This window comes from Photorhabdus antumapuensis (assembly GCF_020387775.1).
Lineage (GTDB): Bacteria > Pseudomonadota > Gammaproteobacteria > Enterobacterales > Enterobacteriaceae > Photorhabdus > Photorhabdus antumapuensis.
Map to the genome: position 1 here is coordinate 59,914 of NZ_JAHZMK010000015.1, position 57,671 is coordinate 117,584.

50 protein-coding genes, 2 pseudogenes and 1 other annotated feature (1 of these 53 running past the window's edge) are annotated in these 57,671 nt (G+C 40.7%); of the genes and pseudogenes, 16 read left to right on the forward strand and 36 right to left on the reverse strand.

Annotated elements, in window-relative coordinates; translation table 11 throughout:
* Nucleotides 1-64: 64 nt before the first annotated feature.
* Nucleotides 65-901 carry a 3-mercaptopyruvate sulfurtransferase gene (sseA, locus tag KZ793_RS06280; protein WP_225814477.1) on the reverse strand — a complete coding sequence of 279 codons (837 nt, stop codon included), beginning with the start codon at nucleotides 899-901 and terminating at the stop codon, nucleotides 65-67.
* Between the two features lie 67 nt (nucleotides 902-968).
* The gene (locus KZ793_RS06285; RefSeq protein WP_198672754.1) at nucleotides 969-1,124 is read right to left on the reverse strand and encodes a hypothetical protein; all 156 of its coding nucleotides are present in this window, start codon (nucleotides 1,122-1,124) and stop codon (nucleotides 969-971) included.
* Nucleotides 1,125-1,308: 184 nt separating this feature from the next.
* On the opposite strand from KZ793_RS06285, the gene dinG reads away from it, so the two are divergent.
* Nucleotides 1,309-3,444, forward strand: a complete 2,136-nt coding sequence (gene dinG / locus KZ793_RS06290) for an ATP-dependent DNA helicase DinG (RefSeq protein ID WP_225814478.1) — start codon at nucleotides 1,309-1,311, stop codon at nucleotides 3,442-3,444.
* A 112-nt stretch (nucleotides 3,445-3,556) separates the two neighbouring features.
* Here the strand turns inward: dinG and KZ793_RS06295 are convergent.
* The 4 genes and pseudogenes from KZ793_RS06295 to rhtA form a co-directional block, all read right to left on the reverse strand.
* Nucleotides 3,557-3,667, reverse strand: a pseudogene (locus KZ793_RS06295) (helix-turn-helix domain-containing transcriptional regulator); the annotation flags it as partial.
* 237 nt (nucleotides 3,668-3,904) lie between these two features.
* Nucleotides 3,905-4,126 (reverse strand): alkylphosphonate utilization protein, encoded by a 222-nt coding sequence (locus KZ793_RS06300; protein WP_011145831.1) that lies wholly within the window; start codon nucleotides 4,124-4,126, stop codon nucleotides 3,905-3,907.
* Nucleotides 4,127-4,341: 215 nt separating this feature from the next.
* Complete coding sequence (gene dps / locus KZ793_RS06305) at nucleotides 4,342-4,848, reverse strand: DNA starvation/stationary phase protection protein Dps (RefSeq protein ID WP_225814480.1); 507 nt, start codon at nucleotides 4,846-4,848, stop codon at nucleotides 4,342-4,344.
* Nucleotides 4,849-5,127: 279 nt separating this feature from the next.
* Nucleotides 5,128-6,021 carry a threonine/homoserine exporter RhtA gene (gene rhtA, locus KZ793_RS06310; RefSeq protein ID WP_225814481.1) on the reverse strand — a complete coding sequence of 298 codons (894 nt, stop codon included), beginning with the start codon at nucleotides 6,019-6,021 and terminating at the stop codon, nucleotides 5,128-5,130.
* 432 nt (nucleotides 6,022-6,453) lie between these two features.
* Here rhtA and KZ793_RS06315 point away from each other — a divergent pair, with 432 nt between their 5' ends.
* Nucleotides 6,454-7,017, forward strand: a complete 564-nt coding sequence (locus KZ793_RS06315) for an LOG family protein (RefSeq protein WP_225814483.1) — start codon at nucleotides 6,454-6,456, stop codon at nucleotides 7,015-7,017.
* A 194-nt stretch (nucleotides 7,018-7,211) separates the two neighbouring features.
* On the opposite strand, the gene KZ793_RS06320 is transcribed toward KZ793_RS06315, so the two are convergent.
* Nucleotides 7,212-7,622 carry a toxin gene (locus tag KZ793_RS06320; RefSeq protein ID WP_225814485.1) on the reverse strand — a complete coding sequence of 137 codons (411 nt, stop codon included), beginning with the start codon at nucleotides 7,620-7,622 and terminating at the stop codon, nucleotides 7,212-7,214.
* 977 nt (nucleotides 7,623-8,599) lie between these two features.
* Here KZ793_RS06320 and aac(6') point away from each other — a divergent pair.
* A complete protein-coding gene (gene aac(6'), locus KZ793_RS06330) occupies nucleotides 8,600-9,094 on the forward strand; it encodes an aminoglycoside 6'-N-acetyltransferase (protein WP_225814487.1) in 495 nt (164 codons plus the stop codon).
* Nucleotides 9,095-9,651: 557 nt separating this feature from the next.
* Entirely contained in the window at nucleotides 9,652-11,247 is a 1,596-nt protein-coding gene (locus KZ793_RS06335; protein ID WP_225814489.1) for an ABC-F family ATPase, read from the forward strand.
* Between the two features lie 82 nt (nucleotides 11,248-11,329).
* Here the strand turns inward: KZ793_RS06335 and moeB are convergent, their stop codons facing one another.
* From moeB to KZ793_RS06350, 3 genes are all read right to left on the reverse strand, one after another.
* Nucleotides 11,330-12,082, reverse strand: coding sequence for a molybdopterin-synthase adenylyltransferase MoeB (gene moeB, locus KZ793_RS06340; RefSeq protein ID WP_225814490.1), 753 nt, complete (start codon nucleotides 12,080-12,082; stop codon nucleotides 11,330-11,332).
* Nucleotides 12,082-13,323 carry a molybdopterin molybdotransferase MoeA gene (gene moeA, locus KZ793_RS06345; RefSeq protein ID WP_225814492.1) on the reverse strand — a complete coding sequence of 414 codons (1,242 nt, stop codon included), beginning with the start codon at nucleotides 13,321-13,323 and terminating at the stop codon, nucleotides 12,082-12,084. Before moeA ends, moeB begins: the two co-directional genes overlap by 1 nt.
* A 219-nt stretch (nucleotides 13,324-13,542) precedes the next feature.
* A complete protein-coding gene (locus tag KZ793_RS06350) occupies nucleotides 13,543-14,289 on the reverse strand; it encodes an SDR family NAD(P)-dependent oxidoreductase (RefSeq protein WP_225814494.1) in 747 nt (248 codons plus the stop codon).
* A gap of 367 nt (nucleotides 14,290-14,656) precedes the next feature.
* On the opposite strand from KZ793_RS06350, the gene KZ793_RS06355 reads away from it, so the two are divergent.
* The 3 genes from KZ793_RS06355 to yeiB all read left to right on the forward strand — a co-directional run bounded on the left by KZ793_RS06355 (nucleotide 14,657) and on the right by yeiB (nucleotide 17,843).
* Entirely contained in the window at nucleotides 14,657-15,844 is a 1,188-nt protein-coding gene (locus KZ793_RS06355) for a YbfB/YjiJ family MFS transporter (protein ID WP_225814704.1), read from the forward strand.
* Nucleotides 15,845-16,013: 169 nt separating this feature from the next.
* Entirely contained in the window at nucleotides 16,014-16,673 is a 660-nt protein-coding gene (folE, locus tag KZ793_RS06360) for a GTP cyclohydrolase I FolE (protein WP_225814496.1), read from the forward strand.
* A 21-nt stretch (nucleotides 16,674-16,694) separates the two neighbouring features.
* Nucleotides 16,695-17,843, forward strand: coding sequence for a DUF418 domain-containing protein YeiB (gene yeiB, locus KZ793_RS06365; RefSeq protein WP_225814498.1), 1,149 nt, complete (start codon nucleotides 16,695-16,697; stop codon nucleotides 17,841-17,843).
* On the opposite strand, the gene sanA is transcribed toward yeiB, so the two are convergent.
* The 6 genes from sanA to metG form a co-directional block, all read right to left on the reverse strand.
* Complete coding sequence (sanA, locus tag KZ793_RS06370; RefSeq protein WP_225814500.1) at nucleotides 17,815-18,555, reverse strand: outer membrane permeability protein SanA; 741 nt, start codon at nucleotides 18,553-18,555, stop codon at nucleotides 17,815-17,817. The two genes, yeiB and sanA, sit on opposite strands and share 29 nt — an antisense overlap.
* A gap of 141 nt (nucleotides 18,556-18,696) precedes the next feature.
* Entirely contained in the window at nucleotides 18,697-20,394 is a 1,698-nt protein-coding gene (locus KZ793_RS06375) for an NAD-dependent malic enzyme (protein WP_225814502.1), read from the reverse strand.
* A gap of 213 nt (nucleotides 20,395-20,607) precedes the next feature.
* Nucleotides 20,608-21,492 (reverse strand): cytidine deaminase, encoded by an 885-nt coding sequence (gene cdd, locus KZ793_RS06380; protein WP_225814504.1) that lies wholly within the window; start codon nucleotides 21,490-21,492, stop codon nucleotides 20,608-20,610.
* Between the two features lie 141 nt (nucleotides 21,493-21,633).
* Nucleotides 21,634-22,329, reverse strand: a complete 696-nt coding sequence (locus KZ793_RS06385) for a CidB/LrgB family autolysis modulator (RefSeq protein WP_225814506.1) — start codon at nucleotides 22,327-22,329, stop codon at nucleotides 21,634-21,636.
* 2 nt (nucleotides 22,330-22,331) lie between these two features.
* Complete coding sequence (locus KZ793_RS06390) at nucleotides 22,332-22,760, reverse strand: CidA/LrgA family protein (RefSeq protein ID WP_225814508.1); 429 nt, start codon at nucleotides 22,758-22,760, stop codon at nucleotides 22,332-22,334.
* Between the two features lie 132 nt (nucleotides 22,761-22,892).
* A complete protein-coding gene (gene metG / locus KZ793_RS06395) occupies nucleotides 22,893-24,920 on the reverse strand; it encodes a methionine--tRNA ligase (protein WP_225814510.1) in 2,028 nt (675 codons plus the stop codon).
* A gap of 222 nt (nucleotides 24,921-25,142) precedes the next feature.
* Here metG and apbC point away from each other — a divergent pair, with 222 nt between their 5' ends.
* From apbC to asmA, 4 genes are all read left to right on the forward strand, one after another.
* Nucleotides 25,143-26,255 carry an iron-sulfur cluster carrier protein ApbC gene (gene apbC, locus KZ793_RS06400; RefSeq protein WP_225814511.1) on the forward strand — a complete coding sequence of 371 codons (1,113 nt, stop codon included), beginning with the start codon at nucleotides 25,143-25,145 and terminating at the stop codon, nucleotides 26,253-26,255.
* 270 nt (nucleotides 26,256-26,525) lie between these two features.
* A complete protein-coding gene (udk, locus tag KZ793_RS06405) occupies nucleotides 26,526-27,167 on the forward strand; it encodes a uridine kinase (RefSeq protein WP_118985326.1) in 642 nt (213 codons plus the stop codon).
* Between the two features lie 53 nt (nucleotides 27,168-27,220).
* Entirely contained in the window at nucleotides 27,221-27,802 is a 582-nt protein-coding gene (gene dcd / locus KZ793_RS06410) for a dCTP deaminase (RefSeq protein WP_036777925.1), read from the forward strand.
* 58 nt (nucleotides 27,803-27,860) lie between these two features.
* Nucleotides 27,861-29,693, forward strand: coding sequence for an outer membrane assembly protein AsmA (asmA, locus tag KZ793_RS06415; RefSeq protein ID WP_225814513.1), 1,833 nt, complete (start codon nucleotides 27,861-27,863; stop codon nucleotides 29,691-29,693).
* Between the two features lie 250 nt (nucleotides 29,694-29,943).
* Here the strand turns inward: asmA and KZ793_RS22515 are convergent, their stop codons facing one another.
* Nucleotides 29,944-30,072, reverse strand: a complete 129-nt coding sequence (locus KZ793_RS22515) for a hypothetical protein (RefSeq protein ID WP_255619205.1) — start codon at nucleotides 30,070-30,072, stop codon at nucleotides 29,944-29,946.
* A 104-nt stretch (nucleotides 30,073-30,176) separates the two neighbouring features.
* Nucleotides 30,177-31,748, reverse strand: a complete 1,572-nt coding sequence (locus tag KZ793_RS06420) for a TerC family protein (RefSeq protein ID WP_225814515.1) — start codon at nucleotides 31,746-31,748, stop codon at nucleotides 30,177-30,179.
* A gap of 245 nt (nucleotides 31,749-31,993) precedes the next feature.
* Between KZ793_RS06420 and gndA the strand changes: the two genes are divergently transcribed.
* Entirely contained in the window at nucleotides 31,994-33,400 is a 1,407-nt protein-coding gene (gene gndA, locus KZ793_RS06425) for an NADP-dependent phosphogluconate dehydrogenase (protein ID WP_225814517.1), read from the forward strand.
* Nucleotides 33,401-33,581: 181 nt separating this feature from the next.
* Here gndA and KZ793_RS06430 read toward each other — a convergent pair whose 3' ends face one another.
* The 3 genes from KZ793_RS06430 to KZ793_RS06440 all read right to left on the reverse strand — a co-directional run bounded on the left by KZ793_RS06430 (nucleotide 33,582) and on the right by KZ793_RS06440 (nucleotide 36,860).
* Nucleotides 33,582-34,211: a beta/gamma crystallin domain-containing protein gene (locus KZ793_RS06430; RefSeq protein WP_225814519.1), complete on the reverse strand. Its 630-nt coding sequence runs from the start codon at nucleotides 34,209-34,211 to the stop codon at nucleotides 33,582-33,584.
* 961 nt (nucleotides 34,212-35,172) lie between these two features.
* Nucleotides 35,173-35,793: a beta/gamma crystallin domain-containing protein gene (locus KZ793_RS06435; protein ID WP_225814521.1), complete on the reverse strand. Its 621-nt coding sequence runs from the start codon at nucleotides 35,791-35,793 to the stop codon at nucleotides 35,173-35,175.
* A gap of 575 nt (nucleotides 35,794-36,368) precedes the next feature.
* Nucleotides 36,369-36,860: a YbaK/prolyl-tRNA synthetase associated domain-containing protein gene (locus tag KZ793_RS06440; protein WP_225814523.1), complete on the reverse strand. Its 492-nt coding sequence runs from the start codon at nucleotides 36,858-36,860 to the stop codon at nucleotides 36,369-36,371.
* A 296-nt stretch (nucleotides 36,861-37,156) separates the two neighbouring features.
* Here KZ793_RS06440 and yiaY point away from each other — a divergent pair, with 296 nt between their 5' ends.
* On the forward strand, nucleotides 37,157-38,308 hold the full coding sequence (gene yiaY / locus KZ793_RS06445) for an L-threonine dehydrogenase (protein ID WP_225814706.1): 1,152 nt from the start codon (nucleotides 37,157-37,159) through the stop codon (nucleotides 38,306-38,308).
* 2,040 nt (nucleotides 38,309-40,348) lie between these two features.
* Here yiaY and KZ793_RS06450 read toward each other — a convergent pair.
* From KZ793_RS06450 to hisL, 10 genes and pseudogenes are all read right to left on the reverse strand, one after another.
* Entirely contained in the window at nucleotides 40,349-41,986 is a 1,638-nt protein-coding gene (locus KZ793_RS06450) for a bifunctional metallophosphatase/5'-nucleotidase (RefSeq protein WP_225814524.1), read from the reverse strand.
* Nucleotides 41,987-42,767: 781 nt separating this feature from the next.
* Nucleotides 42,768-43,373, reverse strand: a complete 606-nt coding sequence (gene hisIE, locus KZ793_RS06455; RefSeq protein ID WP_225814526.1) for a bifunctional phosphoribosyl-AMP cyclohydrolase/phosphoribosyl-ATP diphosphatase HisIE — start codon at nucleotides 43,371-43,373, stop codon at nucleotides 42,768-42,770.
* A complete protein-coding gene (gene hisF, locus KZ793_RS06460) occupies nucleotides 43,367-44,143 on the reverse strand; it encodes an imidazole glycerol phosphate synthase subunit HisF (protein ID WP_225814528.1) in 777 nt (258 codons plus the stop codon). The genes hisIE and hisF overlap by 7 nt, the downstream gene beginning before the upstream one ends.
* Nucleotides 44,125-44,862: a 1-(5-phosphoribosyl)-5-[(5-phosphoribosylamino)methylideneamino]imidazole-4-carboxamide isomerase gene (gene hisA, locus KZ793_RS06465; protein WP_225814529.1), complete on the reverse strand. Its 738-nt coding sequence runs from the start codon at nucleotides 44,860-44,862 to the stop codon at nucleotides 44,125-44,127. The genes hisF and hisA overlap by 19 nt, the downstream gene beginning before the upstream one ends.
* A 5-nt stretch (nucleotides 44,863-44,867) precedes the next feature.
* Nucleotides 44,868-45,512 (reverse strand): imidazole glycerol phosphate synthase subunit HisH, encoded by a 645-nt coding sequence (gene hisH / locus KZ793_RS06470; RefSeq protein WP_225814531.1) that lies wholly within the window; start codon nucleotides 45,510-45,512, stop codon nucleotides 44,868-44,870.
* Nucleotides 45,512-46,579 carry a bifunctional histidinol-phosphatase/imidazoleglycerol-phosphate dehydratase HisB gene (hisB, locus tag KZ793_RS06475; RefSeq protein WP_225814532.1) on the reverse strand — a complete coding sequence of 356 codons (1,068 nt, stop codon included), beginning with the start codon at nucleotides 46,577-46,579 and terminating at the stop codon, nucleotides 45,512-45,514. Before hisB ends, hisH begins: the two co-directional genes overlap by 1 nt.
* Entirely contained in the window at nucleotides 46,579-47,682 is a 1,104-nt protein-coding gene (gene hisC, locus KZ793_RS06480) for a histidinol-phosphate transaminase (protein WP_225814707.1), read from the reverse strand. The genes hisB and hisC overlap by 1 nt, the downstream gene beginning before the upstream one ends.
* Nucleotides 47,683-49,002: pseudogene (gene hisD, locus KZ793_RS06485) on the reverse strand (histidinol dehydrogenase); the annotation flags it as partial.
* 7 nt (nucleotides 49,003-49,009) lie between these two features.
* The gene (gene hisG / locus KZ793_RS06490) at nucleotides 49,010-49,909 is read right to left on the reverse strand and encodes an ATP phosphoribosyltransferase (protein ID WP_225814534.1); all 900 of its coding nucleotides are present in this window, start codon (nucleotides 49,907-49,909) and stop codon (nucleotides 49,010-49,012) included.
* Nucleotides 49,910-49,935: 26 nt separating this feature from the next.
* Nucleotides 49,936-50,059, reverse strand: a sequence feature (His leader region).
* A complete protein-coding gene (hisL, locus tag KZ793_RS22835) occupies nucleotides 50,035-50,082 on the reverse strand; it encodes a his operon leader peptide (RefSeq protein ID WP_109791964.1) in 48 nt (15 codons plus the stop codon). (Overlaps the previous feature by 25 nt.)
* A 287-nt stretch (nucleotides 50,083-50,369) precedes the next feature.
* Between hisL and KZ793_RS06500 the strand changes: the two genes are divergently transcribed.
* On the forward strand, nucleotides 50,370-51,197 hold the full coding sequence (locus KZ793_RS06500; RefSeq protein WP_225814536.1) for an SDR family oxidoreductase: 828 nt from the start codon (nucleotides 50,370-50,372) through the stop codon (nucleotides 51,195-51,197).
* 6 nt (nucleotides 51,198-51,203) lie between these two features.
* Here KZ793_RS06500 and KZ793_RS06505 read toward each other — a convergent pair whose 3' ends face one another.
* Complete coding sequence (locus KZ793_RS06505; protein WP_225814537.1) at nucleotides 51,204-51,824, reverse strand: glutathione S-transferase family protein; 621 nt, start codon at nucleotides 51,822-51,824, stop codon at nucleotides 51,204-51,206.
* Between the two features lie 367 nt (nucleotides 51,825-52,191).
* On the opposite strand from KZ793_RS06505, the gene KZ793_RS06510 reads away from it, so the two are divergent.
* Nucleotides 52,192-53,334: a serine hydrolase gene (locus KZ793_RS06510; protein ID WP_397443583.1), complete on the forward strand. Its 1,143-nt coding sequence runs from the start codon at nucleotides 52,192-52,194 to the stop codon at nucleotides 53,332-53,334.
* A gap of 94 nt (nucleotides 53,335-53,428) precedes the next feature.
* Here the strand turns inward: KZ793_RS06510 and KZ793_RS06515 are convergent, their stop codons facing one another.
* The 4 genes from KZ793_RS06515 to KZ793_RS06530 form a co-directional block, all read right to left on the reverse strand.
* Nucleotides 53,429-54,283 (reverse strand): hypothetical protein, encoded by an 855-nt coding sequence (locus KZ793_RS06515; RefSeq protein ID WP_225814541.1) that lies wholly within the window; start codon nucleotides 54,281-54,283, stop codon nucleotides 53,429-53,431.
* Between the two features lie 562 nt (nucleotides 54,284-54,845).
* On the reverse strand, nucleotides 54,846-55,184 hold the full coding sequence (locus KZ793_RS06520) for a hypothetical protein (protein ID WP_225814543.1): 339 nt from the start codon (nucleotides 55,182-55,184) through the stop codon (nucleotides 54,846-54,848).
* Between the two features lie 748 nt (nucleotides 55,185-55,932).
* A complete protein-coding gene (locus KZ793_RS06525; protein ID WP_225814545.1) occupies nucleotides 55,933-56,103 on the reverse strand; it encodes a hypothetical protein in 171 nt (56 codons plus the stop codon).
* Nucleotides 56,104-56,329: 226 nt separating this feature from the next.
* Nucleotides 56,330-56,644 carry a Cro/Cl family transcriptional regulator gene (locus KZ793_RS06530; RefSeq protein WP_225814554.1) on the reverse strand — a complete coding sequence of 105 codons (315 nt, stop codon included), beginning with the start codon at nucleotides 56,642-56,644 and terminating at the stop codon, nucleotides 56,330-56,332.
* Nucleotides 56,645-57,665: 1,021 nt separating this feature from the next.
* Here KZ793_RS06530 and KZ793_RS06535 point away from each other — a divergent pair.
* Nucleotides 57,666-57,671: the beginning of a hypothetical protein gene (locus tag KZ793_RS06535; RefSeq protein WP_225814555.1), read on the forward strand. The gene runs 816 nt beyond the window's last position; 6 of the gene's 822 nt are visible here — the first part of the coding sequence; it begins with the start codon at nucleotides 57,666-57,668; its stop codon lies off the right edge, out of view.

The window sequence follows — 57,671 nt, forward strand, 5'->3', positions numbered from 1 at the left end:
TGAAAGATGAAGGGTATATTAAATAATTAAAGGGCATAGAGTGAATATGCCCTATAGTATTTAATTATTTCTCAAGTGGTAGAGTATTGTCTGCTCCCCATTCAGCCCATGATCCATCATATAAATAAACATCTTTCTTGCCGATGATATCTAAACCCAATACTAAAACGGCAGCAGTCATACCTGATCCACAACTGGCGATAACCGGTTTGTTTAAATCGACGCCTTGCTTATGGAAAATATCTGTAATTTCAGTTTCTGATTTAAAGTGACCATTCTCTACCAACATCGTCCACGGAACGTTTTTACTGCCAGGAATATGGCCCATTCTTAATCCAGGACGCGGTTCTGGTGCTTTAGCTTGAAAACGGTCTGTTGCTCTGGCATCGACAATTTGGGTTTGTTGATCATTTAGCACATCCAGAATGTGCTCCAGGGATTTCACTTTGTCGGCATCGAAATCGGTATTAAAGATTTGGGGATTGCGTTTCACTTCACCTGATTCTGTTGGCAATCCGGCCTGTTGCCAGCCTTGTAAACCGCCATCAAGAATACGGACGTTGTGGCTACCGAATATCTTAAATGTCCACCATGCACGAGGGGCAGAGAACATATTGCCTTGGTCATAAATCACGACTAAATGATTTTCACTGATCCCCATCGCGCCAACAGCCTGACTGAAAGTTTGCGAATCGGGCAGCATGTGAGGTAATCCACTTTGATGATTGGCAATTTTGTCTAAATCAAAAAATTGGGCGTTGGGGATATGGGTATCCAGCCAAAGTTTATGACAATCAATCTGTTGAGGTGGTGGTGGGGCGGTTGCATCAAGGATGACGAGATTCTTATCATCAAGATGATCTTTTAACCATTGTGGAGTGACAAAGTATGCGTTATTCATGGAATCCCTCACTTGATACGAAGATGAATTAGATACAAAGATAAGTCAGTGTCACGGCCCGCTATTGTTATTGTACCGGCGCTGTGGTGGTTTCTTGTTGTTGACTGGTTGGTGATTCTATCGGTGTGGTTGAACGGGTATACATATTAAGGCCCGCCAAGAATACGCCGCCAATTGAACCAAATGCAAAGATAGCGATGAAAATGATAAGGAGCTTTTTCATTATTGTTCTCAGGTGTTGTAGAAAATAGGCAGTATATAGCGTTCTGAATAGCTGACAAGGTACTCACCAATTTAACGAATGTGGAATTAAATGGTGGGTTGACCGATTGTTGTCTCGGTATGAAGCTGATTTCATTTTTGCTCTGTGGGACAATAGCGCTCCGATTTCATGGCAGTAGAATCCAATGGCACTTTCCAATTCAATAAAAAATCAGATAAGTCAGTGGTATAAGACATTACCTCAACATATTAATGGTTTTATTTCTCGTGCTCCGCAGCGACAGATGATTGCCGAAGTTGCAAAAACACTTGCGGATCAGGAAGGGCGTCATTTGGTTATTGAAGCGCCAACGGGAATCGGTAAAACCCTTTCTTACCTGCTACCTGGCATTGCTATCAGCAGAGCGGAAAGTAAGCCATTGGTCGTGAGTACGGCGAATGTCGCTTTACAAGATCAGATTTACAGTAAAGACCTTCCTCTGTTGCGTAAAATTATTCCCGATCTGAAATTTACCGGTGCTTTTGGTCGTGGTCGTTATGTTTGCCCACGCAATCTTGAAGCTATCTGTGCAACCGAGAGTGAGCAGATCGATCTCATGTTTTTGGTTGAGGACAAAACAGAGCTTGCCAGTAGTGAAGAGAGGGAATTGTGTCGTCGGTTGCGTAGTGATTACACAACTTTTGCCTGGGATGGGTTGCGTGATCACCATAAATTGGCTTTGTCCGATGCTTTGTGGACGAAAGTGAGTACAGATAAAGCAAATTGTCTGGGACGTAACTGTCAGTATTATCATCGTTGCCCGTTTTTTATTGCTCGCCGTGAGATAGATAATGTAGATGTGGTGGTCGCTAACCATGCGTTAGTGATGGCGGCATTGGAGAATGAATCGGTACTCCCTGATGCTAAAAATTTGTTATTGGTACTCGACGAAGGACACCATATACCGGATGTTGCCAGGGATTCTCTGGAAGTTGAGGGGGAAATCACTCTGTTTCAACTTAATGGTCAATTAGATACTTTTGTTCGTCATGTTGAGCAATATCTGGTGCAATTCCATCCGGCAAAGCCACCACGCTTAGCTAATGCCAGTCGCCTGAATGAGCATAGTGAAAAACTACGGGAATGCTTTAAAGAACTCGCAATTATCACTCAGGCGCTTTTACCTGAAAAGAATGAAGTAGATGAGTATCTGTTCGGGATGGGTAAATTACCGGATAACTTGCTACTTTGCTGCCAGCAGCTATTTAAATTGACCGACGGTTTACGGGGTCTGGCAGAAGCGATACTGAATGATCTGACTGAGCGGACGGCTAAACAGGATATTGTCAGATTGCATCGGTCTATTTTGCATACCAGTCGTACGCTGGGATATTTTGAAAATATGACTAAGCTGTGGCGCTTGGCAGCGTTGGAAGAGTCATCCAGTGCACCGGTATCAAAATGGCTGAGACGCCGTGATGAGAAAAATCAGTCGCACCTTTACTTCCATTGTGCCGGTATCAGAGTCAGCGAACAGCTTAATCAACTGCTTTGGCGTAGCATTCCTCATGTGGTTGTGACATCGGCAACGCTTTGTTCTCTGAATAGTTTTTCCCGTATTCAGGAGTTGACTGGGTTAACTGAAAAAGCAGGCGACCGTTTTGTCACATTGTCATCACCTTTTGATCATAGGCGGCAGGGCAAACTGATTATTCCCAAAATGTCATTGGAGCCGACACTGCACAATGAAACTGCTCATTTGCAAGAGATGGCGTGTTATTTCAGGGCTCAATTGCTGAGGCAGCAACATAAAGGCATGTTGATTTTGTTCAGCAGTCAGAGGGCGATGGATATCTTTCTCTCTTATGTGACAGATTTACGCTTGATGTTATTGGTGCAGGGGGATCAGCCACGTTATCGGTTAGTGGAAACTCATTGTCAGCGTATCAATGAAGGGCAATGTAGCGTATTGGTTGGATTGCAATCTTTTGCGGAAGGTTTGGATTTAAAGGGTGATTATCTGTCCCAGGTTCACATTCAAAAAATCTCATTTCCGCCGGTCAATAATCCGGTCATTATTACTGAAAGTGAGTGGTTGAAATCACTCAAACGTTATCCTTTTGAAGTGCAGAGTTTACCAAGCGCTTCTTTTAGTCTTATTCAGCAAGTAGGAAGACTGATCCGTAGTCATGAATGCTATGGTGATGTGGTAATTTATGACAGGCGCTTACTGAGCAAAAGGTATGGCCCAAGATTATTGCAAGCGCTGCCTGTTTTCCCTATTGAGCAGCCGGAGGTTATTTCAGAGGCGGAAATTGAGAGCATAAAAAAGGATAATTGAAACTCACAATTAGCGAAAGCAAGGCCGATTCTTGTCGTTATGGGCAGTAACATAGCAATAATATGAATAACCTCGGTACCATCCAGGCTTTATAATTCCTATCAATTAAGGATTAAGCTGTCGCCGCAATATGCGAAAATTGGAGCCCTGTGGCTGCAACTACGCTACGCAGAGTTTTGAGTGTCGGATTGCCTTTCGGCGACAGTGTGCGGTACAGCGTCTCACTCCCTAATGGAGATAAAACGACTAGAAACCTTTAAGAGCAGTTTTTTTATCTTACAGAGATAAACTTAACAAGGAACAGCAAAACCGCTCTGAAGGTAATAATTGATAGAGCCCAAGAATAAATCTACCCAAAATCGCGGTTTATTTTTACTCTTAGCAAAAATGCTAGCCTTTTGCGCCACCCTCTTTATAGGGGGCGGCTAATTTGGTAAATAAAATCGATAGAAAAGGCGGTTTATCCTACTTTTTTCAGGAAACAGGTTTTCAATACTAACCCTCTGATTTTATCTGCGTTACATTCGATTTCATCTTCACGATGGGTAAGACGGATATTTTTAATCAAAGTGCCGCGTTTTAACGTTGCTGATGTGCCTTTTACTTTTAGATCTTTGATGACCTGTACAGAATCGCCATCATTAAGTAGGGTGCCGTTACTATCTTTTACTTCGTTGTCCATTTTTTTATTTCCTCAAGTTATTTCTGAAAATAAGTGTGGATTATAGACAATTTGTGCTGATTATTAAAGGATGTGGCGAAATTTGTCCATGTGGAGGGCATTTTATGATGTTTTGCCGTGTCGGGTATGGGTGATGAAAGGTCAATGCAAACAGGCCCCGTTGTTAACAGGGGCCTGTAAGTCTCAGAGCTCTTAATGTGACGGCTCTTTATATTTTACTGCTCAACGCTTGCTTCAATAAACCATAAGAATTTGTCGAGATCACGAGAGGCGGCAGTTAACATATCTGCGGTGTTTTCATCCTCAACTTCATCCAGCGCTTTGCGGATATCGTTAGCGACAACACCATAACGGTCGGCTAATGCTTTTAGATGATCCTGTACGTCATGGATATTTGTTGGGTAGCTTTTCAGTGCTGTGTGTCTATTAACTTCTTGCACGGTGCCGAGAGCTATTCCACCAAGTTGTACGACTCTTTCTGCAAAGATATCCGAATGTTCAATAATCGTGGCACGAAAGGTATCCAGCATTTCATGGATGGAAATGAAATTTCTGCCACGCATGTTCCAATGTGCTTGTTTGGTAAGCAGTGAAAGATCAATAAATTGGATCACCATATGGTTCAGAATTTCAATTGTTTCCTGCTTAATGTCATTATCGACATCATTACGAGTATAAAGTAGTGTGGATGTCTCTGTTTTGACTAATTTGGCAGTCCCCATAATAATTTTCCCTTGATGTTAATAATGAGTTTTTCATTGATGAGATGAATGTAACTCGATATTAGTCTTAAGTCATATAGCTTATTCCTATTAAATCAATAGTTAATTTTTATAGTAAAATATTTACCATAAAATTCTTAGATTAATATTGGAAAGTATAATAATTTATCAGGTGAGTCTGTGTGAATAATTTGGTCATGAATGAGTTTCTTATTTATAAAAAACCGGAGAATGATTTTATTCCTCCGGCTTCTATTTTATTTCGATTAAATAAAATGATTAATCGACTTCGGTGATTTTAGGTTCTCCTTTTATTGTTGACGTAGAACCGATGGAGGCAAAAATAATACAGAACAGTGCTAGCCATTGCGTTATCGTTAAATGCTCATTCAGAAACGCAATACCAGATAGCGCACCCAGTGCGGGTTCAAGGCTCATCATAGTACCAAATGTTTGTGCAGGTAAACGGGTCAGAGCAATCATTTCCAGTGTGTATGGGAATGCAGTAGACAGAATCGCAATTGCCAGTGCCAGAGGGAGAATTGACATATCAAATAATAGTTCTGGCCCCGTTTGTATCAAACCGACAGGGAAAAATATCATAGCAGCGATAAATGAACCAATAGACACAGTTGCTGCTCCATGACCTGCCCCGGCGCGTTGGCCGAAAATAATATACAGTGCCCAGCAAACACCTGCGCTGAGTGCATAAATAATCCCTATCGGATCTAAACTATCAATATTATTATTGCCAATGGGTAGGAGGAAAGCTAAGCCGGCGATAACCAATGCCACCCAAAGAAAATCTATTGGTCGGCGTGATGAGAACATAGCTACAGCCAGTGGGCCGGTGAATTCAAGAGCCACGGCAATACCTAAAGGAATAGTTGTCAGTGACATATAAAATGTATAATTCATCGCGCCAAGAGCAATACCATATGTAAGCAGTGGCATGATGGATTTTCGGCTAAAACGCAGACGCCAGGGTTTAAAAATAATAAATAGAATGATAGTTCCAAGACCTAGGCGCAGTGCGGTAACACCCGGTGCACCGATGACTGGAAACAGCGTTTTGGCAAGAGAAGCACCGCCCTGAATTGATGTCATGGCAAGCAGTAACAGTATTACAGGTATTAATGGAAAGGCACTCTTTTGGAGCTTGGAAGAAGACATCCGGGCAAAACCTCAATTAAAATCAAGTGATCTGGCCGATAATCTTCGCAGTGAAATGCAGATAACTCAATAGGTTTAGAGAATATAATTTTAGTGAAATATTTTTCATTTATTAGACCATATTATATAGTTATAGTGAAATTAAATTTCATTATTGGTATATAATTTTGGTATAAATTTACATTGTATTTTAATATGTTGATAATTTAGGGATTACAAGTGATGAAGGTACTTATTACAATCTGGTTGAGGCTTGATTTTATATCATAATAATTAAGAATAAGTTATGATTAATGCTAATGTATTGAATATGAAAGAAACCGTGTTTATTTTGTTTTTCTTGGTATCCGTTTTATAAGTGAGTTGTATGATTGTGATACTAACGTATAATCCTATTTTTCATGTGAAGGTAAAGTAACAGGAGCTGAGATAATGAAAAGTATAGCTGTTTATTGTGGTTCAAGCTTGGGTATATCTGAGATCTATAAAGAAAATGTCATTATCTTCGCAAAGGAGTTGGTTAAACGTAATCTTACGCTCATTTATGGTGGCGCCAGCGTGGGTATTATGGGAACTGTTGCTAATACGGTTTTGGCAGAGGGCGGGAAAGTGATTGGTGTTATTCCAACATTATTGGAAGCGCGAGAAATATCACATAAAAATCTGACTGAATTATACGTTGTTGAAACGATGCATCAGCGTAAAAACAAAATGATTGAATTAGCTGATGGTTTTGTTGCTTTGCCTGGTGGCTTTGGTACGTTGGAAGAGTTTAGTGAGGTATTTACCTGGAGTCAGATTGGGTTACATACGAAACCTTGCGGTATTCTTAATATTAATAACTTTTATGATCCGCTAATTGCTATGATTAATAAAATGGCTGATGAACAATTCTTGCATGAAAAATATCGTCATATGGCAATAATTGAACAAGATCCTGCTATCTTACTCGATCGTTTTAATACTTATCGCTCTCCATCTATAAAAACATATTAAAGTCAGCCTTATAATAAAAAATGGTGTTATTATGATGAAAGAATTATACAGGAATGATAAGAGTAAGTAAGAATTCATAATTGATTAAGATTGGGAAAATATTACCTCTCTGAATAAATAAACCATTCCTGTTGTATAGATATTAATGAAAATATCTTCTCACAGGAATGGCTGTTAATACTAGTGATTAAGTATTAGCTTACAATCATATATTCTACTACTGGATTATTACCGCCATCTGCTGTATAGGATAAATGTAAATCATCACCTAAATAATCGGTTGAGATTGAGTAGCTGCTGCTGCCAATTAGAGGATTGTTCCATGTAATATAAATGCTATAGATTTCGCCTTTGCTATCTACAAATACATAGGTACAGCGTCCTGCAACACCACCTAACAGGCTGTTTGAATCACTTCTCCAAATCGCTTTTCCAGGCGTGCTATCATTGCTTCTGTTAATGACTTGAGGAGGAAGAGTAGTCCACTCACCTTGATCCAGACGGATAGAATCCTGAATAAGTTTAAGTTTATATTCTGATTTGTTAGTTACTTTTGCAATAACGCTGATTGGTGCTTTTAAAGAAATTGCTTCGATCTCTGACATGATATTACCTCTTGTGATTGATGTTAAAAATATAATTAATAAATTCCAAGATTTTAATTCAACCTGTTATGGTTATATAAAATAACTTGGGGTGAAACCAACCTTTTTAGCTATATTTGATAGCTAATTTTTACTTCTTATTAGAATTCCGTTTCTTTATATTTCCTGAAGTTAAATTTTTATATCTCAGCCTTTTTACTTATCGCTATCACCATTTTATTATCGTCTTTAATAATTTTTATCCTTTTAAAAGATTAAAGTTAAAAACAAACTATCTATTAAATGGTGTAGATAAAAAGCTTTATTTTGTCTTGATGTTTTTTAAGATACCTGTTCTCTCAGATAAAAGTCAATTTTTTTACTCTTTGTGTTTTATTATAAAATAACAACCGGTTAATTATATTTTTGTACCTAAAAACGTAGATATAGATGATAAAATATGTCTATGTTTTTAATAACTAATATATAAAACAACTATAATGTCAAATAAAAATAGGCCGCCAAGTCTATGATGAATTAATAATAGCTTTATTATTTGAACATTAATTCATCATTATATTGATGAGATGTTAATGGATTGTAATATTGAATGAGTCTTTATTCTTGTTAAGAAGTTTACTAATTTATTGATTAACACATATTTGGATAATGAGATAAGATTATATTCACTATAGGGACTATTACATCCTTGATGAAAAAATGGTAAAAAAGGAAATTGTTGTGAACGTAATATCATTAATCCCTAAATTGTTGCCGTATGGTGAGCGTGTTTAGGGTATTACCGGTGGAAATGAAGAACAGCGAATTGATCAGGCTATTGCATGTACCCGCAGTTTCTTCGAGGATTTGGGAATTCAGACCCGTTTATCGGATTACAACCTTGGGGTGTCAGGGGTGCTTTTGAGGTTTTGAGTCTGTTTTAACGAATGAATTTGCAGTACGATATACGCTAAATAGAAAAAATGTCTGGGTCAAAAATGGATAATAAATATCAGCAATCGTCGTCTATTCAGTTGGAAAATAATCTCTATCAGATTGTAGTGAGTAACAGCCATAATTTTAATAAATGGTTGTATTTGCGGAGTACATTGTGGCCTACGGCATCAGAAGAAAATCACCGTGAAGAAATGAACTCGATTTTGAATTCTGATAATCAGGTTGCTTTTATGATTCGATCGGATTTAGGTGATTTTTGCGGTTTTGCAGAGGCTTCACTACGTTTTGAATATGTCAATGGGTGCAATTCCTCACCGGTAGCTTACCTTGAGGGGATCTATATTTCCTCGGAATTAAGAAGAAAAGGTTTAGCAACTCGACTTATAGAGCATATTAAAAATTGGGCTAATGATCATGGATGTACTGAAATGGCATCAGATGCTGATATAAATAATGAAGAATCACTGGCTCTTCATTTGTCTCTTGGGTTTGTTGAGACAGAAAGAGTGGTTTTTTTCAAAAAGTTAATTAAATAGGGATAAATGAAGAAGATGAGAGAGTTTGGCATGAAAAATATTTCATCGAAAATTAAAAATGGCTGCTTGTTTAGAAAGGTCAATACACGGACTAGAAATGTAAACCATCATTTTGGTAGTGATTACCGGCATGATCGAAACACTAAAAAAGAATTAATGTCGATATGTAAGCGTGGCTCTATGCATAGTCATAAGCAGCGTGGTAGGGATTATTGTTCGAGATTGTAAATCATAGATTCTTATACTATTGGTAACATTAAACTTTTTCATATATATTTTTCAATCACTTCAAACTGTTTACCTATCATATTCCAGCCTTTTGTCGAAGAAACAGATATACCTTATGGATTTCAAGATGCATCGCGACGGCAAGGGTGCGAATCCCCGGGAGCATAGCGAACTATGTGACCGGGGTGAGTGAGTGCAGCCAACAAAAAGGCAACTTGAAAGATAACGGGTATATAACTATAGGCGATACTCTCGTTCTATTGTGGCATAATACGCCACTATCGATTTTTCCGATTTCCCTTTTGTTTCTAAATGTAAGAGCGAATGCAGTGTTAAGTACAAACAACATCACCATGCAATTTGGCAGTAAGCCCCTGTTTGAAAACATTTCTGTCAAGTTTGGCAACGGTAACCGTTATGGTCTGATTGGCGCTAATGGTTCTGGTAAATCCACTTTTATGAAAATCCTGGGAGGTGATCTGACGCCTACTGCCGGCAATGTCAGCACCGATCCCAATGAGCGTATTGGTAAACTGCGTCAGGATCAGTTTGCTTTTGAAGAGTACACGGTGTTGGATACCGTGATTATGGGGCACACGGAACTGTGGCAGGTAAAGCAGGAACGTGACCGCATCTATGCAATGGCAGAAATGAGTGAAGAGGACGGCTATCGTGTTGCCGATCTTGAGGTGGCTTATGGCGAGATGGATGGTTATAGCGCTGAAGCGCGTGCCGGAGAGTTGTTGCTGGGGGTTGGTATTCCAGTAGAGCGGCATTACGGTTTGATGAGCGAAGTGGCGCCAGGCTGGAAATTGCGTGTATTGCTGGCTCAAGCGCTGTTTTCTAATCCTGATGTTCTGTTATTGGATGAACCGACGAATAACCTGGATATTGATACGATTCGTTGGTTAGAGCAAATACTGAATGAACGGAATAGCACCATGATCATTATTTCCCATGATCGTCACTTCCTGAATACCGTTTGTACTCATATGGCTGATCTCGATTACCGTGAGCTGCGTCTGTTCCCCGGTAATTATGATGAATATATGGTTGCCGCCACTCAGGCTCGTGAGCGTCTGGTGGCTGATAATGCGAAAAAGAAAGCACAGATTGCGGAATTGCAGTCTTTTGTCAGCCGTTTTAGTGCTAATGCCTCCAAATCAAAACAGGCGACTTCCCGTGCTCGTCAGATTGATAAAATCCAGTTGGAAGAAGTTAAAGCATCCAGTCGTCAGAATCCTTATATCCGTTTTGAGCAGGATAAGAAATTATTCCGTAATGCTCTGGAACTGGAAGGTTTGACTAAAGGCTATGACAGTGGCCCTCTGTTTAAAAATCTTAATCTCTTGCTGGAAGTTGGTGAGAAACTCGCTGTTATTGGTGCTAACGGTATTGGTAAAACAACTTTCTTGAAAACGCTCGTTGGTGAAACAGAGCCAAACAGTGGCACAGTTAAATGGTCTGAAAATAGTAGCATTGGTTACTATGCTCAGGATCATGCTAATGATTTTGACTGCGATCTGACAGTTTTTGACTGGATGAGTCAATGGAAGAGAGAAGGGGATGATGAACAAGCTATTCGTAGCGTATTAGGCCGTTTGTTGTTCAGCCAAGATGATATTAAGAAAAAAGTCAAAGTATTATCGGGTGGCGAGAAAGGGCGGATGCTATTTGGTAAGTTGATGATGCAACAGCCAAATATTCTGATAATGGATGAACCAACAAACCACTTGGATATGGAATCCATTGAATCCCTGAACCTTGCGCTTGAGTTGTATAAAGGTACTTTGATATTTGTTTCTCATGATCGGGAATTTGTTAGCTCATTGGCAAGCCGAGTTATGGAAATTAAATCTGATAAGGTCATTGATTTCAAAGGTACTTATGATGAATATCTAAGAAGTCAGGGAATTATTGAGTAATAATCTTGTGGCATAAATCGCCCTGGTTGAGATAACCGGGGCGCGTTATTTCTATTGCTTGTTATTTCTATCGGTAGATAGATTAACTGTTGCACACTTCGCAATTGGGATCTTTAAGTAATTTAATGTCACGAAATTGCATTGTCATTGCATCAAACAGTAAAACCTTCCCGCTGCTGACTTTACCGTATCCAGTAAGGAGTTTGATGGTTTCCATTGCCTGTAATGTACCGATGGTACCGACCAATGGCGCCATAACTCCCGTTTCTACGCATGTCAGATTGTTTTCGCCAAACAGTCTGCTCAGGCAACGGTAGCAGGGGGCATCTGGCTGATAAGTAAATGTCGTGAGTTGTCCTTCCATGCGAATAGCTGCGCCGGAAACCAGAGGCGTTTTCCTTACCAGACACGAGCGGTTCAGTTGTTCGCGGATTGCCACATTATCAGTACAATCCAAGACAACATCATTCTGGCTGATAAGTTCATCTAGCGCCTGATCTTCCAGTAATCCATTAACGGTTTTAATCGTGACATGTGGGTTTATTGCCCGGAGCGTCAATTGGGCTGAATGCACCTTAGCCATGCCGATACGTTCATCTCGATGCAGGATCTGCCGTTGTAGGTTTGAGAGAGAAACGGTATCAAAATCCAGTAGTGCTATTGTTCCCACCCCTGCTGCGGTCAAATATTGGGATGCTGCGCAACCTAAACCACCCGCACCGACTATCAGGATCGCCGAAGATTTCAATTTTTCCTGACCGTCAAAATCAAATCCACGTAGAACAATCTGACGGTTATAGCGTAGGGTTTCTGCGTCTGTGAGTTCAATGGCCATTATTCATTTTTCAGTAAGTGATTGAACAATTCGATTTCAACATTTTCACCAACGTCTACCCGCCCACGTTCACGCTCCAGAACAATGAAGCAGTTTCCCTGACTGAATGAACTAAATATATGAGAGCCTTGATGCCCTGTCGTACGGACTTCCAGTTCACCTTGTTCATTCACCGAAGCAATACCCCGTTGAAAATCCATTCTTCCCGGTGTCTTTTTCAATGGCGTGGTGACCTTGACGCGCATACGCATAGGAGGTTGCCATGCCGTAAAGCCGGACAGGCGAGCGATTAAAGGTTGAACTAATTGATAGAAAGTCAGGATGGCTGAAACTGGATTACCAGGCAGACCACAGAACCAGGCGTTTTTTAGTTTGCCAAAAGCGAAAGGTTTACCCGGTTTAATTGCTAGTTTCCAGAAACTGATTTCTCCTAATTCATCCAGAATCTGCTTGGTGTAATCCGCTTCACCCACAGAAACACCACCACTGCTGATAACTAAATCAGCTTGTTGATCTGCTTGTGCGAAAACATGGCGTAAAGCTTGGGGATTGTCTGCAATAACCCCTAAATCAATAACGTCGCAATCCAGTTTTTCCAGCATCAGGCGAATAGCAAAACGGTTGGTATCATAAATTTGCCCTTCCTTAAGTGGATGACCGATAGCTTGTAGTTCATCACCGGTCGAGAAAATAGCGACTTTTAATTTGCGAACCACTTCGACTTCGGCGATGCCTAAAGACGCAATCAGGGGTAATTGAGCGGTGGATAATTTGCTGCCTGCCGACAATACCACCGCGCCTTTAGTAATATCTTCGCCAGCCAGACGGATATTCTGACCTTGCTTGGTTGGTTGAGTGAAAACGACGCCATCATCAGTAGTTTCTGCGTACTCCTGCATAATAACCGTATCAGCACCTGTGGGAATAGGCGCGCCAGTCATAATGCGGATACAGGTCGCAACCGGCCATTCTCCTTGAAAAGGTGCGCCTGCCAGTGCTTTTCCTGCCAGAGGCAGGGGTTTATTGCTGTTTAAATCGGCATAGTGCACGGCATAGCCATCCATTGCTGAGTTAGCAAAAGGGGGCACATTAATAGGAGAAATAATATTTGTTGCAGTGATGCGTCCTGATGTTTGCGGGAGGCTGACGGTTTCTGTGTCAGTCAGTGGTGTAACGTGCGTCAGAAGTTTTTCCAACGCCTGCTGCAAAGAGATCAACCCAGAGGTATGACAGTGATCCATAATGAAGCTCCCAGATAACGTTTTTTATTAATGGCATTATGGCAGAGATCATCATATGTGTGAGTGATATTTGATTTTGAGCGTATGTTCCATAAACGCGGCGATATTGGTGTCGGTTATCCAAAACGCCGCAATATGTAATAAGCGCATAGAACATCACGATTAACCTGGCGTCAGGGAATTTGCTGTTGTTGTAGCCGGGTTAAAGTGGTCAAGAGATTATAAGGTTTGACCACTGTCAACTGTTATGATTTGTCCTGTCATCGATTCTGCTTTTAACAACATTAAGGTTATTTCTGCAACATCTTCTGGCGTTGAAATTCTTTCTAAGGGTAAATAAGTGCAAAGTGTATGCATTTTCTCTTCTCTCCCTTTCCACCATCTTGTTTCAACGGCGCCTGGCGCTACGCAGTTAACCCTGACCGATGGAGCCAGTGCCCGAGCCAAGGATCTTGTCAGCCCGTGAACCGCTGATTTGGAAGCGGCATAGGGGATACAAGAACCCAGGCCCGTTTCGCCAGCGATACTACCGACATTCACGATAGCACTCCCCGTTCTTGCTTTAAGATAAGGTGCCGCATATCGGCAACAATGAAATGTGCCTTTCACATTAACATCAATAATGGTATCCCAAATATCGCTAGATATGGCATCAAGATCTTCAAATTGAAGTTGTCTGGTTGTCGCCGCGTTATTTACCAGATAGTCGATCCCATTAAATTTTTCCACGACAGTGTTTATCATCGCCTGTACGGCAGATTCGTCGGCAACATCCGCTTTTATCGCAATAGCTTGTCCCCCATCTTTGATAATTGTTTCTGTTGTTTCCAGCGCTTCAAGCTCACTTTGTGAATAGATCACCGCGACAGCAGCACCTTGTTTCGCCAGCATAATACTGATAGCCCGTCCTATACCGGTTCCACCACCGGTAACAATGGCTGTCTTACCTTGAAATGCTTTATACATAAAAATGCTCCTTATTAATATTTGTACATAACATGATGAATCATATCTCTTATAGACAGGTTTGTTAGTACCATTTTGGCATTATTGTGTGGAAGTCTGGTTAATTCAGCTAATGTTGTGTTGTAAAACTCGATTTAACCTTAATAGAGGTAACTTAGTAGAGGTAGAAATAAATAAGTGGAGCAGAATACGGAAATTCATATATTCCGACGTTCCAGATACTGTAATTAATTGCTTACTGATTTTTTATTTATGGGCAGAAATAATTTACGTTTTTCCGGGAGCTTTGTTAATTAAAGGTGTGTATTGTATTTAATTTCTGTTATAGCTTATGAGAAATAAATTAAAAAAATAATATTTTATGACTATGAATAATTCAACTCCCCCGCAACAGAGTCACCGCTACCTGGCTTTTCATATCTCAATGAGTGGATTTTTGGCACTGGTTGTCGCTATGGGAATTGGGCGTACTGCCTTCACTCCTCAAGTGCCTTTAATGATCGCGGAATTCCAGTTTAGTCTGACGGGGGCCGGTATCGTTGCGGCTTTTAACTATCTGGGGTATCTGGCCGGTTCCTATGATGCAATGCGGGCGCACCGTTTGATTGAATATCGGCTTTGGGCCGGATTATGGGGAGCAGTGATTATCACATTGCTCTCTGCACTACTGTATGGGGCGATATTGCACAGTATCGCCCGTTTTTTTATTGGTTGGGCGAGTGGTTGGACATTGGTGTTAGTAACGTCATGGGCCAATGAACAGTTGGCTAGATTGAATCGTCCTGCGTTGAGCGCTGCCATATTTGCCGGACCGGGAGTCGGAATATTCGTTACTGGTATCCTTGCTATTGGTATTCAAGCATGGCAAGTGAGCGCTGCCGAAGCATGGCTGTTATATGGCATTTTGGCACTGATTTGTAGTATCTATATTAGTCGGCATTTGCCCCGTAGTGGTGAGCTACACCGTTCGCAGGCTGAGGTGAAGAAACTGACTTTGACACCTGCAATTAAGCGGCTGGTATGGAGCTACAGTTTAGCGGGGTTTGGTTATATTTTACCTGCGACTTTTCTTTCGCAAATGGCAAGTGATCGTTTCCCTGGCAGCTTGTTTGCCCAGTTTGTCTGGCCAATATTTGGTGCCGCCGCAGTCATCGGCATCGGTTTTGCTATTCTGACCCGCCATATGCTGACAACGCAAATCCGGCTGGCGATCACTTTATGGATTCAGGCGGTGGGCATTCTTATCGCTGAGATCATTCCGGGAATAGGTGGTCTGGCATTAAGCTCTTTGTTGGTTGGTGGTGGTTTTATGTGTGTGGTGCAAATGGCGTTTCAGTATGGTCGTGAATTAGCTCCGGAACATAGCCGTTATATGGCCGGGTTATTGACGACAGGATATGCTGTTGGGCAGCTTATTGGGCCGATGCTGTCAGCGGTTTCCACCGCAATAACCGGGAGATTGGAGCCTGCGTTATATGTCGCATTGATTACCTTGATCATTGCCGGATTATTGGTTTGTAACAGGAATAAACCGACCAGCGAAGTGCGTGTGTAAAGAATTCATCTAATCATGAAAAGCTATCACTGGATAATCACCACGTGCTCATTTACAGTGTGTGCAATAGTTACCTGTTAGTCGTGACTGTTTCAGTGATGGTACTCATGACTCGAATATCAATTGACTACCCGCCAGATGATGGAAAGTAATGTCTTTGGAGAAAATAATGTCGTCTTTAAGTAAAGAAGCTGAGCTTGTGCATTCGGCACTGGAAGCTCGTGGTCTTGAAACGCCTTTGCGTGGTCAGGCATTGGCGCCGGAAGTGCGCAAAGCGCGGATTGAGGAGCATATGACGGAAGTTATGAAATTGTTGAATCTCGATTTGCGTGATGACAGTTTGGCAGAAACCCCCAGTCGTATTGCGAAAATGTATGTCGATGAGATTTTTTCAGGGTTGGACTACAGCAATTTCCCGAAAATCACATTGATAGAAAATAAAATGAAAGTGGATGAAATGGTGACCGTTCGTGATATCACACTCACCAGCACCTGCGAACACCATTTTGTGACCATTGATGGCAAGGCGACGGTTGCCTATATTCCAAAAGATAAAGTGATTGGGTTGTCTAAAATTAACCGTATTGTGCAATTTTTTTCTCAGCGCCCACAGGTTCAGGAGCGACTGACCCAGCAGATCCTGATTGCATTACAGACACTCCTTGGCACCAATAATGTTGCCGTATCAATTGATGCGGTTCATTACTGTGTGAAAGCGCGGGGCATCCGCGATGCAACCAGTACCACGACGACAACCTCCTTGGGTGGATTGTTTAAATCTAGTCAAAATACCCGTCAAGAGTTTTTACGCACAACTCGCCATGTGTAATCTTTACATCGGGATATAAGAATGGTCTGCCAGAGAATTGACTCACTGGATAGTATTCGTGGCCTGGCAATACTGGGGATATTGCTACTCAATATCTCCGGTTTTGCTTTGCCATCGGCCGCTTATTTGAATCCGGCATATAATGGTTCAGCTTCTTTAACTGATTTGATTGTCTGGTCTGTACTTAGCGTCTTTGTTCAGGGAAAGTTCCTGTGTATTTTGGCCTTTTTATTTGGTGCGGCATTGGAGCTACTATTACCAAGGGGCAAAATCTGGAATTATCCACGATTAACCATACTTGCTCTAATTGGAATGGGACATGGCATCTTATTATGGGATGGTGATATTTTGCTCGCTTATAGTTTGGCCGGTCTTTTCAGCTTTCAATTGATCAGCCAAAATAGCGCCAGTAACAGGTTATTTATGCAAGGCGCTATTTTTTATCTGATCGGATTAGCGTTATTGTTTATTCTCGGCTTTCTTTCCAGTGGCGGATCTAATGATGTTTCTTGGCAGTCGACGGAATTCCAGATGTTATACGAAACATATTGGAAAACGTCTGGTGGATGGCTGGCAGTAAAAGAGCGTTTCAATCAGGTCATGTTGATGATGGTCATGCTGTTTGTTCAGTATGGTTGGCAGCTTATCGGTATTATGTCATGTGGTGCTGGATTAATGCGTAATGGTTGGCTAAAAGGTGAATTTTCAGTGAGCCATTACCGAAATGTGGCGCTATTGCTGATACCTCTTAGTATTGCTGTTCAGATATTCTCTGTGGTGTTCCAATATACCCATAATTGGGATTACTTTTGGTCAGGTATTGTCGGTTATATCCTTGCTGAGTTGGTAACGCCATTTCAGGCGCTGGGGTATATGGCTTTAATCTATGGTTTCTGGCCGGTCATTTCATGCTGGCGAATTAATTACTGGCTCAATCAGGTTGGGCGAATGGCGATGAGTAATTACTTGCTACAAACCTTAATTTGCACCCTGCTGTTTTATAACCTTGGGTTTTTTGGTCAATTTAGTCGTTTAGAATTACTTGCATTTATTCTTCCTATTTGGGCAGTGAATATTCTTTTTTCATGCTGGTGGTTACGCCGTTACCCACAAGGGCCAGTGGAACAGCGGTGGCGTGATATCACGGCGGTGTTGGCCCGGTCCGCTTAAGCTGGGTTTTGTCCATTTCCCACAATTCTTCTGGGGTTACGGCGGGGTAATCAGTCATACCTTTTGGGACCTTATGTGGAGCAGGAATGGGGATCAATGGGCCCAAGAAACGAGGTTCACGTTTCAGAATATAAAGATCAGTCAGAGCGCCAAGGCGGGCAATGATTTCGCGTAATCGAACAGTAATCATATTCTTAGGTGTCGAAACCGCATAACACTGAGCGGTAATTCCCATATGCATAGCGATAAATAGGGCTCGTTCGCAATGAAATCGTTGAGTGATGATCGTAAAGTCATTGGTGTTAAAAACCTTCCGGGTTCTGACTATTGAGTCAAGTGTTCTGAAACCCGCAAAATCCAGTACGATATTTGCAGCAGGAATACCCGCTTTTACCAAATCTCTGCGCATAGTGACTGGTTCGTTATAACTTTGCTGAGCATTGTCGCCACTCAGGAGCAAATATTTGATTTTGTCGCTGTTATAAGCATTAATGGCTCCCTGAATACGGTACATATAGTACTGATTTGGTGCGCCAGAGAGGTAATATTTAGCAGTACCAAGTACTATACCCACTTCACGTTCAGGAAGTTGTTTGAGATCATCAAAGACATAGGGGGCTGTTTTCCAACTCATCCAGCGGTCAAGTGCAATAGCTGTCAGTATCAGCATCCCTGTGATGAATAACAGACTAGTTATCAGGCGCTTCCACATGCTTTTGCCTTATACACATTAATGACTGAATTTGTTAAAGGCTACTTTACCTGAAATTGCGAAGCAAGTTTTCTCTGTAAGAAAAAAGCTTGCGAGTAAAAGAGAACTAACAAGCTTTTTAGGTATTTTTAGTGATAAAAATCAGAATGAAGTACGTTTGTACACGCGGTATTCAGGTTTCCAGAAGTTGCGTTCAATGGCTTCATCCAGCGCTCTATCTGAGGTAACAGTCGCAACGCCCTGTATTTGTGCTTCTTTGGCGACTTGTTTAGCAATTTTGCGTGACACTTGCTGAATATCATCGATAAGTGGCAGCAACGGACCTTGACCTTCTTGAGCTAAGGGTGAGCAATCCGCCAGTGTTCGGCTTGCTGCCATCAACATACCGTCAGTAACCAGTTTGGCCCCTGATGCAATGACACCCAGACCAATGCCGGGGAAGATATAGGCATTGTTACATTGAGCGATCGGATATTCCTGATCTTTATATTTTACTGGATTAAATGGACTACCTGTTGCAACCAGGGCGGCACCATCCGTCCAGTTGATGATATCTTCGGGACGGGCTTCAACACGGGAAGTTGGATTCGATAATGGCATGACGATTGGACGTTCACAATGTTTATGCATCTCACGGATGATCTCTTCTGTAAACAAACCTGCCTGACCTGAAACACCAATCAATACCGTCGGTTTAGCATTACGGACAACATCAAGCAGCGAGATTGAATCGCTGTTTACATCCCATTTAGTCAATGAGTCGCTTTTCTGCACCAGCTTGTTCTGGAAATCCAATAGGTTTGGCAGCTTGTCTGTCAATAAACCGAAACGGTCAACCATGAAAATACGGGCCCGAGCCTGTTCTTCACTTAAACCTTCTGATTTCATCTGGGCGACGATCTGTTCTGCAATGCCGCAACCAGCAGAACCGGCTCCAAGGAAAGTAACTGTTTGATCTTTCAATTGACGGCCTGCGGCGCGACTAGCGGCAATTAAGCTACCTAACGTAACGGCGGCGGTTCCCTGAATATCATCATTAAAGCAACAGACCTCGTGGCGATAGCGATTAAGCAAAGGCATGGCATTTTTTTGTGCGAAATCTTCAAATTGCAGCAGTACATTTGGCCAGCGGCGTTTAACCGCCTGAATAAATTCATCTACGAATTCATCATACTCTTCACCGGTGATACGCGGGTGACGCCAGCCCATATATAACGGGTCATTCAGGCGTTGCGGGTTGTTGGTGCCTACATCCAGGACGACTGGCAGTGTATAAGCCGGGCTGATACCACCGCAGGAGGTATACAAGGAGAGCTTACCGATAGGAATACCCATCCCGCCAATGCCTTGATCACCTAAACCGAGGATACGTTCACCATCGGTAACAACGATAACTTTTACATTTTGTTTGGTCGCATTTTGCAGCATGTCATCAATATGTGTTTTGTTTGGATATGAGATGAACAGGCCACGGGCACGGCGGTAAATATCGGAAAAGTGCTCACAAGCTTCACCGACGGTTGGGGTGTAGATGATCGGCATCATTTCGTTCAAATGCGCATCCAGCAGGCGGTAGAACAGGGTTTCGTTAGTGTCCTGAATATTTCGCAGATAAATGTGCTTATCTGCATCATTTTTGAAATCAAGATATTGCCGATAGGCACGTTCAGCTTGTTCTTCGATGGTTTCGACCGCCTCCGGTAATAAACCGTGAAGATTAAAGTTGCTGCGTTCTTCATCAGTGAAAGCGCTGCCTTTATTCAGCAGGGGGAATTCCAACAGAATGGGGCCAGCATAGGGAATATATAGTGGACGTTTACTTTCGTGTTCCAGTTCCATGAATCTTACTCTTTGAACTAAATGGATAAATAAGGTTAGATAGATCCTAAGAGATAGGAAAAATATGTACAGTAAATGTTACTTAATTAGAGGTATCATGAGCCAAAATGAGAGATAACATCCAAGTTTGGCTAATAAACTGTTACGGTAATTGTTTTTTACAGCGGAAAACCCTCTATCTGCATAGAGGGAAAAATGAATTTTCCACTGAATTCAGAAAGTGTAGTAATCAAATTTGCTGCAACCGAGCGCAGCAAGTATAGATTGAGTCGCACTCCGTTGTGATAAATCGCTGTGTTTTCCCTCAACCAACACCGCTCTTTCGATAGCCAGGCAATCACCACCAGAAATATTCATCAGAATCAGCGCTGCTTGTAATGGGGGTAAGCTTGGGTTAAATGCGGCATTTTCTGCATAACGTCCAGGATAAATTTTTCCATCTTTTCCCAGAAGTGCGGTACCACTGTAGGAATTACTGTATGGGGCATAGCTCTGGTTTGCTGCATCTAATGCTGTTAGTACTAATTTATCCGTGGTTTCTAGTTTATAACCATGATTGACCGGGTCCATCAACAAAGTTGTGATGCCCAGATCGTTTGGGCCAAAGGAATCCGGCAGATAATGATCTAATGTTGAAGGTGTCTGCTTTGGCAGATGAATCTCTAATTGTGTACCACTATTAAGTTCATTCATAAATTGACGGCAGTGGCCGCACGGAGAGTAATTCACAGTAACGGATGCCAGTTTCTTCTCGCCCAATAACCAAGCGTGAGTAATCGCACATTGTTCAGCATGAATCGTTTGCTGTAGTGGTACGCCAGCAAATTCCATATTAGCGCCAAAATAGAGGTTTCCGCTTTCACCACGGGCAATTGCACCAACATTAAAATGTGATATCGGTGTCAGAGAACATGCCGCTGCGAGTGGCAATAAGGCGATAGCCAAGGTGTCATCGTCAAAACCGCAGGCTTTCTTAATAGATTCAGCCTGATCAGCAGTGAGCATGGCAGGAAAGTCGTTGTTTCCTGCGTAAGGTAAAAGTGCATCCTGTAGTTTAGATGGCAGCTGTACCCATATAGGGTGAAAACGAGCTTGCATAGCGTGATCTCCGAATTAACTTAAGATCATTCTAAGTTGTCTGATGAGATTTGTAATGTGATAAATATCATATAGATGATGAGATTTATGTAATTTAAGTTGGTAATCGAGCGATTATTATCAAATTTCCTAACAGATAAACTAGCTAAATAGGTATAGCAGCACCGGGAATACAAACGGGGCGGTTAGTGAAGTAATGATACCGCAGGTCATCAATGCCAATGAGCTGTATGCGCCTTCAACAAAATTGACTTCTGCACAGCGGGCAGTACCTAAAGCATGTGATGCCGTTCCCATTGCCAAACCGCGGGATGCTTTGGTTTTTACCTGTAAGAAATCGAACAGATTATGACCAAATATTGCCCCAAGAATGCCAACAAAAATGACGCAAGCAGCACTGATTGCAGGAATACCGCCAATGGCATCTGCTACTGCCATTGCTATTGGTGTTGTGACGGATTTAGGCAGTATCGAAGCGGCCATTTCAGGCGTTGCGCCCATCCACAAAGCAATAGCCGTGCCTGTCACCATAGCGGCAATACTGCCGATAAAACAGATGCTAATAATGGATTTCCATTGGGCACGGATCTGGTGTAGCTGCTCATATAGAGGAAATGCCAGCGCAACTACGGCGGGTTGAAGTAGATCATTCAGAATTCGGCTGCCGGCAAAATAGTGCTCATAAGGCGTGTGGGTTATTAACAATATTGGAATAAGGACGGCAATAGAAACCAATAAGGGGTTCAGAATGGGAATTTTGCATCGTAGTGAAAGTTTTCTTGCGGTGTAAAATACAATCAATGTTAATGGTAATGACCACCAAATGTGACTTAACATTTTTATTTCTCTTGTTTCTGTTGTTCACTCTTAATTTCTGATGCGGAGCCCATAATCGGGCGTTCACGATGAACATAATGGGAACTGTGAGCAACGATAATCATAACAATTGCGGTACTGATCAGGCATGAAAAAACAATCGGAATTATCTGTTGGCTGAGTTGATCGTAATAATTCATCACGCCCACACCGATAGGCAGAAACAGCAAGGTCATATTTTTTAGTAACAGACTACAGCCCGGTTTTGCCCAATGAGCAGGAATGAGCTGGAAAGCTAATAAAACGAACAAGATCAACATGCCGATAATACTGCCGGGAATAATGATGGGTAATAGGGCAGAGATGGCATTACCTGCCAGCAAACACAAATAAATCAAAATAAATGCTCGCAGGTACTGCCAACCAATAATCAGTACTTCACGAAACGACATCACAAAATTCCTAATTCCGGTGAGGAATTCATCATACAATTAACCTTGGGAATGTGCCATAGATCACATTCAAAAAAAGCGGGGACCATTGCTGATCCCCGTGGGTAAAATATCAATGAAATAAATTGACTGTTATTTCACTTGCATACCGGGTTGGGCGCCACTGTCTGGGCTGAGTAAGAAGATATCTTTTCCACCAGGTCCGGCCGCCATAACCATACCTTCCGAAATACCAAAGCGCATTTTGCGTGGTGCCAGGTTGGCAACCATGATGGTTAAACGGCCTTCCAGCGCTTTTGGATCAGGATAACTGGAGCGGATACCAGAAAATACCTGGCGGGTTTCGCCACCAAGATCCAGCATCAGTTTCAGCAACTTATCTGAGCCTTCAACAAAATCAGCCTGTTTAATAAGGGCTACGCGCATATCAACTTTGGCAAAATCATCAAAGGTGATCGTGTCCTGAATTGGATCTTCTGCTAGTGGACCGCTGACTTTTTGTGGTGCGTTGATGCTCTCTTTAGATGCCGCAACCATAGCGTCCACTTTATCCATATCAATGCGATTGAACAGGGCCTTAAAGGCAGAAACTTGATGATCCAGCAGCGGTTGTTCAATACCATGCCAGGTGAGTTCGGTATTCAGGAAAGCTTCTGTACGTTCTGCCAGACTTGGCAAAACGGGTTTCAGGAAAGTCATCAAAACGCGGAACAGGTTGATGCCCATTGAACAGATGGCTTGAAGATCCGCATCACGGCCTTCTTCTTTTGCCACCACCCACGGCGCTTGTTCATCCACATAACGGTTTGCCAAATCAGCCAGTGCCATGATTTCACGGACTGCTTTACTGAATTCGCGGTTATTAAACTCTTCTTCAATCACCTTTGCCCCATCAATAAACTGTTGGTAAAGCGCCGGATCAGCCAGTTTATCCGCCAGCTTGCCGTTAAATCGTTTATTAATGAAGCCTGCATTACGGGAGGCCAGGTTAACAACTTTATTAACGATATCGCTGTTAACACGCTGAATAAAATCTTCCAGATTCAGATCGATATCATCAATGCGAGAAGAGAGTTTGGCTGCATAGTAATAACGCAGGCAGTCTGCATCCAGATGGTCCAAATAAGTGCTGGCTTTAATAAAAGTACCGCGGGATTTGGACATTTTCGCACCATTGACGGTGACATAGCCGTGAACAAACAGATTGGTTGGCTTACGGTAACCGCTGCCTTCCAGCATGGCAGGCCAGAACAGGCTGTGGAAATAAACAATGTCTTTACCGATAAAATGATAAAGATCAGCGGTGGAGTCTTTTGCCCAGAACTCATCAAAGCTCAGATTTCCACGTTTATCACATAGGTTTTGGAAAGAGCCCATATAGCCGATAGGGGCATCCAGCCAGACATAGAAATATTTGCCCGGCGCATCAGGAACTTCAAAGCCGAAATAGGGGGCATCACGGGTGATATCCCACTGTTGTAAACCGGATTCAAACCATTCCTGCATTTTGTTAGCAACTTGTTCCTGTAATGCACCGGAGCGGGTCCATGCTTGCAACATGTTACTGAATGCAGGCAGATCGAAGAAGAAGTGCTCTGTTTCACGCATTTCTGGCGTTGCACCGGAGACGGCAGAACGTGGGTTGGTCAGTTCAGTCGGACTGTAGGTTGAACCGCAAACTTCGCAGTTATCGCCATACTGATCTTCTGCCTTACATTTCGGGCAGCTACCTTTCACAAAGCGATCCGGCAGAAACATATTTTTCTCAGGATCATATAACTGAGAAATAGTACGATTCTTAATATGACCGCTTTTTTTCAGTTCGAGATAGATTTTAGTTGATAACGCTTTATTCTCTTCGCTATGCGTAGAGTGATAGTTATCATAGCTAACTGAAAAGCCAGTAAAATCCTGATGATGCTCTTGGTTCACCGTTGCGATCATCTCTTCAGGAGCAATACCCATTTGCTGAGCTTTCAGCATGATTGGTGTTCCATGAGCGTCATCGGCACAGATAAAGTGAACCTCTTTGCCGCGCATTCGTTGAAAACGGACCCAAATATCTGCTTGGATATGTTCCAGCATGTGACCAAGATGGATTGGACCGTTAGCATATGGCAACGCGCACGTCACCAATAATTTTTTTGCGACTTGAGACATAATAAGGATCTGACTTCCAATAAGTGAAAAAGGGAGTTTGATGTTAACCGATCAAAAAAATTGTCGCTAGGGTAAGGTTTAATCTTAATGGGTTTTGTTGGATAAAAACTGAATCAGTGAGCGGGAAGCGGGTTTTTGTCGCTAATCTTATCCGAACGCATTGGGTTCTGTTATCATGAAAAGATGGTTTTTTGCTAATTGATAATCATCAAAGGAGCCGGGATGAACTCACAATCCCCCGAGCAGACCAATCCTGACCTGCTGAAATCTCAGGTAACAAAAATACTTGCTGCTTTTACCCATCCGACGCTAGAACGTGATTTGATAACGTTGAAGGCTTTACATCACAGTACGATGCTTGATGGCGTCTTGCATATTGAATTGCTCATGCCGTTTGTCTGGAAGCGTGGGTTTGAAGTATTGAAAGAAGCGACAACTGAAAAATTACAGGCAATAACCGGGGCAAAATCGGTGGCGTGGAAATTAATCCATGATATCAGTACGTTACGTCGCGCTAATGATCTGCCGGGAATTAATGGTGTCCGTAATATTTTGGCTATCAGCTCAGGTAAAGGCGGGGTGGGTAAATCCAGCACAGCCGTAAACTTGGCGCTGGCATTGGCTCGGGAGGGGGCAAAAGTCGGTATTCTGGATGCTGATATCTACGGTCCTTCTGTTCCGAGTATGTTGGGAACGACCAGGGAGCGTCCAACTTCCCCGGATGGGCAGCATATGGCGCCGATTATGACGCATGGCCTTGCCACTAACTCGATTGGTTATTTAGTGACAGATGATAATGCAATGGTGTGGCGTGGTCCAATGGCCAGTAAGGCATTGATGCAGATGCTACAGGATACATTATGGCCGGATCTTGATTATCTGGTTATTGATATGCCACCAGGAACCGGTGATATTCAGCTCACTTTGTCACAAAACATCCCGGTAACGGGAGCACTAGTGGTAACAACGCCGCAGGATATTGCCTTAATTGATGCAATGAAAGGTATCGTCATGTTCCAGAAAGTGAAGGTACCTGTACTGGGTATTGTTGAAAACATGAGTGCGCATATTTGCAGCAATTGCGGCCGTCTGGAACCTATTTTTGGTACGGGTGGAGCAGAAACATTAGCCACTAAATATCACTGTAAATTATTGGGGCAAATCCCTCTGCATATTTCACTGCGTGAAGATCTTGATCGTGGTCAGCCAACCGTTATCAGTCATCCTGATAGTGAATTTACGGATATTTATCGCGAAATTGCAGCAAATATTTCAGCACAGATGTATTGGCAAGGTGAGAAGATACCAACGGAAATCTCATTCCGTGTTGTTTAATACGGGTATTTGATTGATGAGACGGGCGGTGGATGTTTCCATTGCCCGCTTTTTGTATGGGGAGATTTTGCATAGGGAGAAGTATGCTTGTCCGATTTCCCTCGTTACGATTTTCTTCGTTACATGGTTTTTATGCGAAACGCTTCGAAAAAAATGAGACTTATCTTGTTTACACTGGAACAGATACCATTAACTCCCTATAATCTCGCCAAACTTAGCACTCATAAGTGCTTTGTTCCCATTTTTTTCTAGAATCAGGTTATCTTTATTATGGCTGACGAAGCATATCAGTGCACAATTGTGGGAATCTCCGGTGCATCTGCCTCAGGTAAAAGTCTCATTGCTAATACACTTTATCGTGAATTACGCGCTCAGGTTGGTGATCACAATATCGGTATTATACCAGAGGATTGCTATTATAAAGATCAGAGCAATCTATCAATGGAAGAGCGTTATAAGACTAATTATGACCATCCAAGCTCAATGGATCACAATTTGCTCTTTTCTCACCTGCAAGCGCTGAAAATGGGTGAATCAATTGAATTACCACAATACGATTATGTTGCTCATACTCGTAAACTAGAATCGATTCATTTTGCACCGAAAAGGGTTATTATTCTGGAAGGTATTCTGTTATTGACCGATAAGCGCTTGCGCCAGGAGATGGACTTCTCTATTTTTGTTGATACGCCACTGGATATTTGCCTTATGCGTCGTATTAAGCGGGATGTGCATGAACGGGGACGTTCTCTGGATTCGGTTATTGAGCAATATCATAAAACTGTGCGTCCAATGTTCCTGCAATTTATTGAACCATCAAAGCAATATGCAGATATTATTGTGCCGCGCGGAGGTAAAAACCGAGTAGCGATTGATATATTGAAAGCCAAAATTGGTCAGTTCTGCGAATAATAAAACTTGGCTTGTCAGGCATTGATAAGCATCATCGTATTTGAGAGGAAATAATGCGACTCTGTGACCGCGACATTATTAAATGGCTTGATGAAGGTAAATTGGTCATTGCTCCACGTCCGCCGATTGAACGAATTAACGGGGCAACTGCTGATGTACGCCTTGGGAATCAGTTTCGTGTTTTCTGTGGTCATACTGCGGCATATATTGATTTGAGTGGTCCGAAAGATGAGGTCAGTGCTGCGCTTGATCGCGTGATGAGTGATGAAATAATTCTGTCTGACGATGAGGTTTTTTTCCTCCATCCTGGCGAGTTGGCACTAGCTGTTACGCTGGAATCCGTCACGTTGCCTGATGATTTGGTGGGTTGGCTTGATGGGCGTTCTTCTCTTGCTCGTCTTGGGTTGATGGTGCATGTGACAGCACACCGGATTGATCCGGGCTGGCATGGTCAGATTGTTCTTGAATTCTATAACTCCGGTAAATTGCCTCTGGCGTTACGTCCGGGTATGGTTATTGGGGCTTTGAGTTTTGAACCATTGTCTGGTTCCGCTGACCGTCCGTATAACCGTCGTCAAGATGCGAAATATAAAAACCAACAGGGTGCGGTGGGTAGCCGTATTGATGAAGATTAATATCTTTATCGGCTACTGAGTTGCATTGACTGTTTTGATAAAAAAAGCTGAGGAAGTCATGAAGAGATTGCTGACGACACTGATTATTTTGCTGGTTGTGATTATTACCGGTCTGGCAGCATTAGTCATGTTAGTAAACCCGAATGACTTTCGTGCTTATATGGTCAAGCAGGTGCAAAAGAAGAGTGGCTACCAACTCGTCCTGCAAGATGGTATGCGCTGGCATGTCTGGCCAAAATTGAGCATCATTTCCGGGCGTATGTCATTAACGGCCCCAGGAGCGGCGCAGCCAACCGTGACGGCGGAAAATATGCGTCTTGATGTGGAGTTGTGGCCGCTTCTTTCTCATCAGCTTGCCGTTAAAGAGGTGATGCTGAAAGGGGCGATATTGAGAGTAACCTCGGAGAGCCAGTCGCAGAAAAAAGAGAATACTCCTATTGCCCCAAAGGGGAGTATAGCCAATCCTGTTGCGAAGAGTGAGGGTTGGAAGCTTGATATCGCCAGAATTAAGGTCGCGGATAGTTTGCTTATTTGGCAGCGTGATGAACATGAGCAGTTAAATGTCCGCGATATTAATCTGCTTATGGAGCGGGATAACCAAAACCATATCAGTGTGGAATTAAGTAGCAAAGTCAGTAAAAATCAGCAAGAACTGGCTTTTAATCTTAATGCAGATGTCGATATTACTGATTATCCACATCGTGTTGCGGGTAATATTGACTCTTTTGATTATCAACTCCAGGGCGCAGGTATATCTACGGGGGGAATTAGTGGTTCAGGAAAAGTACATGCTGTTTATCAAAAAGAGACGACGGATGGACCGCAAATAATTTCTTTACAGACGCTAAGTTTCACGGCTAATGAGAGTGAATTGCATGGCAGTATAAAAGCGATGTTGGGGGCTCACGCGGATTACCAGATCGATTTATCTTCCCAAAAACTGAATTTAGATAATCTAATAGGATGGGATTTGCTTCCTAAAGAGGGTGCGGAAGTTAAACGTTATTACCGGATAGAGAATAGTTCAGCTAAACCTGTGATCGCCGTTTCAAGCCCTGTGCAGCCTGATTATAGCGCTGCATTTCTAAATGATTTTAATGCCAATGTGACTATTAATGCAGACAAATTTATTTATCGAGGAATGGAGATCGATAATCTGATATTGAAAGCGACAAATAATAGTGGTACTGCTGAAATTTCTACTCTGAATGGGAAATTATTTGGTGGTGATTTCTCCATTCCGGTTATTTTAGATGCAACAGGTAGCCAACTGAAATTACATGCAAAACCTTTACTGCGGAATATAGAGTTGGAGCCGGTACTCAAAGCCTTTTCCTTACCACGGGCATTTAGTGGTAAATTCAATCTGAATGGGGATCTTTCAGGTAAAGGATATGATGGTTATGCCATTTCGCATATTTGGCAGGGTGATCTTAATTTCAGTTTAGTTAATGCCAAAATGCATGGATTAAATATCCCCCAATTAATTCAGCAATCCGTTGCTCGTGCAACGGATAAAGTGAATGTCCCTGATAATATGGATAATTTTACCCGTGCTAAAAAGCTTGATGTTAAAGCGGTACTGAATCGAGGTGATATAAAAATCAGTCGACTTCATGCGGTGTCCGATCTGCTAAATATTGATGGGCAGGGTAAGGCTAATTTGCTTAAACAAGATGTTGATGTTGCTTTAAAAGTACAGATAACACAAGGATGGGGCAAGGATAATGAATTGGTTAGTCGTCTGCGAAAAATGAAAGTCCCACTGCGGGTTTACGGTAATTGGAGTAATCTGCAATACAATTTGGATATTGAGCAATTGCTACATAATGAGTTGGAGAACAAGGTAAAACAGGCTATTAACGATTGGGTTGAACGTAGCAGTAATTAGTTCATACTTGATTTGACTGCTTCAATTCTGGCAGTTGATTATTATGCTTAATCAGATGCTTAAATGAATGCTCATATACCTAATAGATTTCGAGTTGCAGCGCGGCGGCAAGTGAGCGAATCCCCAGGAGCATAGATAACTATGTGACTGGGGTGAGTGAAAGCAGCCAACAAAGCAGCAGCTTGAAAGATGAAGGGTATAGTTGTCTGAGCAGTTAATTTCAGTACAAAGGCGGGTTTGCGATTATGAGTTAAATGTTAATAATTGCCAGCATATCTTCATTTTCTTCATCCATGCCGACTTCAACAAAGCCAAAACTGGCGTAAAAGTTTCTTGCTACAGGATTTTTGGGCTTATAACAGATTTCTATTTCTTTCAATTCATTTAAAAAATCCCGGTACAGTCTAAACTGACCGGGCTTTATTTTGTTTCAGAGGAAAAACTCAGTGATGACCAATATGATGAGTGATCAATAACACTGAGTTATTCTTTATTTTCTTCCTCTGACACGAGAGGGGTAATTTTTACCTTATTGATTCGGTGACTGGTCACTTCCAACGGTTCAAACAGATAATTATCAATTTGTAATTGTTCACCTTGTTGTGGAATATGTTGTGAATGTTCCATCAACAAACCGGCCAAAGTTTGATATTCACGTTTTTCATCCAGTTGCAAAGGGACATAAAGTATCAAATCATCCAGCGGCATATAACCATTGGCAATCCAACCACCATGCTCAGTCGCTTGAATATCATGACGGGCATCAGTTTCTTCGCCATCTACCGGTAAATTACCCGCGATAGTTTCCATTACGTCGGTCAAAGTCACCACACCTTCCACAGAACCAAATTCATCGACAACAAACGCGAAGTGAGTTTGTGCCTGGCGGAACTGTTCCAATGCTTGGAGTAGTGAAAGCTGTTCAGGGAAAATCAGAGGCTGTTTTATCAGCGAGTGTAAATCAAAAGGCTGTTGGTTGAGTTGTTGATTCAGTAAATCAATAACATGGACAACACCTAATGGTTCGTCACTGATATTTTCATCTGTTACCACAATGCGGGTGTGGGGATTTTTACTCAGTATTTGCGTCAGATTTTCGGTTGGTGCATGAATATCAAGGTACTCCACGTCGTGACGGGAAGTCATGATACTGTTAACGTTACGCTGCGCCATGCCTAAAACCCTGGCAATCATTTGACGTTCTTGTGGATCAAACACTTCCTGATTATCAGAAATCAGATTGGATGTATGATTATCTAATTCTGCATTTTCATGTTTGCCACTAAGGATACGTAAAACGGCCTCCGCTGTTCTTTCACGCAGTGAGCGGGAAGCCGTAAGAAATCTGCGGCGGTTAAATTGAGCGAACTGGTTCAGGGACTCAATCATAATTGAGAAGCCGATAGCGGCGTACAAGTAACCTTTGGGAATGCGATAACCAAAACCTTCGGCCACCAGACTGAAACCGATCATCAACAAGAAGCTCAGACAGAGAATAACGATAGTTGGGTGAGCATTGACGAAAGTGGTCAACGGTTTACTTGCCAGTATCATCAGGAACATCGCAATAGTGACTGCCGCGATCATGATACTGATGTTGTCTACCATACCAACAGCAGTTACCACTGAATCCAGTGAAAATACAGCGTCAAGGACAATTATTTGAGCGACAACCGTCCAAAATTTAGATGTTTTGCGTTGTTGTCCTGAGTGGGCATCTTTACCTTCCAGCCGTTCATTGAGCTCCATCGTCGCTTTGAACAGTAGGAAAAGACCGCCTATCAGCATAATCAGGTCACGGGCGCTAAATGGATGTTCCCAAAGCGTAATTAATGGATGAGTTAGCGTTATCAGCCAGGCAAGACTAAAAAGCAGTCCGATACGCATCAGTAACGCACAACTTAGACCTGTAATTCTTGCTTTGTCTCTTTGTTTTTCAGGAAGTTTATCGGCCAGAATGGCAATAAAGACCAAGTTGTCAATTCCGAGGACAATTTCTAGAACGATAAGAGTAACCAGTCCAGCCCATATCGTCGGATCAGCGATCCATTCCATACAGTTTGTTTTACCTTTTAATATGACGGCTCATGCCGAATAATGAATAATGGGCATTGACTCATCAAATTTCAATAGTTGATTTTTCATATGGGGAAGTTTTTTCCAAAAAATGAGGTGTAGCGGTATCGATGGCACCAATAACTATCCATTAAAGCTCATCCTGAGTTAACATGTGATCACATTAACAAATTGCACACTAATTATTATTGGTGAGCAGAATTATCATCAGACAGGAGTTATTCATGTCCAAGCAGCAGATTGGTGTTGTCGGTATGGCGGTGATGGGGCGTAACTTGGCACTAAATATTGAGAGCCGTGGTTATTCCGTATCTATATTTAACCGTTCAAGTGATAAAACTGACGAAGTGATCGCCGAAAATCCGGGGAAGAAATTAGTTCCAAGTTACACTGTCGAAGAATTTGTCGATTCACTGGAAAAACCGCGCCGTATTCTGCTCATGGTTAAGGCTGGCGAAGCAACAGATAAAACTATTGCTTCACTGACTCCACATTTGGATAAAGGTGATATTTTGATTGATGGGGGTAATACCTATTTTCAGGATACTATCCGTCGTAATCGGGAGCTTTCTGCTCAGGGTTTTAATTTTATCGGTACCGGGGTTTCCGGTGGTGAAGAGGGGGCATTGAAAGGTCCATCTATCATGCCTGGCGGCCAGAAAGAGGCGTATAAATTGGTGGCGCCAATTCTGCAAGAGATTGCGGCTAAAGCTGAAGGTGAACCTTGTGTGGCCTATATTGGCCCGGATGGTGCCGGCCATTATGTGAAAATGGTTCACAATGGCATTGAATACGGTGATATGCAGCTCATTGCTGAAGCCTATTCCTTACTGAAAAATGCCCTAAACCTGAGCAATGAAGAACTCTCTGAGATTTTCACTGACTGGAATAACGGCGAATTGAGCAGTTATTTGATTGAAATTACGGCTGATATTTTCCATAAGAAAGACGAAGCAGGCCAATATTTGGTTGATGTGATTTTGGATGAAGCAGCAAATAAAGGTACGGGTAAGTGGACCAGCCAGAGCTCTCTGGATTTAGGGATTCCAGTGACGTTGATCACAGAATCGGTATTTGCACGTTATATCTCATCTCTAAAAGATCAGCGAGTTGCCGCGGCTAAAGTTTTGAGCGGGCCGGAAGTACAACCCTTTAAAGGTGATAAGGCCGAATTTATTGAGAAAGTCCGCCGTGCGCTTTATTTGGGTAAAATCGTCTCTTATGCCCAGGGTTTTCAGCAATTGAAAGCGGTATCTGATGAGTACCAGTGGGATCTCAATTACGGTGAGATTGCTGGGATTTTCCGGGCGGGTTGTATTATTCGTGCTCAATTCCTGCAAAAAATTACTGACGCGTATAACGAAAATGCGGATATTGCTAACTTGTTGTTGGCGCCTTACTTTAAGCAAATTGCTGATGAATATCAGCAGGCGCTGCGTGATGTCGTCTCGTATGGGGTGCAGAATGGTATCCCAACCCCCACTTTCTCTGCTGCTATTTCTTACTACGATAGTTATCGTTCAGCGGTATTGCCTGCTAATTTAATTCAGGCTCAGCGTGATTATTTTGGTGCTCATACCTATAAGCGTACTGATAAAGAGGGTGTTTTCCACACTGAATGGATGGAATAAACCTGGTAATTACTGATTGATCAGGAGAGTAAAGAGTCTACTTCAGATATGATGTGGTTTTAATTTCCGAGATCGTCTGGAACACGTCGTTGCAGTTTTTTAACAAATATACCGCAACGGCGTAGTTTAAATTTCAGAATATGACTTATCTGAGAGTGATGATTGTCACATTAATCCCGAATTAAGCAATAGGATCAGTACTAATAATGTGAAAATCAAAACGATTATTTCCTGCATGAACCAGTTTCAAGTTTTTAGGGAAATTGAGACCTTCATCAATCGTTGCAATACCGACAGCATCATAAGAAAAATAGAATGACCCGTTACCAATATATTCTCCGGTGTTGACATTTCTTACATAAATTGAAGTGACTATCTCTTTCTGTACCAGTAGTTCGCTAACGACCGTATAATTATCATCCGTTGTTGCGTTAACGTCGATTGTTTCCTCTTCTTCTCCATTAAATATTTTAATGATCATAGAGAATATTATATCTGAATGAGTATCATCAATGATTCTTAGTGCAACCAGTTTTGTATCTTTCTGCATAATTCTGAATTTAGATAACCCTCTAATTTCTCTATCGATATCTGGATTGTCGACTACCCATTCATAATATTTACTTTCTGGATCGTTATAATGACGCCACGCATGGACTTTTGATAACTTTCCAATTTTTACTGAACGAAATTTATCATTAAGATTGGAAGGGAGAGAGATAATTTTATCGAGCTCTGGGTAATCATGTGACTTACCCTGATAGTTTTTCTCTTCGAAAAATGTGACGCCTGTAATTAATTCTTTTGTCATTTTTTTACTCCTTAAAGTTAATGTAAGTAAATATATAGGTTGCCAAGAAAAAATATTTCCGTCAATAAACCCGTATGTAATGCTTTTCTGGAAGTATACCCGGCTGTATTAATATGAAATATATAGTATTTACTCGTTTATACCCTTCATCTTTCAAGCTGCTGCTTTGTTGGCTGCTTTCACTCACCCCAGTCACATAGTTGTCTATGCTCCTGGGGATTCGTTCACTTGCCGCCGCGCTGCAACTCGAAATCTATTAGGTATATACTATTTGTGAAAATTGGCTTTTTTCTGTGTAATATTTGGCGATGATAATTTATTTATTCCTCCTCTTTAGATGAGATATATCCAGTCAATAAAAGAATAATATTCGATGGGTTAATATTAAAGTTAGCATAAAAATACATAAAGTAAAGCTGTTCAAAAAGTACATAATAATGTTTTTATAATTATATTAATATAGTAAAATTTACTGTTTGAAATATAAAAATTTGATGTTTTTAGTGAATTTTGTATCTTGAATTTAGTATTCAATTTTATTGTGAATATTTTACATGTTTAGTGTTTTGAATAGATGCTATAAGATTGTTTTTTATTAGTAATATTATGAAAACACCTAAAGCTAGATATATAATAATGGAATGATTGGATTTTTCTATAATTTTTAAAATTAATAGTTAGGGAAGTATTTATCTCAAAGGGAATAGCTTGTGAATATTGTTTATAGTGGATTTTAATTTAATTTTTTTAATTAAATGACTGTTTGATTTTTTAGTTATAAATTTTTATGAAAAAAAGATGAATAATAGTGAATGGCTAATTAATTGTTAAAAAATTATTATCTTGGTAGAAATGAATACACCGTTGCGGTTTCTAATGATATTCCGCAACGGTGTTGCTTAAATTTTCAGAACGTAGCCTGTCTGAAAACGAGGTTAACTATCGTTACATTATGATCGGATTAGTGAGAAAAATCGGTACTGATAATATGAATATCAAAACGATTACCACCTACACTCACTATTCTGAGATTTTTAGGGAAATTCGCTTTCTCATCAATAGTAACAACACCATTTGCATCACGATAGAAATAGAATGATCCGTTATTAATATATACTCCAGTGCTGGTATTTCTTATTGCAATGGCAGTGACCAACTCTGTCTCAAATGGCAGTATACCAACCAGTGCATAATCATCATCAGTTGTTGTTTCAACTGGACCCACGCAATGTGTATTCGTGAACATTGAGAATTTAATACCTGAATAAGTATCATCAATCAGTCTTAATGCAACTAGGCAGGTATCTTTTGGTGCTACTTTAAACTTAGATAATCCTCTAATTTCTCTATCAATATCTGGATGATCATATTCCCATTCACGATAGCGTTGACCGGGTTCACAATTGGTCTGATGACGCCATGCATAAACTTTTGATAGTGTTCCAATTCTTACTGAGCGGAATCTATCGTTAAGATCATAAGGCAATGGAATAATGATATCGTTTTCTGGATAATGGTGCGCTTCACCCAGAAAGTATTTTCTATCGAAAAAAGTTGCACCTGTAACTAGCTTATTAGTCATATTTTTCTATTCCTTAAACTTTATTTTAAAAAAAACGTCATCTTTCTTTTTGAAAGCGATATGAGAATACAATGAGTGTGGGTTCTTGTATTTAATAAAATATAATGAATAGGCATATTAAATTGTTGCCAATACAACATTAATATAATTGACATGTCATTTTGTGCTGATGCTTGAAATAAAGATTCTGAAATTAAAAATAATTGAAAATTCCTATCAAAAAACATCTTTATTGGGGTAGGGAATTATCCCCTAATGTAATTGATAATTTCTTGTATATGACTCAATAGTGAATAATTAGATATTCATGGTATTTGATAATTATACCTCTCTATTTAATGTTTACATGATGTAGCAATAATAACTTTATCTAGTGATATAAATTTATGGAGGCGGGATAGTTACCACTTTAAATGAATATGTTTAATAAAAATGCAGAATTATTCCCCTAAATTCTTATCGATAGTGAAATGAACTTTTAGGATTAGGAGGGAAATAGGAAAAAAACAGTTCAGTAATCTTAAATAGCCTATTTTTATAGGCTATTTGACAAATATCATTTTTCGCAATGGTATTTATTCTACCCGCCGAAAAATCACCAATTCAGGTTGTGCAATTCGGTGATAATCTTGGGTGTTAAGAATCACTGAGCGTTCAAGGCTGCCGGCATTAAAAGCCAGTTCATCAAAACGTTCAAATAATAAAGGGTCTGCAACCAGTTTCAGAGCTGGATGGAAACTAAAAGGTGGAATAGCACCAAACACACATTGAGTCAGTTCAAAAACTTCCTTAGGACTTGCCAGTGAGGCGCGGTTGCCACCGATCTGTTTTGCCAGTGAAGAGAGGTCTGCTTGTTGATCCGCAGGCAATACAGCGAGTACATATTGGCGAAACCCTTCTCCCTTAACATGGCAAACTAATCCTTTTGCTCCTTGTCCAAGTTGTGTACCACGAATTTTGGCAACCTCTTCAGAACGTCCGGCGGTTGGATGTTCCATCACCCGATAGCTGGCATGATGATTATCCAGTAATGTGGTCAGGCGGTTAAATATTTCGTTAGAGGACAAAATAAACTCCTAAGTAATAACTTGGTGAATTGATATATTAATCTTCTCGATTATTGTATTTATTATATTGCCAATTACATATATTACCAAGAGGGAAAGTTATCAAATATCTATTTTAATAAACATTATCTAACTCTATCGAGATATATTTATATTTTTTGAATTGTGTGGTTTAAATAGAACTATTATTTATGTTTGTTGCAAGATGAATGATCTGTAGTTCCACTAGGTGATTTTTAAATTTTAATTTTTATATATTTTCATTCTAAAACTATTTTAATATTAAGGAATTATCAATAATGACTACAAATTTTTTTATGCCATCAGTAAATATGCTTGGTGTGGGCTGTCTGGTTGAAGCAGTAAATGCAATGAAAAGTGATGGTTACAAGCGAGCACTGATTGTGACTGATCGTGTTTTAAATAAAATTGGAACAGTAGCGAAAGTTCGGTCTTTATTATCTGATGTTGATATTGAGAGTGTGGTTTATGACGGTACCAATCCGAATCCGACGACAGTTAACGTTGAGGAAGGTTTGGATATGCTGCGTCAGCATAATAGCGATTGCGTTATTTCCTTAGGTGGTGGTTCGCCACATGATTGTGCAAAAGCTATTGTGTTGGTTGCTGCTAATGGGGGAGATATCCGGGATTATGTAGGTATTGGTCGTTCATCTAAACCGCATTTGCCATTAATCTCAGTCAATACTACTGCGGGTACTGCGTCAGAAATGTCACGTTTCTGTGTCATTACCGATACTGAGAGCCATATTAAAATGGCCATTGCTGATAAGAAAATAACACCTGTTTTGTCTGTAAACGATCCAGAATTGATGGTGGGCATGCCGAAAGGATTAACCGCTGCAACCGGAATGGACGCAATGACGCATGCGGTTGAAGCTTACCTCTCTAAAATGTCCAATCCAATAACCGATGCTTGTGCACTGAAAGCGATCACGATGATTAGTCATTCTTTACGCCAGGCAGTCGCAGATGGGAACAATATAGAAGCACGTGAAAACATGGCCTATGCACAATTCTTGGCGGGCATGGCGTTTAATAGTGCATTACTGGGATATGTTCACGCCATGTCTCATCAATTGGGTGGTACTTATGATTTGCCGCATGGGATATGTAATGCCATTTTGTTGCCACACGTTCAAGAGTTCAATGCCAAAGCGGTTGCGGGTCGTTTGAAAGATATTGCCGCTGCGATGGGGATAGATGTCAGTGCTATGAATGATCAGCAAGGGGCTGCGGCATGCATTGCTGAAATTCGTAAATTATTAAAAGATATTGGTATTCCGTCGGGTTTAGCGGAATTGAATGTCAAACTAGAAGATTTACCTATGTTGGCAACTAATGCCTTGAAAGATATATGTTGTTTGACTAATCCTACTCAAGCTACCCATGAAGAAATTGTTGCAATCTTTAAAGCTGCAATGTGATGTGTAAATTTTCATTTTATTTTGTGTAGAATACCTATACCCAAATTGGGTGAGGAGCAGTCACTAAAAGGCGACGTAGACGTATACGTCGCCTGATAGTCGTTTTTCGTGCAGAATGTTTATATTGTCAGGCGACCTCGTAGCACGTTACGGGTTTCAATAGACGATTAACTAAATAGATCCGCGATACTATGAAGTGACCCAAAAAAGTACCATCCGGTTACGGATCGATCTGAATAAGTTATTAATTAGTTTCGTATACAATAAATTCTGATTCTGCCAGTTTTGTTCCTCTAATACTGGATTCTTCTTGTATCATAACAGACTCCCCAATAGTAAATTGATCGGGCTATCTATCAAACCTGTAGTGATTAACTGGGATTATTTTTGCCTTATAGATCTGTGCAGCAGAGGTCTACGCCTATGTAAAAAACCTAATATCGCAGGTACCGGACTAATAATCCTCTTCAAGATGATCCCATTCGTTAAAAGAATTAACTGGGGAAGAAATTTTACTATCACGATCTATTGAATTTGAATCAAGCATGCCGTCTCCTGATATTTTAATACTATGTCGCCTTAATACTGTAACAACTGTATTAATTGCGACCCTATCGCCATCAATGGTGACTTCTCAGAAAAAATTCAGTTTAAATATGAGGTAATGATTAATATGATGGATCTATGCATCCCTACAGTTTGAAAAATTAAATGGCTATGATTTTTTCAGGTTTGATAAACCCAGAAACAAATTATAATTTTTTTATTAAAAACGGTAGTGCACAGTTAAAAGTTTTATTTTTTCATTATGAAATTGCTGCAATAATATATGACAACAATATTATAATTCCACCGTGCTTTTATAAACCTAAATTGACGCTATAAATTTACCTGCCCACAATAATATATAGACATTTAAATTTGTAAAGGCAGTAGATTTAAGCACTGTGAAATAGAGCACATGTTATTGCTTGCTACATTATTATTTACTTATAAAACATTGCCGTAGATAAATAAAGTGGAATTTCTTTATGAGATATTGTTTTATTCCCTAATTATGAATTCCAATAGAGGAAGGCAGGACAATAATATTATTGGCCTGCTTTTAGTTAATTATTGCTTATTATGTTAGTGATATCTTTAAAGATTTTATCTTACCTTTAATTTCTTGACTCGTAACGGGTTCAAATGTTCCTGATATACGAAGGTTCTGATTAGACATAGCTGCTAACAATATGTTATAAATTACTAGCGAATGATCCTTGTATTTAACTTCATCCATGTCGTCTTCCCAAAGTATACTATACCTGTCCCCTGATGTTACAGTTACAATAACTCTTGGTGACATGTTATGATCAAATTCGACAGATGATACTTTAGACAGTGGTAGATTTCTATCGCTTATTTCAAACTCCATAATGTAATAAATGAATTTATATTACCCAAGATACAGAACAACAAACTATTTACTTGTGTAATACAAGATAGTGGTTACTTCTACTACAAAATCAATATGTATTAATTGGTCATCTACGAGTCAGATATAATAGTTAGTATTTTTAATACCACATGAATATTTTATCTAACACATATAACTATAGATGCCATTCATACGTTGTCAAATAAAGGTGATAGCTTAATTTAAAAATACGTCTACATTGTCACAAAAAATAGAAATACAGATCTTTCATATTAAAACATTGATATATCATTAACTTTTTCCACATCTAACAGTTACATGTATAAATTATAATAATATGGATATTTATTATCCTCCTTAAAAAGGTAAAATTATTGTTGCAATCACAGAGTTAAAAAATAAATCATAGAGATTATAATCGGTGTATTGTTCGTGGAATTATGTTGCACTGACTATATGAATCCACCTTGTTAATCTATTTATTATTTCCCCCTTCTCATTTGCTGGAAAAGGGCTGTGGATCGTGATTGCAGGAGAGATAAAATAGACAAAACCGTATGTATCCGCACCTATTTCGTCGGGTATTATTAATAAAATAACCCAACGAAATAGGTTGTTAATTATTCTTCGCTCACATTAATGATGCGATCTTGTTTAGGATAAGAAATAGGCGATTTTTCAGCGAAATATTTTATTACAGCATCAACATCAGGCACGCTATATACAGGATCAATACCCTCGTTAAACACAGAGAAGTTACTTCCCCCTGTTGCCAAAAATTCGTTAGCAGCCACACGGTATTTTCCATTTAATTCAATGGGTTCACCATTGATTTTCATCGAGCGGGTAATAACATGATCGCCTACTGGTTTGGCGCTATCCCACTGATATTCAAAACTATGAGAAACCGCCAAGATTTGTGAACGTGAACGATCCCATTGTTGTTCCAGCAGACGTTTAATTTGTTCACCCGTTAGTGTCTTGGTTAATAATACATTAGAGAATGGCTGAACAGCGTAGATAGCACTGTAAGTTACTTTACCATTGGTCATGTCAGCACGAATACCGCCGCTGTTAATAAATGCAATTTGGGCGCCGCCACTTTCTTTAGGTGCAGCAGTATACAAATGTGCATCTGCAATTACTTTACCCAGTGAAGATTCACCAGCACGATTAGTTTTCCTATTCAGATCGCTATCCAACTTACCAATAACACGGTTTGCCAATGGCGCGGCTATTTTTTCATATATATCCAATACTTTAGTCACTTCTGGATCTTTTTCATATTTATGGTTATCAACCCAAATATTTTCCGCTTTAAAATCCACAATATTCTGAGTGGATTTGTCCAGTTTTAGATCCAAGCTAGTTATTAACGCGCCATTAGCCTGTGCAGAGGTGACTGGCTTACCATTAATTACACAGTTATACGCTTGATGAGTGTGACCAGTAATAACAAAATCAATCTCTTTATCCAGTTGATTAACGATATCCAACACTTCACCGGTTAAAGCATTGCAGGCATTCGCATCAATCGGTTTGCCATCACTTTTTTGTTCAGCACCTTCATGAATCAGAACGCCTATTGCTTTAACACCTTGTTTCTGTAGCTCCGGCACTAAAGCATTAATGGTTTTAACTTCGTTAGCGAAGCTCAAACCTTCGGTTCCGCTTGGTGTCACGATCTCTGGAGTATTTTCCAGAGTCAGGCCAATGAAAGCTATCGGAATGCCTTCAAATTTTTTAATGATATATGCAGGAAATAGTGTCTTACCCGTTTGATTGACGGTGACATTTGCTGCCAGATATTGAAATTTCGCCCCCGGAAATGGCTTTGGCCCTTGACAGCCAGTTACAGGATGACAGCCACCATTCTGTTTACGCAGCAGTTCATCCTTACCTTTATCAAACTCATGATTGCCAACAGCAGTTGCTTCCAAACCTACTTTGGATAGCGTTTCAATTGTTGGCTCGTCATGAAACATTGAAGAGAGTAATGGACTTGCCCCGATCATATCGCCAGCACCAACGACAATATTGTTAGGTTTCTCTTTCTTTAGTTCCTTGATTAGTGTGGACATATGTTCAATGCCACCGGGTTTATTGGGGTTTGGTGCTTTCAGCGCACCATGAAAATCGTTCATAGCCAGGACACGAACATCAATAATATCTGCTTTATTATGATCGGGTTTAATGACACATCCGGCTAACAGGGCACTACTAATCGCCAAAGAAATTAATTTATATTTATTATTCATCTTGTTTATCTCTTGGTATTGATTTTGTGTTCTAGACAGTTAATCACATCTTATTTTTTGCTGTAACAAATGTAAAGTTCATCATGAAAATAGTAACCCGTATATATATCACTTTCGATACGATTCTAGTACCATTTCACACCAACACCATACAAATCTATTTTCTAAATAAGATCGGTTTTTGGCGGTGAAAGTTTTGATATTGGAACAAGCATTTAGTTTGATTTTTTATCCAGAGTTCAGATTAAATAACTTAAGTTCCATTTAAATGATAATTGATTAGGTTTATGGAGAGTAACTATGATTAAAAATAGTAAAATTTAGGGTGAATTATTGTAATATCAACACTGCCAAACTATTTATACCTAATAGATTTCGAGTTGCAGCGCGGCGGCAAATGAACGAATCCCCAGGAGCATAGATAACTATGTGACTGGGGTGAGTGAAAGCAGCCAACAAAGCAGCAGCTTGAAAGATGAAGGGTATATCTTTATTCCAGATATCCGTTAATTGATCCAAATCAAACGCATAATATAATAGAGATTATCAACTCCTACTGGGTAGTGCAAAATCGCCTCTCAACCCTATACGCTAATCCGTATCAAGGCTTTTCGGTCAAATTCCTACCTTTTTATTTAATGCGGAATTGATTACCCTCCCACAAACTTAATTAATAGGCTACATCTGAAAATAGTCGATTTGTGAAGCGACTATTTTCAGGAGAAGTTGTTTTTTTAATGATGAGGCAGGTATGCAGTTAAATTGCAAACTGACAACTGCCTCATCTTTCCCGTAATCGACGAATAACACAACTGAGATCCAAATCTTGATCCTGTAGTAAAACCATCAAGTGATACATCAGGTCTGCTGCTTCATTCGTTAGCTCTTCTCTATTGTTAACTGCCGCGGCTAAAGCAGTTTCCAACCCTTCTTCACCTACTTTCTGAGCGATTCGTTTAGTACCGCTGGCATATAACTTTGCGGTGTATGAGTATTCAGGGTCGGCTGTTTTGCGACTTGCCAGCAATTTTTCAAGCTGATAGAGAAATCCCCATTCAGTTTGTGCCGGAGCAAAGCAACTGGGTGTGCCAAAATGGCAGGTAGGGCCGGTTGGGTCAGCGAGTGCCAACAGGGTATCATTGTCACAATCAGGGTAGATATTGACCAAATTGAGAAAATGACCGGAGCTTTCACCTTTGGTCCACAGACGTTGTTTACTGCGGGAAAACAACGTGATTTTACCTGAACTGATAGTGATATTCAGTGCTTCTTTATTCATGTAGCCCATCATGAGGACATCACCGGATATAGCATGTTGTACAATAACCGGCATCATATAAGCAACTTTTTCCCAATCCAGTTTTTCGATTTGTTGTGCGGTCAGCAAGTTCTTATCTCCACGCCGTGTTGTGAAAGGTACTGTTTTAATTCACCAATATTGATAATGTGTTTATGGAATACAGATGCAGCGAGTGCACCATCGACGTTTGCCTGTTTAAAAGCATCAAGAAAGTGTTCTGGTGCGCCTGCACCGCCAGAGGCAATGAGAGGAACATGACAAACGTCGCGCACCTGTTTTAGTTGAGTCAGATCGTAGCCATTGCGGACACCATCCTGGTTCATCATATTGAGGACGATTTCACCTGCGCCACGGCGTTGTGCTTCTTTTACCCAATCGAGGGTTTGCCATTGGGTGGCTGTTGTGCGTTTTTCATCACCAGTAAACTGATAAACCTGATAGCGGCTAGTGCTTTCATCAAACCAGGTATCAATCCCTACGACGATGCATTGAACGCCATAACGATCGGCTAAACGGGTAATTAAGGTTGGATCGGCTAGTGCAGGGGAGTTGATAGAGATTTTATCTGCCCCAAATGAGAGGATTTGCCCTGCATCTTCGACCGTTTTAATCCCACCGGCAACGCAAAAAGGAATATCGATCACTTCCGCAACTTTGGCGACCCAACTTTTATCGACTACTCGTCCATCAGATGAGGCAGTGATATCGTAGAAAACCAATTCATCTGCACCTTCTTTTGCATAACGTTGGGCGAGTGGCACAATATCGCCGATAATTTCGTGATGACGAAACTGAATGCCTTTAACTACTTGCCCGTCACGAACATCAAGGCAAGGAATTATGCGTTTTGCCAACATTGAATTGCCTCCGTCAGGGTAAATTTCCCATCAAGTAATGAACGACCAATAATAACCCCAGCTACACCGCTGGCAGGCAGAGAAGCGATATCATTTAACGTACCGATACCACCCGAAGCCTGAAACGCGATTTGTGGATAACATTGGCAAACTTCCCAATATAATTCGACATTTGAACCGATTAGAGTGCCATCGCGGGAGATATCGGTACACAGGACATATTTCAGCCCGCAAGGCAGATATTGCTCAATAACCTGTTCCAGAGTAACGGCGGAATTCTCCCGCCAGCCATTGATGGCAACTTGTTTCGTGCCTGTATCATTGATACGGACATCCAGCGCCAGCACAATATTTTCCGCACCATAACGTTTAAACCATTGGGTAACTAATGCCGGCTGTTTTATGGCGATAGAGCCAATCACGATCCGGTTGGCTCCCGCATCAAGCAATGTTTTCACATCTTCTTCGGTACGGATGCCACCGCCAACTTGAACAGGTATAGAAACTGCTGCAAGTAATTTGCGCAGTAAAGGGATCTGGCGGGCGGATGGATCTTTAGCGCCAGTCAGATCGACCAAATGGAGTCGTTTTGCTCCCTGTTGTTCATATTGTTGAAAGTAGGATAGAGGATCGTGTTGATAATCCCGTTGCTGAGCATAATCCCCCTGATGTAACCGTACTACTTTGCCATCTATCAAATCTAATGCGGGTATAATCATTGTGCCTACATCTCCAGAAAATTCTTTAATAGTCTGGCTCCGGCAGCACCGGAACGTTCAGGGTGAAACTGCACGCCAAAGAAGTTGTCTTTGGCGATTGCACTGCTGAAAGTATTGCCATATTCAGTTTGCGCAATGGTGTAGGTATTCAGCGGGATCGCGTAGCTATGGACAAAATAAAAATAGGCATGGTCTTCAATACCACGAAATAGCGGGTGTCCAGCTTTTGGCAGAACTTGATTCCAGCCCATGTGTGGTAATGGAAGCCCATGAGTAGCCATTTTTTGCACGGGGGAAGCAATAACTTCGAGTAGGGTGACATGATCACCTGCAACATTGTTATCTGAAACATTGTTACCTACAACATTGTTACTATTATCGCTTTCTTCGCTGGTGGCGGCGAATAGCTGCATGCCAAGGCAAATACCTAACACAGGTTGGCTGAGTACTTTAATTAACGATATAAGTTCCCGTTGTTTCAATTGATCCATTGCTGCACTGGCAGTGCCGACGCCAGGCAAAAGTAATTTATCTGCTGTTAGGATCGTTGCTGCTTCCTGACTGATTTCAGGTTGATAACCTAATTTTCGGATGGCATAAACTACCGATGATAAGTTAGCGCAGCCAGTATCGAGAATGACGACTTTCATCACAGAACTCCTTTGGAACTAGGCAATGTATCGCCTTCTACTCGAATCGCCTGACGCAGTGCTCGGCCAAAGGCTTTAAATAGACTTTCTGCTCTGTGATGATCGTTGCTGCCTTTTGTTTTCAGATGCAGTGTACAGGCCATTGTATAAGAGAGTGAACGAAAGAAGTGCTCGATCATTTCAGTACTCAGATCACCCACCCGCTGGTGTTTGAATTCAGCTTTATATTCCAGATGAGGGCGACCGGAGATATCGAGAGCACAGCGGGCAAGGCATTCATCCATTGGCAACATAAAACCAAAGCGGCAGATGCCCCGTTTATCTCCCAGAGCCAGTTTCAATGCTTCTCCCAATGCCAGACCGGTGTCTTCAACGGTGTGGTGATCATCAATACAGAGATCACCTTTAACCAGAACATTCATGCGGAAGCCACCGTGAGTAGCAATTTGATCCAACATATGGTCAAAGAACCCGACACCGGTATTGATATCGCTGCCACCTTCATGATCGAGCCAAACGTCAATATTAATGGATGTCTCTTTAGTGACACGTTGAATGTGAGCGTGGCGATCTTTACGGGTTAGTTGTTCACTGATGGCAGGCCAGCCAAGGTTTTTCGGATGATAACGTAACCCCTGAATGCCCATATTTTTTGCCAGTTGCAGATCGGTTTCTCGGTCACCAATCACATAGCTGTTAACGGTATCCATCAAGCCTTCTGCCAGATATTTTTCTACCAGTTTTATTTTTGGTTTACGGCAATGACAGTTCCCTTCTGGCTTGTGAGGGCAGATTAAGACTTCATCAAAATGGACTCCTTGAGAACTGAAAATCTGCATCATCAGGTTATGCGGTGGTTCAAACTGTTCTAATGGAAAACTGTCTGTGCCAAGACCATCTTGGTTGGTGATCATAATCAGCCTGAACCCCGATTTTTGCAGGGCAAGCAGAGCAGGAATAACCTCGGTTTCCAGTGCCAGTTTATCCAAGCGATCAACTTGAAAATCTGTTGGCGGTTCTGTGATCAGCGTGCCATCCCGATCAATAAAAAGGAGTTTCTGGTTCATCAGCTTGCTGTCTCCTTTGGCTGTTCATTTTTAGTGGAAAGGGCGCTGATGGCTTCAACCACTTGCTCACACTCTTTACGGCTGCCGATGGTGATCCGCAGGCAACCCTCTAAACCGGGCTGTTTGCGCTGGTCGCGCAGGATGATGCCTTGATGCCATAATGTTCTGAAAACAGTTTCTGCGTCATGGAATTTCACCAATATATAGTTGGTTTCACTGGGGAATACCTTTTCAACGATGGCTAATTTATTCAGCGCCTGTTGCAAGTCATTGCGGTTTTCCCTGATCTCAACGACACGTTTTTGCATAATTGCGATACTTTCTGCTGTCAGTGCCTGTGCTGCAATATCCGCAACAGGAGTAGAAAGCGGGTAAGGTGCAATCACTTTTAACAACAGCGTGATGATATCCACAGAAGCGAGAGTAAATCCACAGCGCAAACCGGCTAAAGCAAAAGCTTTCGAGAGGGTTCGCAAAATGACTAAATTTGGATAGTTTTTTAGCCAGCTTGCGATACTATTTTCCGGGCAAAACTCAATATAGGCTTCATCGATAGTGACAATTGCGCGGTTAGCGGCCAGTTCCAGAACTTTGCGCAGTGAATCAGAATTAATTGAGTTTCCTGTTGGATTATTAGGGCTACAGATATAGATCAATTTTACCCGGTCAAGGTTATTTTCGATCGCTTCAATATCCAGTTGCCAATTTTCCAGTGCGGCAATTTTCTTTTGTTCGACACCAAAAGTTTCAGCGCTGACACTGTACATACCATAAGTTGGAGGGCAAAACAGAACCATATCTTGTCCGGGTTCACAAAATACGCGGATGAGAAGTTCAATGGATTCATCAGCACCACGACAGGCTAGCACTTGCTCAGGTTGTAAACCGGCATAGGCGGCATAACGACGGATAACCGAGGCTGGCTGGCAGTCAGGATAGCGGTTCAATGTTTGTTCAGTGCATTGAAAATCAGGAGTTAGTGGGTATTCATTGGCATTCAACCAAACATCACCTTTGCCTCCAAGGCGACGAGCAGACATATAAGGGGTTAATTTGCGGATATTTTCTCGTGCCAACAGATTGGCATCAAAAATGTTATTCATATTTACTCCTTGACCGGCAATATTCAGTGCCGCCACACGTAAGGTAACAGCGTTTTTATGAGCGGTTAGTTGTTCTGCTTGCGCCAGTGTTTCAATGGTCTGAGCTAGGTTCAGCAGCCCTTGCGGTGTCAGTTGTTGAATTGTCATACGCTTTAGGAAATCTGCCAGACCAAGGCTGGAATGGGTCGAGGTGTAGCCATAAGTGGGTAATACGTGATTGGTTCCTGATGCATAATCTCCCGCAGATTCCGGCGACCAGTCACCGAGGAAAATGGAACCGGCGCTAGTGATTTTTTCAACCAGTTGTTCTGGTTGACGAGTTTGAATAATCAGGTGCTCTGGGCCATAGCGGTTGCTGATTTCTACACACTGTTGCAGGCTTTTTGTCACAATAATCCGGCTATGCGCTAATGCCTTGGTGGCAATCTGATTGCGAGCAAGCAGGGTAAGCTGTTTTTCGATTTCCGCTATCACTCTTCTGGCTAATGCTTCATCAGGTGTAACCAATATCACTTGTGAGTCAGGGCCATGTTCTGCTTGTGAGAGTAAATCGGCAGCTACAAAGACGGGGTCTGCCCCCGCATCGGCGATAATAAGCAGTTCCGATGGGCCGGCAGGCATATCAATGGCAGCACCCTCTACGTGCTGACTAACTTGTCTTTTGGCCTCAGTGACATAAGCGTTACCTGGACCAAAGATTTTATCGACTTTGGGTACGGATTCTGTTCCGAATGCCATAGCGGCAATGGCTTGAGCGCCACCAACCTGGAATATTTCCGTAATGCCACACAGTGTGGCTGCATAGAGAATTTCATTGGCAATCGGTGGTGGGGAACAAAGTACAACTTTATGGCAACCCGCTATTTGAGCAGGTGTTCCGAGCATCAAAACGGTAGAAAGTAATGGTGCGGAACCACCGGGGATATAGAGCCCGACAGAATCAATAGGCCGTGTTACTTGTTGACAATAGACCCCAGGTTGGGTTTCTACTTCGATCTTTATAGGCTTCTGTGCTTCGTGGAAAACGCGGATATTATTTATTGCCCGTTGCATTGCCTGTTTAATGTCGTCATTCAGGCTGTTTTCTGCGGCGGCTATCTCTTCCGGTGAAATACGGATATTTTCAATAATCGTTTTGTCGAAACGTTGGCTGAGTTCACGCAGAGTGTGATCGCCATACTCTTTTACCGTATGCAGAATGTGTTCCACTGTACGGGAGATTTCTTCTGAAGCTGAAATAGCAGGGCGTGTCAGTAAAGCGCTTTGCTGTTCATCATGACATTCCTGCCAACGGATCAAGGTATCGAAACGGTTAGTCATTATTCGTTTACTCCATCATTTTTTCGATCGGCAACACTAAAATGGAGCTGGCGCCAAGGGATTTAAGCTTCTCCATTGTTTCCCAAAACAGTGTTTCACTGCTTACCATGTGCATGGCAACGCGGTTTTGATCCCCCGCCAGCGGTAAAATCGTTGGACGTTCTGCCCCTGGTAGCAGAGCAATCACTTCTTCGAGTTTTGCACTGGGTGCGTGCAACATGATGTATTTGGATTCACGGGCCTGAATCACCCCTTGGATACGGGTCATCAGTTTCTCAATCAATTGCTGCTTATCGGCGGGCATTTCACCATCACGTTGAATAAGACAGGCTTTGGAACGGTAGATAATTTCTACTTCCCGCAGACCATTTGCTTCCAGTGTTGCGCCAGTTGAGACCAGATCGCAGATGGCATCTGCTAACCCGGCGCGGGGAGCAACTTCAACTGAGCCATTTAGCAGACAGGATTTAAAGTGGATTTTTTTCTGATCGAGATAACGTTTTAACAGGTGAGGGTAAGAGGTTGCGATACGGGCATTTTGTAAACATTCGACGCCGGTATAGTTGTAGTCGAGAGGAGCGGCCAGTGAAAGGTGACAAGTGCCGAAATCAAGCCGGCGTAAAGTGAAATAACGTGGATCTTCTCCTTGAGTGCGACGGCTTAATAGCTCCTCTTCCAGCACGTTTTCACCGATAATCCCCAGATCAACGACGCCATCCATAACCAGTCCTGGAATATCGTCATCACGTACCCGCAAGATATCAATTGGCATATTTTCCGCGAATGCAATTAGGCGCTGTTGTTGCAGATTGATTTTAATACCACAGCGAGCCAGTAACTCTCGTGAATCCTCGCTTAATCGGCCTGATTTCTGCATTGCAATACGTAAACGTGATTTATCTAACATTTTTATCTCCACTTAAAATCGAAAACATAAAAAAACCCTCGGAAGGAACCTTCCGAGGGTTTTTATCGCATTCATGCCACCGGAAGATCCGCTAAACGTCTTCCAGCACACAACCGCCTGAAAGACTAATCAGGATGATGATGGTGGTAATGGCTAAATTGAATGCGGATCATAATGGTTTCTCTTTATTTATTATTACTATTGGTGACTGTTTTTTGCTGCCGGTTGTTTTTATTCATTGACCAACAGAGGTTAAATTTTTTGCTTGCTATTCAACCTATACGATTTGACGGCTTAAAAGCAATCTATTTTTTTAACAGTAAATTTATATTGTAATAATGTTTTGTTTTTACTTGAAATATTGTTTTCTATGGAAGAAATACAGTGTCAATAATAACAGTGGCTTAATGTTCGGATTGTTTGCATAATCAAAGTAATATCAGGCATAGCAGGAGTGGTGATGAAAAAAGTTTCCATTATCGGTCTGGGTTGGTTGGGGATGCCATTAGCCAAGGCATTGAGTCGCAGTGGTATGCAGGTTGTCGGTAGTAAAACGACGCCAGATGGTGTAGAGGCAGCACGTATGTCTGGTATCGAATGTTATTTGTTACAACTGGAACCTCAGATCAATTGCGCACTTGATGATTTAGAGCAACTGATGGTAGCCGATGTGCTGATTATCACTTTACCGGCAAGCCACACTGCTGGTGGCAGTTATAACTATGTTAGGGCAGTTCAGTTAATTGTCGATACTGCTCTCTCATACTCTGTGCCAAGGATTATTTTCACCAGTTCTACTTCTGTTTATGGTTTTGTTGCTGGCAATCTCAATGAAGATGCGCCTTTTTGCCCTGAAACACTTTCCGCTCAGGCATTAGTTGAATTAGAGAATTGGTTGCACAAACTGCCAAATATTTCTGTTGATATTTTGCGTTTAGCCGGTTTGGTAGGCAGTGGTCGTCATGCCGGGCATTTTCTGGCGGGGAAAAAGGGAGTTAAAGGGGGTAATCAGCCGGTCAATTTAGTTCATCAGGATGATGTTATTTCAGCCATTAACCTATTAATTCAGAAGAGTGAAGGTGGGAATATTTATAATTTATGTGCGCCTGTTCATCCAACCAAAGCTGAATTTTATCCTAAGGCCAGTAATCAGCTTGATTTAGTTCCACCTGAATTTGCCAGAGAAGAAATTCAGGTGGGAAGTAGGACTGTTGATGGCAGTCGTATTTGTCAGGAATTAGGATTTAAATATCAATATCCCGATCCTGGATGGATGCCAATGAGCTGATTTTTCTCAACTTAATTCAATCATAACAATCTCTTTGAACGCTGGTCTTTCTGTCATTAATTGGTACCAGCGTTCAATATTTTTCAGAGATGGTCGTTTGATTGGAATATTGAGCCAAGGATAAATCATGGGTCCTAATGCAATATCAGCCATGCCAAATTTATCGCCAGAAAGATATTTCTGTTCTGCCAGGGTGTTATCGACCACTTTCATCAGTTTTTCGATTTCAACCAAGGTTTGTTCTATTTGTTTTTGATCCCGTTCTGCTTCAGGTGTGCGAATAAAACCTATTATGAGTTGTCTGAGATGAGGAAACAGATGTGAACCAACCCAATCCATCCATTTATCTGCGTTCGCTCTTTCCTGTAGATCTTGTGGATAAAGTATATCTTTACCAAATTTTGCGGCAAGATAACGAACAATTGTGTTGGATTCCCACAAAATAAAATCGCCCTCCTGTAAACAAGGGATTTTTCCATTCGGATTCATTTTCAGATATTGAGGGTCATCCAGTTTGCCAAATTTACCGCCAATATCTACCTGATTATGCGGTACATCGAGTTCTTTCAGACACCAGAGCACTTTTTTCACATTGGAAGAGTTTTTACGGCCCCAAATGGTTAGCATGGGTTTCTCCTTGAGTCGGGATGATAAGAAAATCGTTTACTTGTTACCAATAATGTTCCATCAGATTAAATGAAAACCAATGAACGGCACAATCTTTACACTGTTTACGTTGGTTTATTGTCGTACAACATTTTACCCTTCATCTTTCAAGCTGCTGCTTTGTTGGCTGCTTTCACTCACCCCAGTCACATAGTTGTCTATGCTCCTGGGGATTCATTCACTTGCCGCCGCGCTGCAACTCGAAATCTATTAGGTATATATTAATAAGAATTTGACATTTTTTCTTATTAAGTAAAGGGGAACGATGATGAAGAAAAATCTGGCGATGACGATGAAATGTGTTATTGCGGTGCTGACAGTGGCATCGATGGTAAGTGCCCGTGTTTATGCATCGGATGAACCTGTCGTTCCACCAGTGGACGCTAGAGCTTATGTGTTAATGGATTATGACAGCGGTAAAATTCTGGCGGCGGGTAATCCCGATGAGCGGCTTGATCCAGCCAGTCTGACAAAAATTATGACCAGTTATGTTGTTGGTCAGGCGATAAAAGCGGGAAAAATCACGCCGGAAGATATCGTTACTGTGGGAAAGGATGCCTGGGCGACGGGTAATCCCATACTGAAAGGTTCTTCTCTCATGTTTCTTAAACCCGGTGATAGGGTAAAAGTGCTCGATCTGAATCATGGGGTTGTTGTTCAGTCTGGCAATGATGCCAGCATTGCTTTAGCTGATTATGTGGCGGGTAGTCAGGATGTATTTGTTAGTCTGATGAATAATTATGCGAAAGCACTTGGGTTGACTAACACCCATTTTCGTACGGTTCATGGGTTAGATGCTGAGGGACAATTCAGTACTGCTCGTGATATGGCGGTATTGAGTCAGGCCATGATCCGTGATGTTCCTGATGAGTATGCCCTGCATAAAGAGAAAACATTCACCTTCAATAAAATCCAACAGCCTAACCGTAACCGATTGTTGTGGAATAAAAATATGAATGTCGATGGTGTGAAAACAGGATATACCAGCGGTGCCGGTTATAACTTGGTTGCTTCAGCGACAGAGGGACCCATGCGGCTGATTTCTGTGGTGCTAGGAGCACCAAGTGATCGGATTCGTTTCGCTGAAAGTGAAAAATTACTTGCATGGGGACTCCGTTTTTATGAAACAGTGACGCCGATTAAAGCTAGCGAGCCGTTTGTTTCACAAAAGGTTTGGTATGGCGAGCACTCAGATATTGCTCTTGGCGTGGAAAAAGATGTGGCGATCACCATTCCTCGTGGGCAGTTGAAAAATCTGAAAGCCAGTTACACGTTAAATCAGACTCCACTAACCGCACCTTTGACGAAAAATCAGGTTGTCGGTGTGATTAGCTTCCAATTGGGGGATAAGGTAATTGAACAACGTCCTTTGGTGGTTAAAGCGGCAGTAGAGGAAGGTGGCTTTTTTAGCCGTATTTGGGATTTGATTGTGATGAAAGTGAGTGGTTGGTTTAAGGCGATTTTTGGTTGATTTGACGTCAATATGAGGTTTATGTGGCAGGGTGGGTGGAGTTACATTCTTCCTGATTTAAGGCGCGGCATTTTGCCGCGCGCATGTTTTACACTTATTTTTTTCCATCCAGAGAGCAACGTTTGCTATTTTTTACCGCAGATCCGTTGTACCGGCCTTTGAATAACAAGACTCCATCAGGTTTATCTTGCCAGTAAGCCCATAATTCGATTTCAGTTCTAACATGATGGCCGATGTTTTCGTAACGAATATGTGTAGGTGATAAACCTCGATAATTGCGGGTTGATGTTCCTTCATATCGGAGTTCATAGCTAGTAGCGAATCCGGTTAAATCGCCATTTCTGAATAGGATACAGGTTGCTACGTCATGAAACTCTACCCATCCGTTAAGTGGTTTATTTTCACCTTCAGTTTCTATTTCAAAAACAATGACATTTTTGCCAGTTTCAGTTTTGCCAAATACCATCAGCTTTCCATCTTCGATGGGGCGCAATAAGGATATTGAATTCTTGTCTGGGTCTATAATTAAACCACCATATTCAACTCCATTGACACTGGCTGTGTAATTGGGAAATCGACTAACATGGCCTCCGCCGAAAATAACAAGAGGTTCCTGAGGATTTGAAACATCAAGTTCACCGGCAAAAGGTCGGATAGCATCACCGTCAGAAAAAATCTTTTCACTTTCTCCAGTGCCAATAGCTCCATATATTTCTATTTTACTGTTCCAGGAAATTTCATCTTTTGCTATGGGAACAATAATGAGGTTCTCAGAAACTAAGATTGGTGGAGATTGGTAAGTAATCCCCTCAAAGATAACATCGTAAACATCAAAAAATTCAACACTGCCCTCAACAAATTTGACGGCCCTATGCCATGCTCCATCGTAGAAATGATCTGTTGCATAACCTGAGGATGGCTTTTTAATACGTTGGCTTTCTTCTGACATTTTATCACCTATTATGAAGAGTAATGAATGAGAGAAAAATAGATATTCCAGCATTAAAGATAGTAGTAAGCGTTATTGATATTTGTCAAGAAAATAGGGTTTAATTGGGTTTTTTATTATTTTATAGGTAATATTAGATAGAAAACTAATTTGTGATAAATTAAAATATTAACGTTCAAAAATAGATTTAATACAATTGTTTTGATATGTTGTTATTGAGTGTGTTAAATGTATGATCAATGAATTTATTAGGATTAATTTTAGGTTTATTATTGTCGTAGGGTTTTTATTTTCTATTTGAAATAATATTTAAATTAATTGAATATAGATTAATGACATTAAAATAGCATTATTGAAATAATGTATTTAAATTTAAAGCGATGTTGCCAGAACAGGCAGAACCCTGTGGTTAAGGTTCTACCTAGAGAGGGGGGTATATGATAGAAAATGTTTTTAGCTTTTACTCAACATTAGTTTTACTCTACCAGAGAAATGCTACACCCAATTTATATTTTAACAATGAGGAATTAGGTGCAGCTATTTATCAACTTATGACTCTATATTAAGAATCCAATAATGTTGCGTTGTAGATATAATTGTAACCACCAGGAGAAACCGCTGATGAAGAAGTTATATTTACACGTTTGTTATTACTGCAAGCGCTCAGAAGAAGATGATACAGTGCTGCACCTCTGTAGTCTTGAGCGTTCCACCATAACAGATAGTTAAATTTACCGTTAGGGAATTGCATAGTGACAGTCACTTGCAATTGGTTTTGATCAGGTGCAGCCTGAACTGAAGTTACTGTACCAACAGCGAAATAGTAGTTAGGAGTTGGAGAAGTTTGTTCAGGTTTATTTTCTGTTACCACTTCATTAGAAGAAGGATTTGTATAGTTCATCGTGTTAACCTTTTAATTTAATGTAATTGGAAAAAATAATTTTTACCAAAATTTACGGGCAGTCATTTGTCCGCCGAAGAAATATAAGGTAATTGGTAATTGTAATCTATATTAAAAGTTTATCTGTGTTATATAATTATTGATGCTGTTAAAAAGTCGCCAATAATATATTTCCTCTAAATGGTTATAATAATCAAATGCATTACTCTAATCAAAAAATAATATTGATATTTATTTCCTATCGTTGAAATGGATAAATTAATTATCTGTTCTGGTGGGAATTATTTATGCAGGATGTTATTATTAATAGAGTATGGGTGCGGAAGGGACAGCGGGAATTGAAGCGTACTGGCAGTATGTGGTGAATGATTTAAATTTTAATTTTCTAGTTGATATTTAGATAAAACATTATGAAATTATTCTTATCCTATAGTATTTCGCATGGATATATATAACTGCAAGATCTGCAATTAATTTATTTAAATCTATTTAAGATTTAATAATACCGTGGTGTATGATATTTTGTTAATAATTACAATATGGAAATATTATTGATGTAATTACATCTGTTGTTAAATATTCACAGTGTGCAATAAAGAGATGTTGTTCTACCCTATTTTTAAAGATTGAGTGGATGGCGTGTACTATTTTAAAATGATTTATAAAAGAAATTTTTTTGAGTGAAATTAAATTTTGATAATAATATATTGATATTTTTGTGTGAAATAGATAGCTGCGTTAATTAATTTTAATTTATTGAAAGTTTGTTTTTTGTTATTTTTGTGCGTTTATGTTTTATATTAAATGTAACTATGGCAGGCAGAGCATTAATATTATGCTCTGCCTTAGATAGGGTAGAATGTGCCGTTATATATCCTTCATCTTTCAAGCTGCTGCTTTGTTGGCTGCTTTCACTCACCCCAGTCACATCGTTATCTATGCTCCTGGGGATTCGTTCATTTGCCGCCGCGCTGCAACTCGAAATCTATTAGGTATAAAAGTCAGCTTCATTATACCAGAGAAATGTTGTGCCAAATTCCTATCACAACAGTACTGTATTTTGCGGTCAATGAGATCGCTTCAATCAGATTGAGTTTCTATTAGGAGTCTATTATTTGGCCCAAGCATTTCAACAAACAATTATTTTACATAGAGATTTCTACGCAATTAATGTAATCGCAGCCGAGAGGACCAACTTTTCCTACGGTACCTATTTTCACATCTTTCTTAGCACAAAGCGCTTCCATCAGGACTTTATAAATCGCCATGCCTCTATTGTCTAGCAGATTCCATTTCAAAAGCATTTCTTCACATGTGCCATCAAGCATTAATACAGTTACCATAACTTGCATAACTTTGTCTGGCATAACTTTCATTGCAATAACTTTACAGCTACGTAGCATTACGTCATCTACTATATCTTTATCTTTAATTAAAGAGGGATGCATGTCGTTAATCATAATATAAACTCCAAAATATAATTTAATTAATTGATAAATAAACCTATATTATCTCAGAATAAAGAACGGAAAACCGTCCGTTTGAGAAATATAAGGTGGTTGGTACTTATACTATAAAAGCAATCTACATAAGAAATTTTTTTTGCACTAAAAATATAGGACAGTTAATATTTTTAATTGGCATATAACATTTTCTCTAACACATATAACTATAGGTGCCATTTATAGGTTGTCAAATAAATTTGGAAAAATAATGTAATTACCTGATATATTGAGTCATTTTATTAAAAAATAGAAAATATATTGTTGATGTGAGAAATATAAAATAATTGGAATTTTTTATATCGTATATAATTATATTGAATTAAAATATAATTAAAAATTTATTTGTTTTGAATAATTAGTTTGATAATTAAAATTTTAAATTATATTTTTGATTGTTGTAAATAAATATGGTTAATTTATTTATTTGAAATTTATATAAATATTAATATAAATGAGATGTTGTATGTGTTTTTTATAAAAAAACTTTTCTTTATGAAGTGTTAGTCTATTATTTAAAAAACTCAACAGTGTATAAAATAGCAATATAACTAACCATTTTAATATTAAGGTTAAATTGTGTTAGAGTAATTTTATATTTATCAATAAATTAATGTTATTAGAAATAAAATAGTTAGAATTCATTATTCTATTGAATATGGTCGTAGATTGTTTGTGTTTGGTAGGGAGTTAATACATGCATTTAGTGCTTTAGCAGTAACACATTTAAGACAATACTGGGGAGGTAGTTATAAATTGGCATGACAATATAGTGTTAAGCCATTGTTGGAAAAATAATTATCGTTTTTTAATGGGCGTATATACCTAATAGATTTCGAGTTGCATCGCGACGGCAAGGGAGCGAATCCCCGGGAGCATAGATAACTATGTGACCGGGGTGAGTGAGTGCAGCCAACAAAGAGGCAGCTTGAAAGATAACGGGTATAGGCTCACTATTCTATGATGAAGAGGTGGTTATATGTCA

Excerpts from the sequence above, each read along its gene's own strand:
- sseA (WP_225814477.1), bottom strand. The coding sequence starts at position 901 with ATGAATAACGCATACTTTGTCACTCCACAATGGTTAAAAGATCATCTT.
- KZ793_RS06285 (WP_198672754.1), bottom strand. The coding sequence starts at position 1,124 with ATGAAAAAGCTCCTTATCATTTTCATCGCTATCTTTGCATTTGGTTCA.
- dinG (WP_225814478.1), top strand. The coding sequence starts at position 1,309 with ATGGCACTTTCCAATTCAATAAAAAATCAGATAAGTCAGTGGTATAAG.
- KZ793_RS06300 (WP_011145831.1), bottom strand. The coding sequence starts at position 4,126 with ATGGACAACGAAGTAAAAGATAGTAACGGCACCCTACTTAATGATGGC.
- dps (WP_225814480.1), bottom strand. The coding sequence starts at position 4,848 with ATGGGGACTGCCAAATTAGTCAAAACAGAGACATCCACACTACTTTAT.
- rhtA (WP_225814481.1), bottom strand. The coding sequence starts at position 6,021 with ATGTCTTCTTCCAAGCTCCAAAAGAGTGCCTTTCCATTAATACCTGTA.
- KZ793_RS06315 (WP_225814483.1), top strand. The coding sequence starts at position 6,454 with ATGAAAAGTATAGCTGTTTATTGTGGTTCAAGCTTGGGTATATCTGAG.
- KZ793_RS06320 (WP_225814485.1), bottom strand. The coding sequence starts at position 7,622 with ATGTCAGAGATCGAAGCAATTTCTTTAAAAGCACCAATCAGCGTTATT.
- moeB (WP_225814490.1), bottom strand. The coding sequence starts at position 12,082 with ATGGCCATTGAACTCACAGACGCAGAAACCCTACGCTATAACCGTCAG.
- moeA (WP_225814492.1), bottom strand. The coding sequence starts at position 13,323 with ATGGATCACTGTCATACCTCTGGGTTGATCTCTTTGCAGCAGGCGTTG.
- KZ793_RS06350 (WP_225814494.1), bottom strand. The coding sequence starts at position 14,289 with ATGTATAAAGCATTTCAAGGTAAGACAGCCATTGTTACCGGTGGTGGA.
- KZ793_RS06355 (WP_225814704.1), top strand. The coding sequence starts at position 14,657 with ATGAATAATTCAACTCCCCCGCAACAGAGTCACCGCTACCTGGCTTTT.
- folE (WP_225814496.1), top strand. The coding sequence starts at position 16,014 with ATGTCGTCTTTAAGTAAAGAAGCTGAGCTTGTGCATTCGGCACTGGAA.
- yeiB (WP_225814498.1), top strand. The coding sequence starts at position 16,695 with ATGGTCTGCCAGAGAATTGACTCACTGGATAGTATTCGTGGCCTGGCA.
- sanA (WP_225814500.1), bottom strand. The coding sequence starts at position 18,555 with ATGTGGAAGCGCCTGATAACTAGTCTGTTATTCATCACAGGGATGCTG.
- KZ793_RS06375 (WP_225814502.1), bottom strand. The coding sequence starts at position 20,394 with ATGGAACTGGAACACGAAAGTAAACGTCCACTATATATTCCCTATGCT.
- cdd (WP_225814504.1), bottom strand. The coding sequence starts at position 21,492 with ATGCAAGCTCGTTTTCACCCTATATGGGTACAGCTGCCATCTAAACTA.
- KZ793_RS06385 (WP_225814506.1), bottom strand. The coding sequence starts at position 22,329 with ATGTTAAGTCACATTTGGTGGTCATTACCATTAACATTGATTGTATTT.
- KZ793_RS06390 (WP_225814508.1), bottom strand. The coding sequence starts at position 22,760 with ATGTCGTTTCGTGAAGTACTGATTATTGGTTGGCAGTACCTGCGAGCA.
- metG (WP_225814510.1), bottom strand. The coding sequence starts at position 24,920 with ATGTCTCAAGTCGCAAAAAAATTATTGGTGACGTGCGCGTTGCCATAT.
- apbC (WP_225814511.1), top strand. The coding sequence starts at position 25,143 with ATGAACTCACAATCCCCCGAGCAGACCAATCCTGACCTGCTGAAATCT.
- udk (WP_118985326.1), top strand. The coding sequence starts at position 26,526 with ATGGCTGACGAAGCATATCAGTGCACAATTGTGGGAATCTCCGGTGCA.
- dcd (WP_036777925.1), top strand. The coding sequence starts at position 27,221 with ATGCGACTCTGTGACCGCGACATTATTAAATGGCTTGATGAAGGTAAA.
- asmA (WP_225814513.1), top strand. The coding sequence starts at position 27,861 with ATGAAGAGATTGCTGACGACACTGATTATTTTGCTGGTTGTGATTATT.
- KZ793_RS06420 (WP_225814515.1), bottom strand. The coding sequence starts at position 31,748 with ATGGAATGGATCGCTGATCCGACGATATGGGCTGGACTGGTTACTCTT.
- gndA (WP_225814517.1), top strand. The coding sequence starts at position 31,994 with ATGTCCAAGCAGCAGATTGGTGTTGTCGGTATGGCGGTGATGGGGCGT.
- KZ793_RS06430 (WP_225814519.1), bottom strand. The coding sequence starts at position 34,211 with ATGACAAAAGAATTAATTACAGGCGTCACATTTTTCGAAGAGAAAAAC.
- KZ793_RS06435 (WP_225814521.1), bottom strand. The coding sequence starts at position 35,793 with ATGACTAATAAGCTAGTTACAGGTGCAACTTTTTTCGATAGAAAATAC.
- KZ793_RS06450 (WP_225814524.1), bottom strand. The coding sequence starts at position 41,986 with ATGAATAATAAATATAAATTAATTTCTTTGGCGATTAGTAGTGCCCTG.
- hisF (WP_225814528.1), bottom strand. The coding sequence starts at position 44,143 with ATGTTGGCAAAACGCATAATTCCTTGCCTTGATGTTCGTGACGGGCAA.
- hisA (WP_225814529.1), bottom strand. The coding sequence starts at position 44,862 with ATGATTATACCCGCATTAGATTTGATAGATGGCAAAGTAGTACGGTTA.
- hisH (WP_225814531.1), bottom strand. The coding sequence starts at position 45,512 with ATGAAAGTCGTCATTCTCGATACTGGCTGCGCTAACTTATCATCGGTA.
- hisB (WP_225814532.1), bottom strand. The coding sequence starts at position 46,579 with ATGAACCAGAAACTCCTTTTTATTGATCGGGATGGCACGCTGATCACA.
- hisC (WP_225814707.1), bottom strand. The coding sequence starts at position 47,682 with ATGAATAACATTTTTGATGCCAATCTGTTGGCACGAGAAAATATCCGC.
- hisG (WP_225814534.1), bottom strand. The coding sequence starts at position 49,909 with ATGTTAGATAAATCACGTTTACGTATTGCAATGCAGAAATCAGGCCGA.
- KZ793_RS06500 (WP_225814536.1), top strand. The coding sequence starts at position 50,370 with ATGAAAAAAGTTTCCATTATCGGTCTGGGTTGGTTGGGGATGCCATTA.
- KZ793_RS06505 (WP_225814537.1), bottom strand. The coding sequence starts at position 51,824 with ATGCTAACCATTTGGGGCCGTAAAAACTCTTCCAATGTGAAAAAAGTG.
- KZ793_RS06510 (WP_397443583.1), top strand. The coding sequence starts at position 52,192 with ATGGTAAGTGCCCGTGTTTATGCATCGGATGAACCTGTCGTTCCACCA.
- KZ793_RS06515 (WP_225814541.1), bottom strand. The coding sequence starts at position 54,283 with ATGTCAGAAGAAAGCCAACGTATTAAAAAGCCATCCTCAGGTTATGCA.
- KZ793_RS06520 (WP_225814543.1), bottom strand. The coding sequence starts at position 55,184 with ATGAACTATACAAATCCTTCTTCTAATGAAGTGGTAACAGAAAATAAA.
- KZ793_RS06530 (WP_225814554.1), bottom strand. The coding sequence starts at position 56,644 with ATGATTAACGACATGCATCCCTCTTTAATTAAAGATAAAGATATAGTA.